The sequence below is a fragment of the Gilliamella sp. X-60 genome (assembly GCF_057063585.1).
Genome location: NZ_JBXSQJ010000018.1, coordinates 1 through 57,671, shown reverse-complemented (window position 1 = coordinate 57,671; position 57,671 = coordinate 1). Strand labels below are relative to the sequence as shown.

Genomic DNA, 57,671 nt, shown 5'->3' with positions numbered 1-57,671 from the left:
TCAGTAGCGCATTGGATTTATTAGATGAAAATCCACTACCAGCAGTAGCCATTGTTATACCTAAAGAAGAAGCAAAAAAAACAGTTGTATTGCATCGATTACAAGTTGAATTACTTAATATTGATGGCATAGATGATATAAAGTTAGATGATAGCTGGTTTACTCGATTAACTGCACTAACTAATATGGTTAGATCTGTTTTTTGGATTATTTCAATCTTTATGATTATTGCTGTGTCACTTGTAATCGGTAATAGTATTCGCTTAAATATTTTTGCTAGAAAACAAACAATAATTGTTATGCAATTAATTGGTGCAACAGAAGGTTTTATTTTACGTCCTTTTTTATATAGTGGAATTTTTATTGGCTTTGTTAGTTCTGTTGTTTCGTTGGTGTTATCGGAAATATTTATCTTTCAAATAGAATCAATTATATTGAATGTTTCTGATGCTTTTGGGACAATTATTCATATTGAAGGCTTATTGTGGGATGAAAGCTTATTAATTATATTTATTAATATCATTATTGGATGGCTTTCATCGCTTGTTGCGACTAAAAAATATTTAAAAATGACACAAATAACCTAGCTATTTCGACATAACTAATTAGAATGTGTATTAGTTTTAGTAAATGTAGATCCTCGCAACATGTTTTATTAATTTTAAATAAAAAATATGAACTAATTTATAGCTTGAAGGTCTAACTGATAAGTGAACATCAGTTTAATGTTTTTAATTGTTACATCTTATTTATGTGACAAAAACTAGTTAATTTAAGAGGGGGAGTTAAATGGGTACTGATATAAAAATGCAAGTAAGTGCTTTAATTCCACAAGGTAATATTGAATCATATATTCGTATGATTAATACCTATCCAATGCTAACAGCAGAAGAAGAAAAATCATTAGGTGAAAAACTTTATTATCATGACGATGTTGATGCTGCAAGACAATTGATATTATCTCATTTGCGTTTTGTTGCGCATATTGCTCGTGGGTATTCTGGTTATGGTTTACCGCAAGCTGATTTAATTCAAGAAGGTAATATTGGTTTAATGAAAGCTGTGCGCCGTTTTAATCCAGAAATGGGGGTGCGTTTGGTCTCATTTGCTGTGCATTGGATAAAAGCCGAAATTCATGAATACGTATTAAAAAATTGGCGTATTGTTAAAGTGGCCACGACTAAGGCACAAAGAAAGTTATTTTTTAATCTAAGAAAAACCAAACAACGTTTAGGTTGGTTTAATAATACTGAAGTTGATATGGTGGCTAATGAGTTAGGTGTAAGCCGTAAAGATGTACTTGAAATGGAATCACGCATGTCAGCACAAGATATGTCATTTGATATAGATAGTGATGACGATGATAATTCAATTGTTGCACCAGCACTTTACCTAGAAGACAGTAATTCTGATTTTTCAAAATCAATAGAAAATGATAATTGGGAAAATGATGCGACAGATAAGTTACACGATGCATTATTAAAATTGGATGAACGTAGCCAAGATATTATCAAAGCTCGTTGGTTAGACTCAGATGATAGCAAATCTACATTACAAGTTTTAGCTGATAAATATAGTGTTTCAGCTGAACGAATTCGCCAACTCGAAAAAAATGCAATGAAAAAATTACGAGTTGCTATTGAAGCCTAATTTTTTCGTTAATGTTAACTTCCTAAGCCTTACCGATAAAAAAGTAAGGTTTTTTTTGTACTTAAATCTAATAAAACAATAAAAAATTATCGCTTCATTTTAATATTTTATTGTTTTAAATTTTGCTTATGTTATATTGTGTACAGTTTTATAAAAGAAAGGATATAAAGATGAACACAGATATGACTAAAACACATTCTCGATTGAATCAATATTGTCGCTTTATGGCATTATTAACATTAATTCCTATTCTAATTATGTTAATTAGCTCAATATTCCCATTCTTGTATTATTTTTTTGATATGCAAAATATTGGGCTTGAATTTGGAGGGTTTTCTTTTATCCAAAGTGGGATTGATAATGTTGATCCTAAATCGTTATCTGGATGGCAAGCGACTATCGCAACCTTAATCGATACTTCATTAATACTTATTTTAGCTTATGCGTTTTATCAACTTAGATTATTGTTTATTAATTACAGTAAATCAGAGTATTTTTCGGTAAAATCAGCTAACCATTGTTACGTATTTGGCAAATTGCTTGTTTTATGGGGGATTATAAATTTTTTATCTGAACCTTTATTGACAATGCTCTTAACTTATAATCAAGACGCATCAGCACGATACTTTTCTATTTCTTTTTCTAGTGATGATATTATAACGCTATTTTCTGCCATGAGTATTATGCTTATAGGTCAAATATTGAAAAAAGCTTGCCAACTAGCTGAAGAAAATAAACAATTTATTTAAAAGGAGCCATATGTGCCAATTATAATAAATTTAGACGTAATGCTAGCAAAACGTAAAATCAAATCCAAAGACTTAGCGGCGGCGATAGGTATTACAGAACAAAATTTATCATTACTTAAGCAAGGTAAAGTAAAAGGATTTAGACTTGCAACACTCGAGGCAATCTGCAAACATCTAGATTGCCAACCAGGTGATATATTAGAATATACAGATAAAGAGTAGATTAATGAAGGCAATAAAATCACAGTTATGGCTTGCAACTACTATTTATTTTATACTCTCCCTTCCCTGCTTTGCTTATCCAAAAGTGATTCATGTTTTGGTGGCACTTTGTGATAACAAATATCAAAAGATTGCACCTGTTCCTAAAGCTATAGGTAATGGTCAAGATCCAAAAAATAATCTTTATTGGGGCGCAGCCTACGGTTTTAAGACCTATTTTGCAAAGCAAAAAGAATGGCAGGTTATTCAAATTAATAAACCAAGCAAAGGTAAAATATTAGAAGAAATAATTTATAAACATCAACATCAAGATGTCTATATCGTAGCGCAAGCATATGATGGCAAATATATAGATGATACTGTTGATGATTTTCTAACCTATTCGGCAGGTAAAAAAAATCAATTGTATTTGCTTGGTGATAAAAAGATTATTGCTGGAGGAAAGGCTGACTTAGTTATTTATATTGGTCATGATTCATTAATGGAGTGGTCATGGCGTAAATATTTACCCGATAGCTGGCGCTGGGATACATTATCAAAAGAACAACAAGAAAAACAAAAATCACGTTATGCGGCGGTATTTGCTTGCAAAAGCCAACAATATTTTACACCACCACTATCTCGTTTAGGCATCACGCCTTTGATTTTGACTATGCATCGAATGGCACCAGAAGCGTATAGTGTTTATGCGATGATTGATAGTTGGTTGAAAGGTGAATCTAAAGAAGCTATCCGACTGAAAGTGGCAACTGCTTACAGCCAATATCAAAGACTAAATAAACCAGCATTACAGATGTTTACTACTGAATACAAGTAATAATTTTATTCACTTTTTTTAAAAAAAGTAATTACTATGGTTGATGTTTAACTTATAACAAAATAATTTAATAGCAAAGGAAAAGGTGTATATATCCATTATGAAAATACCTAAAATTGTCATTTTAACAGGTGCTGGTATTTCAGCAGAGTCGGGGCTATCAACATTCCGTGCGCAAGATGGGTTGTGGGAAGGCTATAATGTTGATGATGTTGCCACTTATGAAGGGTATATTCGAGATCCTATAGCGGTTCATCAATTTTATAATATGTTGCGCCATAAATTACAAGATGCCAATGTTAAACCAAATGCAGCACATCTTGCTTTAGCTGAGTTAGAAAGAAAGTTAGGCTCAGAAAATGTATTAATTGTGACACAAAATGTGGATAATTTACATGAACAAGCTGGATCTAAAAATATTATTCACATGCATGGGGAATTATTAAAAGTCCGTCATGAAAAAACAGGGCAAATTATTGAGTGCGATAAAGATGTGGATTATAAACAAAATCCATTCATTCGCCCGCATATTGTTTGGTTTGGAGAGATCCCACTACAGATGGATGAAATCTATGATGCACTTTCGCAAGCTGATTATTTTATTGCAATTGGTACATCAGGTAATGTTTATCCTGCTGCCGGTTTTGTGCAAGAGGCCAATTTATCTGGTGCTGAAACGATTGAACTTAATCTAGAACCTAGTCTTAAGCAAAGTTTATTCCAAACAAAAATTTATGGTCCAGCAAGTAAAATTGTGCCTGAATTTATCCAAAAATTTATTTAGGAATAGGTGGCTACTTTAGTTTTTTGAGATAATTATTCATGCCTAAATTGCGCATTTGGGCATGAATCCATTTTGCTCTTTTTTGGACTCTCTCGCTTGGTGTTATTGGGCTCCAACGTCTTGGATTAGGTAATACTGCTGCAAGTAAGCTTGCTTGTTGTGATGTTAACTGGCTAGCACTGACATTAAAATAGTGCTGAGATGCGGCTTCAATGCCAAAAATACCTTCTCCCCATTCTGCACAATTTAAATAGAGTTCCAGTATACGTTCTTTTGACCAAAATAACTCTATCCATAATGTAAACCAAGACTCAATTCCTTTACGAATCCAACTGCGAGATGGCCATAAAAAGATATTTTTAGCCACTTGCTGAGTGATTGTGCTAGCGCCTTTAATCTTTTTGCTATTTTGATTATGGTCTAGCGCTAGGCGAATGGCTTTAAAATCAAATCCCCAATGGGCAGGAAAATTCTGATCTTCTGACGCTATTACTGCAATTTTTATATTATCTGAAATTTTATCTAGATCTTTCCAGATTCGTTGTTGTGGTGTGTTCCAATGCATTATCTTGCGCTCTATCATTAACATAGAACCGAATGGAGGATTTACCCAGCGCATAACTAAGGTGGAAAAGATAGATAGCAACATGAGTCCAATTATTCCTTTTTTGGTAATGATTAAAATGCGTTTTAATTTTTTTAATACAGGAATCATGTAAATTTTATAGGCTATAAAGTAAAAAATTGGTAAATAAGATACGCTATATTATTGTTTAAATAAATAACTTTTTATAAACTCAACAAGTTGAAGTGGTTGATTGATATCAAATACTAGTAAAGAAGTAGTTAACGGTTCATCACTCGCAACCGCTATTGTAAACTCGTCAATATAGAGTGCTTTTTTATCTGCTTTACGGTGGCAAATAATTTTAGGGATTTTTTCGTGTTTAAATCCTTCTACCAGTATTATATCAATATCATTAAATTGATTAATGAGTGTGATTAAATCGGTTGGCTTATCTGGTGTTTCATGAAAAACTGCATATCGCTTATCACAAGCAACAATTGTTTGTAACGATCCAGCCTTACGTAATTCATAACTATCTTTACCTGAAATATCGACTTCAATATCGTGATGAGCGTGTTTTATTGAGCCGACTTTAAAATTTTGTTCAACAAGTAATGGAATAATCTTTTTCAGCAATGTTGTTTTACCGCTGCCACTATAGCCACTAATGCCGATAATTTTTTGTTTGTTCATAGAACCCATCTTTTAAAAGTGTTATATTCATGTGTAATTAATATTACATCATTTTATACAAAGCTAAACGATAAAGGTAATCATATGTATGATTTTTTGAATGATTATAATCAGACTATTCATCCTACATTGCTCAAAAGTGTTATTGATATTACTGATAAGAAGTTCAGTGGGTATGGTTTAGATCAATATTGTAACCAGGCAAGAGAAAACATAAAAATACAGTTACAGTCGCCTAATGCTGATATTCATTTTATGCCGGGGGGGACGATTACCAATTTAGTGGTCATTTCACATATCTTAAGACCTTATCAGGCGGTGATTGCGGCTGATACTGGACACGTCAATGTGCATGAAACTGGGGCTATCGAGGCAACTGGGCATAAAGTGTTAACAGTACGAACAGAAGATGGAAAGCTAACGCCAGAACTGATTAAGCCCGTTTTAGCTGATCATTGTGATGAACATATGGTGCAACCAAAGCTTGTATATATCTCAAACACCACAGAACTTGGCACTATATATACCAAGCAGGAGATCAAAAAATTATATCAATTTTGTCAAAAAAATGACCTTTATCTTTATTTAGATGGAGCGCGTTTAGCTATGGCTTTAGCGGCGAAGGATAATGATATATCTTTTCCTGACTTAGCAAAATACACAGATGTATTTTATATCGGTGGTACTAAAGTTGGTGCTTTGGCTGGTGAAGCGGTGGTATTTAATAACCTTTCTATTAATCAAGATTTTCGTTTCAGTATGAAGCAAAAAGGTGCAATATTCGCGAAAAGTTGGATTGTGGCAGCACAAATGAATGCGCTAATGCAAAATAACCTTTATTTTGAGTTAGGCAAGCATAGTAATCAGATGGCTGATAAATTAAAAACGATATTTGAGAAAGCAGGATTAACCTTTGTAGCCAAACCTCAGAGCAATCAATTATTTGTTAATTTTCCTAATCTATTGGCTGAAAAAATTCTCGCTCATTACGCTGTTGATAACCTAGGCCAAACTGACTCTCACTATATTGGCTTGCGTTTTTGTACTTCATGGTCTACTCAAAATGATGAGATAGAATCGTTTGCTGAGCAATTTAAAACATGGTTAGCTTAACATGTTGATAAGTATTAAACGTTGACAGGAATGAGTGATCGTTGATCACTGTTCCAGTGAAATTATCTATTGATAAGTTATTTTTATATCGGTTATACATTTATCTTATTTATATTTTGGGCTATTTTGTCAGCTGGTTTGCTTGTTTTAGTTCTTCAGGCGTATTGATATTAATAAAACAAGACGCCTGATCATTAAAGTCGACCGATTTTGTAGCGATTTGTTCTAAAAATAACATTAACTTACGATTACCCTGTTCTAAATAACTTCTAAGTTGTTGAATAACGCTCTTGTGAATAAGTAGAATGGTTGGGTGATGATATTTACCATCAATAGGATAAATTGCTTTATGGGTTAAGGTATGCACAGCTAAACGTGCGATTAAATCATTCGGTAAAAAGGGAGTATCACAACTAACAAATAAATTCCAATCAGTTGTACTATATAATAACCCACTGTAAATACCTGATAATGGACCAAAGTACCCCGTTAAAACATCGCTAAACACTGGATATCCAGCTGATTGATATTGGTTAACATTATTATTACAATTAATCATGATTGAATCAGTTTGATGTTTTATGCGGTCAATGACATGCTGATACAGCGGTTTTTGATTTAATAACAATAAACCTTTATCATCACCATTCATGCGAGTGCTTTTTCCCCCTGCTAAAATGATTGCAGTAATAGACAGTTTTTCCATAAATTATTTCTCTTTTACATTGCGAAAAAACAAAATAACATTACTATATAGCAAAGTTATTTTAAATTGCAGCATACACATTTTAAACAGATTGACTCAACTATTATTGAAACTGAGTATATACCAGTCTCTTTTTAAGGTGTAGTTTAATCAATTAAATATTATTATGGTGTCGATTTTTAGGTTGGCAATAATGGGTATGCGAGTTATTGCCTTATGTTTTGGAATAATTTATTTAGATATATGTAAATAAGATTTTATATCATCTTCAATTAATTTGAGGATTAAAAAAGGTATTAATTATGAAATGTCACCGTATTGATGAGGTAATGGAATTATTACAGCCCGCATGGGAAAGTGATTCTGATCTTAACTTATTACAATTTTTGGCTAAATTAGGTCAAGAGGCTGGTTTTGAAGGTGAATTAAAAGACTTAAGTGACGAAGTTTTAATTTATCATTTAAAAATGCGAGGTTCAGATAAAAATGAGGCTATTCCTGGCCTAAAAAAAGATTATGAAGAAGATTTTAAATCCGCATTGTTAAAAGCTCGTGGGATTATAAAAGAATAAGGAGAATCATTAAAATGAAAAAAACACTTATTGCAATTAGTATTTTGCTTTCTTCTGTAAACTGTTTTGCAAATGAAAGTCCAACTATTACTAAAACTAACACACCACAAACAGCGGCTGCGAATGTACTTGATCCGATTGAATTAGGCAAACAATATGCTGCACTGCCAACTAATCCATCACCCGATAAAGAAGTTATTGAGTTCTTTTCGTTTAATTGCCCAAGCTGTTTTAGATTTGAAATTCAAAATAATGGATCACAAACTATTGGTAAAGCTTTACCAGAAGGATTTAAGTTTAAACGCTACCATTTAGAGGATTTTGGACCATTAGCTAAAGAGCTTGCGCAAGCATGGGCTGTGGCTAATGTACTTGGTATTCAAGATAAAGCATCAGATGCACTTTATAATGCAGTGCAAAAAGATAAAACAATAAAAACTGCTGATGATATTAAAATGGTTTTTGAAAAATTAGGTATCAGTGGCGAAGTATATGATAAAACGAAAGACGGTTTTTTAGTTAAAGCGTTTATGGCACAACAAACTGATGCGATTAAAGAGATGAAACCAGAGTCTATTCCTACTGTTATTGTCAATCGTAAGTTTTATATCATATCAAATCAGCTTAATATCACCAGTGATGAGGATTATATTAATGATTATGCTAGAGTCACTGCATTTGTTGCTGGGTTAGATCCTAATGCAAAAATAAAAGAAAAATCTCATTCTGATAAAAAATAAATGATTATCAAGTTTAAAGAAGCAACTTGCATAAATTAACTTTTAAATCCCTTTGCAGCATTATTTTGTGCAAAGGGATTTTTTATTATAGTAAGATGATTATTCTCGCTCTAAAGCATAAATAGGATCGAGTTTTGCTGCACGTTTTGCTGGAAAGTAACCAAAGATAATGCCAATTATGCTTGAGCAGCTGAATGCCGCAACAATGGCGATAATGGAAAAACTCATAGCAAATGATGTAACAAAAGCGTTAAAGATAAATCCAATAGCAAACGAAAGTAAAATACCTATTGTGCCACCCGTTAAACAAACTAATACGGCTTCAATTAAAAATTGTTGTAATATGTCGCTTGAACGCGCACCAACGGCCATACGTACGCCAATTTCTCGCGTTCTTTCTGTGACCGATACTAGCATAATATTCATCACGCCAATGCCACCAACAATAAGTGAAATGAGTGCAATAGCCGAAACCAAGAGTGTCATTACCCAAGCTGATGAGTTAATGGTTTCTCGTATATTATCTGAGTTAAAGATAAAAAAATCTTTTGTGCCATGTCGTTTTAACATAATTTGATTGATCGCTTGTTCTGCAATTGATAAATCGACATTATCTTTAACGCGTACCGTGATGCTTTTTAACGAAGTTTGACCCATCATACGATTAATCACAGTGGTATAAGGTAACCAAATATTCAAGCTTTCATTACTACCAAATCCTTGTTGTTGTTTAGTTGCAACGCCAATGATTCTTACGGGTAGCTGGCCGGCTATTAAAATTTTTCCAATAGGGTTTTGATCTGCAAATAGTCGCTTAACGGTATTTTCATCAATTACCGCATCTTGTGCTGAAGTAATAATACTTGTTTCATCAAACGATTTTCCTTGAGAAATAGTATAACCGCGAACTGCAAAGAATTGCTCTCCAACACCATTTACGGTTCCTGTTACAGCTAAGTTGTTAATTCGAAAATAAACACCCGTTGATAGGTTTGGCGTGGTGCTGTGAACAAAACTTTGTTGAGCTAAAAAATCGGCATCAGATGAGCGTAGTGTCGTGATTTTATCTGCATTGCGATCACCAAAGCCTGAACCTGCATAGATTTCAAGTGTGCTTGTTCCCAACGAATTAATATTAGATAAAATTTTCTGTTTTGTGCCTTGTCCTAATGCAACGACTGATACTACAGAAGCAATACCAATAATGATACCTAACATTGTTAAGACAGTACGTAATCGCTGTGAAAGCATCGACAACATAGCCATCTTAAAAGCATCACGAAAACGATAATATTTTGCCAAGAAGTTATCTTGGGTTTTAGTCGCTTCGATTTGCTTAATTTCACGATTATCACCTTGTTCAGATTGGTATTTGGGATTAATTGAATCAGAAATAATATTACCGTCACTAATTTCAATTATTCGCTGGGCATTTTGGGCAATATTTGCATCGTGTGTGACAATAATAACTGTGTGGCCTTGTTGGTGTAACTCTTGCAATATTGCCATCACTTCTAAGCCACTTTTGCGATCGAGGGCTCCGGTTGGTTCATCAGCTAAAATGATTTGTCCACCATTAATTAAAGCTCGGCCAATACTGACACGTTGTTGTTGTCCTCCTGATAACTGACTAGGTTTATTATGTATTTTATCGGCAAGTCCTAAACGTGTTAAAATTTCGTCCGCTCTTTTTTGCCGTTGTTCACTGGTCACGCCAGCATAAATGGCTGGAATTTCAACATTTCCTTGTGCTGTTAGTGCATTTAACAAATGATAACGTTGAAAAATAAAACCAAAATGCTCACGACGTAATTGGGCGAGCTCATCAAGTGACAATTTACTTGTTGCCCGTCCGCCAATGGAGTAAGTGCCAGTGGTTGGTTTATCTAGGCAGCCTAATATATTCATCAAAGTGGATTTACCAGACCCAGATGCTCCAATAATCGCCACCATTTCACCAGCATTAATTGTCAGATTTATGCCTTTAAGAACTTGTATGGTTGAATCACCTGCTGGAAATTCACGAACAATATTTTCAAGCTTGATAAGAGATATATTATTTGCCATATTAGAATCGAATCCTTGGGGATCTTGTATTATTACCTATTGACGCTCCATTAGTACTACTTACTACAACAATATCACCCTCTTTAATACCCGATTTTATTTCAACATTGACATTATTATCGATACCTAAAATAACTTCGTGTTCTTCAATTTCTTTACTTTTATTTAATAGATAAACAATGGCTTTATTATTGCCTAATTTTTTTTGGATTGCTTGAGAAGGAATGGTTAATACATCTTTTGCTTCAGACAAGACAATATAAACTTGTGCTGTCATTGAAATTCTTAAAATATGATCAGGATTATCCACATCAAATAATCCATTGTAATAAATCGCGCTTTTTGTTGATGAGGATGAGCCTGACAAGGTTGTCTCGGTATTAATTGAATCTGGTGCCGGCTCTATCGCACGTAGTGTTAAACCCTCAAAACGTCTATTCGGTTGTCCTAAAATGGTAAAATAAACTGGCATTCCTTTTTTAACATTGACCACATCGGCTTCAGAAATTTGCGCTTCAATAGTCATTTTATCCAGCTGAGCTACTTTAACAATGGTTGGTGCACTTTGGACGGAATTAACGGTTTGTCCTTCATCGACAGGAATGGCGACAATCACACCATCAATTGGCGAGCGAATTTTAGTATATCCTAAGTTAACTTTCGCTGTATCAACTGCAACTTGCGCCTTAACAATATCGGCATTAAGCGCAGCAATATCGGCTTTGATAGCATCAAGTTCGGCTTTTGCTGCATCCAAATCTGATTGAACACCCACCCCTTTACTGACCAGTTTGTGCTGACGATTATAAGTTAACTGATAGTTAATTAGTCTTGCTTGTTTGGCTTCTCGTTGTGCTTCTAAACTATTAAGTGAAGCTTCTGATTGTTTTAAATCATTGCTTTGTTTAAGATCGTCAATTTCGGCGATCATATCGCCTTGTTTAACTTCATCACCCAACTCAACGTAGAGTTTTTTAATTTGACCAGAAACTTGCGCGCCAACACTAACCTGCTTAAAAGCACTAATTGTACCATCAGCAAGAACCGTTTTTTCAATCTGACCTTTGGTCACAGGCGAGGTAATATAATTAACGGTAGGTTGTGAATGAGATGTGATTAAATATGCAATATAAATAATTGCTAAGAAGATAATAGCTATAACTATATATTTAATTTTAATAAACTTTAACAATCCTTTTCATCCTTTAATTTAGTTATTATTTTATTTACATTTTATCGTAATAAACAAAAATGAAATTGATAACTATTCTTAATAAATTGTAATAATTATGAAAATTATCTTATACAAATTTTCCATTTTATATTAAAACGCATAGTTTTCTGAAAGTTTTTTACAGTAATTGCACATCTCAATAAGTGATAATATGATCTTTATTCGGATTTATTGGCAATTGCGCTATAATGGCGCAAATTTTTGGCAGTATCTAAAGATAGAAGAGTAATGGCGTTAAAAATAACCAATAAATGTATTAATTGTGACATGTGTGAGCCTGAGTGCCCAAACGAGGCTATCTCTATGGGCTTTGATACTTATGAAATCGATCCTAATAAATGTACCGAATGTGTGGGTTATTACGATCACTCAACTTGCCAGCGGGTTTGTCCTATTCAAAATGCAATTATTGCCGACCCTGAACATGTTGAAACTCAAGAAGCGTTATTAGCAAAATTTCAGGGACTGAAAGCTTCTTCTTAAATTAGATTGGCTTATTATCAATCCGAAGCTCTTTGGGAATTTCAAAGGTGATATTTTCTAAAATGCCATCTGTTTCAATGAGTGATGTACAACCGAGGCTTTTTAAATGATCAATCACTTGCTGTACTAAAATATCAGGAGCAGAAGCGCCGGCTGTCACGCCGATTGTCTGTGCATTTATCAACCATTCTTTGCGGATGTCAGAAGCAAAATCAATTAAATAAGCCTGTTTACTGTTTCGTCTTGCCAGTTCGGCTAGGCGATTGGAATTAGACGAATTTTTAGAACCAACGACAAAGACGATATCGGCACGTGATGATAGCTGTTTAACGGCTTGCTGGCGATTGGTTGTCGCATAGCAAATATCATTTTTGCGAGGGCTGCGAATATTAGGGAAACGTTTTTTTAAAGCAGTAATGATTTCGGCTGTATCATCAACCGATAACGTTGTTTGAGTGGTAAAGCAAAGGTTATTTTCGTTTTTTACCTGTAGCTTTTGTACATCATCAATCGATTCGATTAAATAGATGCCACCTTCGGGATTGCTATATTGTCCCATTGTACCATCTACTTCGATGTGACCTGCATGACCAATTAAAATGACTTCTTCGCCACGATAGCTTGATCGAGCAACTTCCATATGTACTTTGGTTACAAGTGGACAAGTCGCATCAAAAACGCGGAGTTTACGTTGTTTGGCTTCCTCGCGGATCGCTTTAGACACACCATGTGCCGAAAATATAAGAATGGTGTTGTCGGGTACTTCGCTAATATCTTCAATAAAAATCGCCCCTAACTCTTTTAGACGATTAACAACATAGCGATTATGTACAACCTCGTGGCGCACATAAACTGGTGCGCCAAATAATTCAAGTGCACGTTCAACGATGGTGATAGCACGATCAACACCAGCACAAAAACCGCGAGGATTAGCTAAAATAATTTGCATACTATACAGTTTTCTTCGGTTTTTTATAATTACAGATGATAAATAATCCAATACCTATGCAGATTGCACAGTCTGCGATATTAAAGGTTGGATAGTGCCAATCACCAAAATTGACATCAAGAAAGTCGACAACAAAACCATGATAAAGGCGATCAAATAAATTACCTAATGCACCACCTAAAATTAGTGATAATGAAAAATTTTCTAATTTTTGCTGACGAGTATTGCGGTATAACATATGCAAAATCACGGCACTGATAATCAAGGCGATAGCGGCAAGCATCGTACGTTGACCTTCAAGAATGCTAAAGGCAGCGCCAATATTGCGTACATAAGTAATTGAGAAGAAGGGTAATAGGTTCACTGATTCAAATAGCGAGAAGTTATTTAAAATCCAAAATTTACTTGCGATATCAATGATAAAAACAATGATTGCAAATAATAACCAGTAAAGTCCGTTATCTTTTTTCATATAAGTCTGTGCTCATTATTATGTTTCCGCCGACAATTGTCGGCGGAAAGGGTACTAGATAGCTATAAAGAGATGCTATAGCTTATTTTAATGTGCTAAATGGCTTATCGCTATGCAAAATGTCGCACTTCGCCTTGCCCGTGAATGTTTTCTGCACAACGTTTACATAAGTGTGTTGTTGGCTCATTATCGACGGTATAGTGCCAACAACGAGGGCATTTATCACCTTGCGCCTTAGCGAGTTCAATTTTCAGTCCTTGAATATCGCTTTGCACAGCATTGGCTGGCGCTGCTTGTAATGGTTTTACGCTCGCTTGTGATGTAAGTAAGACAAAGCGTAATTCATTCTCTAATTTAGCTAATGTTGCGACAATATCTTCATCAGCATAAAGCGTAACAGCAGCTTCAAGAGCGCCACCAATCACTTTATCATTACGACCTTGTTCAAGCACTTTATTCACTTCACTACGAATCGCTAAAATCTGCGCCCAATATTCGCTATTTAATGCTTCGTTATCTGACAAAGTAAATAGTGAGCTATACCACTCATCTTCAAAAACAAATTCTTGTTTGTTTGTCATTGGTAGATATTGCCAAATTTCGTCTGCGGTAAAGGATAAAATTGGCGCGATCCAACGAACCATCGCTTGTGCAATATGATATAAAGCCGTTTGGCAACTGTGGCGAGCAATACTATCGCTTTTAGCTGTGTACTGGCGATCTTTGATGATATCTAAATAGAATGATCCCATTTCGATTGAGCAAAATTGCATAATACGTTGCACCACTTTGTGGAAATCATAATTTTCATAAGCCTGAATGATCTGCTCTTGTGCTTCTTTTGCCATACTCACTGCCCAGCGATCAAGTACAACCATATCTTCTGGTTTAACCATATCTTTCACTGGATCGAAACCATTCAAGTTAGCGAGCAAAAAGCGAGCGGTATTACGGATTCGGCGATAACTGTCAGCAGCGCGTTTAATAATTTCATCTGAATAACTCATTTCGCCTGAATAATCGGTCGATGCAATCCATAAACGTAAAATATCGGCCCCAAGTTTGTTCATAACTTCTTGTGGTGTGACAATATTACCAAGCGATTTAGACATCTTGCGGCCTTGCCCATCAACCACAAAACCGTGAGTTAATACTTGCTTATAAGGTGCTTGGTTATTGATAGCCGTTGATAACATTAATGAAGACATAAACCAACCACGATGCTGATCAGAACCTTCTAGATAAAGATCGGCTTCATGCCCTTCAAACTCAGGGCGTGAGGCTACGACCGAATAGAATGTCGATCCTGAATCAAACCAAACATCTAATGTATCGGGCACTTTTCGATAATCTTCTGCATCAGGACCAAGCAGGTCTTTAATATCGGCATCCCACCAAGCTTGAATACCATTTTGTTCAACTAACTTAGCGACTTTTTCAACTAATGCCAACGTATCAGGATGAAGTTCTTCAGTCTCTTTGTGAACAAATAATGTCATTGGCACGCCCCACGTGCGTTGACGAGAAATGCACCAGTCTGGTCGATTGGCAACCATGGTTTCAATACGTGCTTGTCCCCAATCTGGGATCCAGCGAACTTGCTTGATCTCTTTTAATGAATTTACTCGTAAACCTTGTTTATCCATGCTGATAAACCATTGCGGTGTTGCGCGATAAATGACAGGAGTTTTATGACGCCAACAACATGGATAGCTATGTTCGATGTTTTCAAAGTGTAGTAACGCGTTATGCTCTTTTAATATTTCAACGACAACTTTATTGGCTTTGAATACAAATAAACCATCTAATCCGGCACCTGTACCCGGTAGGTAACAACCATTCCCTCCAACAGGATTTGCTACTTCAAGACCATATTTTTGACCCACCATAAAGTCTTCTGTACCATGACCAGGTGCGGTATGTACTGCACCTGTACCTGCATCAATAGTAACATGCTCGCCAAGTACCACAGGTTCATCAAAATCAAGGAATGGGTGTTTAAAACGTAATAATTCAAGTGCCTTACCTTGACAGCTACCTAACACTTTCCATTCACTGATATTGGCTCGTTTCATCACAGTTTCAACTAAATCAGTGGCTAAGATTAGGCACTCTTTATCATTGATTTGAACAAGTTGATATTCAAAATCTGCATTTAAAGCAATCCCTCGGCTAGCTGGTAATGTCCAAGGTGTGGTTGTCCAGATAACAGCATAAATGGTTAAATCGGTATTGATACCAAATTTATTCGCGACGGCTTGATTATCAACCGCTTTAAATTTTACATCGATTGCTGGTGATGATTTATCATAATATTCAACCTCGGCTTCCGCTAAAGAAGACATACAATCAGTACACCAATAAACCGGTTTTGCGCCTTTAACTAAATGACCATTTTCAATCACTTTACCTAAAGCACGAATGATGTTGGCTTCTGTATCATAATTCATGGTGCGATAAGGGTTTTGCCAATCACCAAGTACGCCCATACGAATAAAATCGGCTTTTTGTAGTTCAACTTGTGAGGCCGCATAATCACGGCAAATTTGGCGAAATTCAGCCGGAGATACTTTAACCCCTGGTTTACCAACTTGCTCTTCGACCTTTTGTTCAATTGGTAAGCCATGACAATCCCATCCTGGAATATACGGGGAATCATAACCGCTTAAGCCTTTTGATTTGATAATGATATCTTTGATAATTTTATTAACTGCATGACCAATATGAAGTTTACCATTTGCATAAGGAGGACCATCATGCAAAATAAAGGTTTTTTTTCCTTTTTTTTCTTGGCGGATTTTGCGATAAAGTTCCTTATCGTACCAATTTTGTAACATTGCAGGTTCGCGTTTAGCAAGATCTCCTCGCATTGGGAATCCTGTTTCAGGTAAATTCAATGTGTTTTTATAGTCTGTCATGCTGATTTATTCCAGTTAAATTTGTTGATACTACTTTTAATTGGTTAATTGTGCACTGATCTTTTTCGCAGTGCAAATATCTTGTATAATTTGTTGTTTTAAATCTGTTAATGAATCAAATTTTTTCTCATCACGTAATTTTTGGACAAAAGTTATGTCTAAATATTGTCCATAAATATCCTCTGAAAAGTCAAATATATTCACTTCTAAAATAGCCTTTTTTCCATTAATGGTTGGTCTTAAACCAATATTGGCGATACCATGGTAATGCTGGTTGTTACAGATATTTTTGACTTTAACAAAATAGACACCTTGTAGCGCAGGCTTTTTTCGGTGTAAGTGGATATTGGCTGTTGGGGATCCTAATTGTCTAGCCAAAGCATTGCCATGGACTACGCGACCTTGTATTGTATAATCACGCCCTAGCAGACAATGAGCCAATTCAAAATCACTATTTAAAAGTGCTTGGCGAACAGCAGTACTACTAATACGAAAATTATTCCAAACCAATGTTGGCATGCTTTCTACTATAAAATCGTTGTTGTGGGCATATTGTTGTAGAAGATTGATATCCCCTTTACGGTCAAATCCAAATCGAAAATCATCACCGATGGTAATATATTTAGCTTGTAGCTTATTAATCAACCAATCTTGAATAAAATGATTTGCTGACATATGGGCAAATTTTTTTGTAAATGGAATAACAACAGTATAGTCAACACCTAACTTTTCAATAAAAATGATTTTTTCTTGGAATGAAGTTAACCGTGACGGTGCCTTATCTTGTGCAAAAAACTCTAGTGGTTGAGGCTCAAATAACATCACAACCGTAGGCAGTTTTCTTTTTTTTCCTTGTTTAATAATATGGTTAATTAATTGCTGGTGCCCTAAATGAACGCCATCAAAATTTCCCAAGGTTAAAACACATTGAGAGAATTGATTTTTTAAATTAGTTATACCACGGATAATCTTCATGAAAACAATGCTATTTATATTAAGTAACTAAGAATTATACCAATCTTTCTTGAAGATGCACGCAATATAAAGCTAGGTTTTACTGTTTTGCATCAAGCCTTTTACTCTATTTTACACAAAAGGCTTGCTGCTAAGTTATGCCTTAAACCGTTACTCGTCAAAAATAACGATTTATAAGATATAGCAAAAATACCGAGTTGTTGACACTTCATGATTAAAATAATCCGCTAAAAATGTATAAAGTGTTTTCTCCGAGATCACTTAAGCTTTTATTTTCTATCTTTTGTATATTTGTTGATTATGTTATATCTCTATTAAAATGCGTATCACAATTTCTGCTTTCCCATTCGTTTTTGGGGTAGCAGATTTCGTGAATTTTTCATTTATATGATGGGTATCTTTTTAATAATAAATGTTCGCCTGTTCTTTGATATTCACATCCGTTATCCAAATAAATAACCGTATCAAGATCTCGCAAAAAATCATTAACTCTAATAAATAAGTTGTTTTTGGTTTACTGTTTAATTTTGTTTTTAATTAATGGCACACGCTTGGTATCAACATATTGCATTTCGGCAAGATAGATTTTGTTATAGCGATTAGCCAAATCGGTGATGGCTATTTTTCATTTATGATGCCATCACCATATCTCTTGTCTGTGATAAGGCGTTAGTTTTGTTGTTTAGAACATGAGCATGTTATTTGCTAACTTTGTCAGCTCAGTTGTTCCCCCCCTTAAGTAGGGGCAATTTTTCTTTATCAGCTTGACCTTAATTTGCTCATAATTCCGTTCTCAGTTCAAAAATTAGAAACTCAGTACTAAAATCTAAGGATAGGTGCACAACCCATACTGAAGGTAAGTAGACGGATTGCTGTAAACAGAACCGAAGAGCGAGGAGACATAGAACTGCCTTAACCCTATTACATCACTTGTCCAGTAATTACTTTTCGATTTGGAAACAAAGCCCGAATTGGTATAGCTTGTCATTTTTCCCCATTCGCTGAACAGGCCCGCACCAATTTGGCGCTGGTAAACGTTGTTACTTGATGACGGCTTGGCACCAATGGCTCCTTGACAAGTGTCGCCTGAGCCTTTATTTGTACAAATTGCGTTGGTAACATCGTTTACTTTTATAAGCCGATAACCTATGCTAGTACACCAATTTGTCTGGTTGGAAATAGTTCTATTTTTATTTCCACGGCTAATAAACCACTTGCTCAAGACAAACCCATATCTTAGTGCTTCTCTACCAGAGATATCGTAACCGACTAACTCGAATGTCTGTGGTAAGGTTGGTTTTGTTATTTGACTTGGATTGTCGGCTTGCTGCTCGGCCTCGGTTGCCGTTGGTCCTGTTAGTACAACCCGAATAGTGTTACTATTTGCTTTGGGCGTCATGGTAGCGGTGATACCTCCATGTGTCACTGTTGGCCAAGCTAGTTGGTCAAATGCTCCTCCTATAACTAAATCAAAGAATAAACCATCAGCACCAGTGGTTGGGAAGTTACGATCATAAGATGTGGGTAAGGTAGATTGAACAAGAAACCCTTTACTTGGATTCCATATGTTTTCGGGACCGGCGTGACTCCCTGTTCCCAAATTATTCTGCCCATACTTCAATTCTGGCTTGGCATAGCAGATTTTGGGCGGTATGTTTGGGGAGATATAGTAAGTTGTCGTCTTGGTACTAAAAGTGTTGGTGTTAGGTACGCCGTACTTTGAACTGAACATGCCATCGGTGTTACTTAACACCACTTTATAAGGAGCTCTACAAATATCTAAGGTATCGTTGCGATCCACTATTTGGTTATCTCTATCCATAAAGCTAACACTTATACTGCCTGTTGCAGTCACGCCATTTTCTTCTTGTCCATCGCCATCATCATCACCCCAGTAGTTATAAGGGGCATCAATGAGTCTTTCTAATCCTATTGAGTTGATTGATGTTGGCACAAACATGCCTATATTTGCTAAGGTATCAGTTGCATTAGGTAATACTATTGGTTTTTTTGTATTTGAAATGTTGGTTGATGGCGTAAAAGTTCTACCGTCCGGTAAAGTAATACTTAACAAACCTTCTGTCGTGCGAGCTTTGGTTCTACCTCCATCAAACGTTAAATATGGTGCTGAGCCTTGAATAATATTTGTAGTAGTAGCTGATAACGCCTGAGTATTTAATGAATATGACAATAGCAATACTAATGTTAAAGGAAATTTTGATGATACTAATGAAGTTAAAGAGAAAACTTGGTTAAAGTAATATTTAGAACTATTTAAGACATCAAACTGCCAGCGCCGGTGCCTACAATGATAATGCATATCTCCTCCGTCAATTAATTCCTTATTTTATCTTTTTCTATAATTATCAGCTCGCAAAATAAGCTAATTTTATTTTTAATCACCAAAATTATAACGCCTTAAAAAAATTGTTCACCTTTTAAATAGAAAAATTTGTAAAGAAATATAAATACTACAATCAGTCTCACGTTTTGTATAAAAAAACAATTTTTTGGTTCTTTTTTGTGGATATTTATACTGGCGTTATTTTTATCGTTAACTGTTTGAAAGCCCCAAAACCTATCTGACAAAAAAAATGAAATGCTCCATGCTAGTTACTTTACTAAGTAAAACGAAGATGAATTAAAGCGACAAATAGGTAATTGCTAAGATAATATTGCTAGAGTATAGGAATTACTCGCGTTATTTACAGTAATTTGAGAAACTAAAATAATCAATATACATAAAAAACAAAATTAACGTCTTATCGCCAGCAAGAGATATGGCAAGTATCATAAAGAAAAAATAACTGTCACCGATTTGGTTAAACGCTTTGTGAGCAATCTTCCAACCATGTATAACGAGTCAAAAAAGCCCGATTGAAGATAAATCTAATCTGGCAAATAAAACACGATAACAAAACTTATCTGGACGAAATATTCACAAAATCTACCCACCCAAAAGCGAATAAGAAAGCAGAAAGCGTGATACGCACTTTAATGGAGAGATGGCATAATCAGGAAATATTTCAAAATAAAAAATATATAAAACAAAACATTAAGAAATTTTTAGGAAAACGCCTTATGTGTTTTTAGCCGATTATTTTAATCATGAAATATAAACACTCCAGCGTTTTCTTACATATAATATCAATAATGGTTTAGTGCTCGTAAAAACTCTTGTCTTGTACTTGGATTTGTTTTAAAACCACCTCCAAGCGCTGTGGTGGTTGTCGTGCTGCTCGAATCTTTAATGCCTCTGGCTTTTACGCAATAATGGGTCGCATCAATTGAAACTGCAACATTGACTGTACCAAGTAACGTTTGCAGAGCAACTAAAATTTGCTGAGTTAATCTTTCTTGTACTTGGGGGCGTTGTGAAAAAAACTCAACGATACGATTGATTTTCGATAAACCAATCACTTTATCTTTCGGAATATAAGAAACGGTAGCTTTGCCGTCGATGGTAACAAAATGGTGTTCACAAACACTGGTCAGTGTAATATCGCGAACAGTTATCATCTCGTCAACTTGCATTTTATTTTCGATTAGCGTGATTTTCGGAAAATTTTCATAATAAAGACCTGAAAAAATCTCATCAACATACATTTTTGATACACGATGAGGCGTCTCGGCAAGACTATCATCAGTCAAATCCAGCTCCATTAATTTCATAATTTCACGGAAGTGAGCCTCGATTTTTGCTTTACGCTCACTATTATCCATAGCTAGACGGCATGATGGTGTTTCAAGGTTTTTAGCGGCTAGTGCTTCTTTGACTTTTTGCGCAGCAAGAGTTAATTCTGTCATTTATCAAATACTCAGGCGAAATTAGAGGCAATATTATATAACACTCGTGATGTAATATACAGTTCTTACAGATTTTTATACTAAAACGCATAGTTTCCTGAAACTTTTTTACATTATATTATTGTCTTCCTAAGAATATTCTAGCTAATTAGGTTATACTATCAGTCATTGAATTGACTAACGTTTTAGGTAACCATAATGCCAAATAATACACCGATTATTTTAATTGATGGATCATCTTATCTTTACCGTGCTTTTTTTGCATGTCCTCCATTAACCAATGCCAAAGGTGAGCCAACAGGCGCTATTTTTGGTGTGATTAATATGGTTCGTAGTTTAATTAATCAATACAACTCTTCCCATATTGCTGTGGTATTTGATGCCAAAGGTGGATCATTTCGTAACGAGATCTATAGCGAATATAAAGCTACCCGAGAGGCAATGCCCGAAAATCTTCGTCCCCAAATTGAACCTATTCACACTATTTTGAAAGCCATGGGTTTACCACTACTTTGCATTGATGGTGTCGAAGCAGATGATGTCATTGGTACACTAGCTAGACAAGCAGAAAAGGAAAATCTTGAAGTGTTGATTAGTACTGGCGATAAAGACATGGCTCAGTTGGTGAGTGATAAAATCACGCTTATTAATACCATGAATAATACGATTCTTGATCCAAAAGGCGTTATGGAAAAATTTGGTGTTCCACCCGAAAAGATGATTGATTATTTAGCATTAAGAGGGGATTCTTCCGATAATATCCCTGGTGTACCGGGCATAGGGGAAAAAACGGCACAAAGTTTATTATCTGAATTTGATGGCATAAAAGATATTTATAATCGATTGGATGATATTGAAAAATTATCGATCCGGGGCGCTAAATCTTTAAAGAAAAAATTGATTGATAATCAAAATGATGCAGATCTTTCTTATTTACTCGCAACAATCAAAACCGATGTGAAGTTAGATTTTACCAATGAGCAATTATTGGTAGGGGATATTGACGTTAAGGCTCTAATTGAGTTGTTTAATTACTATGGTTTTCATCGTTGGCAAAAAGAATTAATTGGTGGTACCTTTTTAAAACAGCAAAAAAATACTGCGGTAGAAGCCGATGATAATTTCTTCTTATCTACTCAAGAAGAACAACTTACACCAACTTCACAAAACACAGAAACTGATTACCAATGCATATTAACCAATGAACAACTAGATGAATGGCTTGTAAAATTAACAAATAGCAAGCAATTCGCGTTTGATACTGAAACCGATAATGTAGATCATGTGCATGCTAAATTAGTAGGCATATCACTCAGTGTTGAACCTTATCAAGCGGCTTATATTCCACTTGCTCACCAATATTTAGGTGTTCCGAAGCAATTGCCGCTCAATGATGTTTTAGCTAAATTAAAACCGATATTTGAAAATCCAAAAATCCAAAAAATTGCCCAAAATGCGAAATTTGATTACAGCGTGCTGGCAAACTATGGCATAACAGTGCAAGGGATTGCGTTTGATACCATGATTGAATCTTATGTATTAAACAGTAATGACCGTCATGATATGGATAGTTTGGCAAATCGCTATTTGAATCACAAAACCATTACTTATGATGAATTAACTAAATTTGATAAAATTCGAGTGACTATTGATAATATTGATGTAATAAAAACGACGCAATATGCTGCTGAAGATGCCGATATCACGTTACAATTGCATAATAAGTTATGGCCTGATCTTGAACGAGACCAAAAATTAAAAAATCTATTCACTAATATTGAAATGCCACTCACCATTATAATAGCCGAAATGGAAAGAACCGGTGTTTTGATTGATGCCAAGTTATTAAATAAGCATTCTACTGAATTGAACAACAAATTGAACGAAATTCAAGAAAGATTACAATTGTTGGCAGGTGAAAATTTTAATCCGGCATCACCTAAACAAATTCAAGCTCTTTTATTTGATAAGCATCAATTACCGGTACTCAAAAAGACGCCAAAAGGCGAACCGTCAACTAGTGAAGATGTTTTGAGTGAGCTAGCTAATCAATACGAGTTGCCGCGCATGATTTTGCTTTATCGTAGTTTAGCTAAGTTAAAAAATACTTATACCGATAAATTACCATTGATGGTTAGCCCTATCGATCATCGGATCCACACTAATTATAATCAAATCGGTACGATAACGGGTCGATTGTCGTCAAATGAGCCAAATTTACAACATATTCCAGTGAGAACCGAAGAAGGGCGTCGAATTCGACAGGCATTTGTTGCGCCAAAAGGTTATAAGATTATTTCTGCTGATTATTCGCAAATTGAATTACGTATCATGGCGCATCTATCACAAGATAAAAGCTTACTTAACGCTTTTGCTAACGATAAAGATATCCACCGAGTGACAGCGAGCGAAATTTTAGATAAATCTGAATCTGAAGTCACTTTTGAAGAGCGAAGACGGGCAAAAGCAGTTAATTTTGGATTAATTTACGGTATGAGTGCTTTTGGCTTATCTAAACAAATTAATATTACTCGTAAAGAAGCCAGCTTTTATATCGATCGCTATTTTGAACGTTACCCAGGCGTTCAAACTTATATGGACGAAATCCGCCTGCAAGCAGCAGAACAAGGTTATATTGAAACTTTATCTGGTCGACGTTTGTATCTTCCTAAAATTAAATCAGGAAGTGGTATTGAACGTCGCGGTGCTGAGCGTGCCGCTATTAATGCGCCAATGCAAGGCACGGCGGCCGATATTATCAAAACAGCGATGATTAAGGTGAGTGAATGGATTAAAAGCCTACCTGTAGGTAATATTAGGATGGTGATGCAAGTCCACGATGAACTCGTATTTGAAGTAAAAGAGGAATTGGTCGAACAGTATCGAACTCAAATAAAATCGATTATGGAAAATTGTTATCAGCTATCTATACCATTAAAAGTGGATGTCGGCGTGGGTGATAACTGGGATGAAGCACACTAATGAGGCTAGATCAGTACTAAATAAATCAACCTTAACTTAAATAAAATGGCTAAATGTTAATTTTATACTGAAACACATGCTTTTCTGAAACTTTTTTACACAGCATGGCTTAACTTTCTAACATTAATGGCACTATTGCCGAAACCTTTCGGCGTGTTAGAATAGGTAACTAAATCAAATTTATATCAAAATGTTATTCTGTCAGAGCAACAGGCAGAATAAGAAAAGGGAGCGCAAGCCATAGTCTGGTTAATTAGGCGCTCGTTTTTGTTATTTTTAGGATTATTTCATGAAAATCAAAACCCGTTTCGCACCCAGCCCAACAGGCTATTTACACGTAGGTGGTGCTCGTACTGCACTTTATTCTTGGCTTTATACTCGCCATGCAAAAGGTACATTTGTATTACGTATTGAAGATACCGATCTTGAACGCTCAACACCAGAAGCGATTGAAGCGATTATGGAGGGTATGAATTGGTTAAAATTATCATGGGATGAAGGTCCTTATTATCAAACTAAACGTTTTGATCGTTACCATCAGGTCATTGATGAAATGTTAGCCAAAGGTACCGCTTATCGTTGTTACTGTTCTAAAGAACGTCTTGAAAAATTGCGTGAAGAACAAATGGCAAAAGGTGAAAAGGCGCGTTACGATGGCCATTGCCGTTGTGATTCGGTACAAAAAGAACATTCTCATGATGAACCTCATGTTGTTCGTTTTGCTAATCCTATTGATGGTACCGTTATCTTTAATGATTTAATTCGTGGGCCAATTGAGATTGCCAATAAAGAGCTTGATGATCTTATTATTCGTCGCACTGACGGTTCACCAACTTATAATTTCTGTGTGGTTGTTGATGATTGGGATATGGAAATTACCCATGTTATTCGTGGTGAAGATCATATCAACAACACGCCTCGCCAGATCAACATTCTCAAAGCGTTAGGTGCGCCATTGCCTGAATATGGGCATGTTTCGATGATTTTAGGGGATGATGGACAAAAATTATCTAAGCGTCATGGTGCGGTCAGTGTAATGCAATATCGTGATGACGGTTATTTACCCGAAGCGCTACTGAACTATTTAGTACGCCTTGGCTGGTCACATGGCGATCAAGAGATATTCTCTGTGCCCGAAATGATTAGTTATTTTTCATTAGATGCGGTGAGTAAATCAGCCAGTGCATTTAATACTGAAAAACTACTTTGGTTAAATCACCATTATATTAATCAGTTAGATGCAGATTATGTTGCTCAGCATTTAGTTTGGCATATGAATCAACAAGGCTATGATTTAGCTAATGGTCCCGATCTCATTACAATTATTAAGCTATTTGGCGAACGTTGTAAAACACTAAAAGAAATGGCTGAATCTTGTTCTTATTGTTATCAAGACTTTGCTGAGTTTGATGCTGATGCGGCTAAAAAACATTTACGTCCAGTCGCCAAAGAGCCATTAGAAACAATTAAAGCAAAAATTGAAGCGATTGCTGATTTTGATTGGCAAATTGATAAAATTCACCATGCCATTGAAGCAACGGCAACTGAGCTTGATGTTGGCATGGGAAAAGTTGGCATGCCACTACGCGTTGCCGTAACAGGCATCGGACAATCACCATCGGTTGATGCGACTGTTTTTGCAGTTGGTAAAAAGCGCACGCTTACTAGAATTGAGAAGGCGCTGGCATATATTACACAGCGAGAACAATCTCAAAATTAATAGACATTTATTGCAGGGGATACCCTGCAATTATTTTTGCCAAATCGAGAACTACTATGGTTCGCTTAAAAAAACGCTATTGGATCTCACTGAGTATCTTATTTTTTATCGTACTATTTTGCTTGTATGGATGGCGTTATTGGCAGTCATTCAAGCAGAAACATGGGATTATGGTCGATTGGCATAGTGCTAGCATTGGTTTTAAAGGCCTTACTTTTGATGAGCTTACTGTAAGTAAGCAATCTCAAATCTCTATAACGGCTAGAAATGTGTTAATTTCGTGGTCACATTTATCAGCAAACAATTTGGATGTTCACTGGCAAATAAATCAATCTGAAACGGTTTTAGATTCTGTCGGCAACGTAGTTGATACTGCTACTGAAAATCTTAATCAATCCGATCTTGATCTCTCTTTGATTCCAACGATTATTTATTGGTCACCTAAGAAAATTCATATAGATACATTGCGATTTTATGAACAAGATAAAGAACAATTAGATTTAAAAGTCGATATCAGTAAACAGCAGCAAGCTATACAACTTAATCTATCAACCAATACTCAAGATATCGCACAATTATCAGCAACTTTATCCTTTGATCAAACTGCCTCACAGTTTAATGTACAAAACGGTCTTTTTAAGACATCTTTAAAGCAATTTGGTCTAAAAAATAGTCATGTAACATTGCCATTTACTGGCTGGGTATCTGGTAATCAATTGGCGTTAATGACTTCAGATAAAGCTTCAATTAACATAGAAAAGACGAATCTTTCTAACGATTTAATCCTTGACTCTGCCGCAGGGAATTTGAACATTCAACTTGAATCAAAAATTCCATTTGATCGTAATCAACTCTTTGTTACAGCAATGCTAACGATTAATAAACTCAATGGTATTTATAAAAGTAGTGAAATCAAATCGGTGACAGGTGATGTCAATATGATTGTTAAAGATAACCGATTTACGATTTCGACGCCGGCGTTAAATGTCCAAGAAGTAAATATGGGTATCGCCTTTAAAAAGGTAAAATTAGTGGGTAGTTATTCCGCTTCATTTAAAGCGCCTAGCAAAGGCATAGTGACTTGGAAAAAGCTTCAAGCTGATATTTTTTCTGGTTTAGTTTTTATTGAACCGAGTAAATTGAATTTAGCTAAATTACCCCAACAATTAAATTTAAAGATAAAACAGATACAATTAAAAGATATTCTTGCTAAATATCCAACCGAAGGGCTTGCTGGCGACGGTACGATTGATGGTTTTTTACCAATTACATTATTAAAAGCGAAAACTAAGAGTGAAGCAGCATTTGAAGTGGCAATTAAAAATGGGCAGCTAACTACAATTAATCAAGGTTATTTACAGTTTGAAAATTCAGCCTTAAAAAATTATGCGCAAAGTAACCCAAATATGAAAATACTCACTGATATTATTAAAAACTTTCATTATACTAAATTACAAGGTACAGTTGATTACGCTAACGACATTGCGAAATTGAAATTGAATATTCAAGGAAGTAATTTAGATGTTGAAAATGGCAAAGCAGTGAATTTAAATATCAATCTTGAAGAAAATATGGCTAAATTGCTGATGAGCTTACAGTTATCTGATCAAATTAGTGAGCCAGTTCGTAAACGAATTCAAGCCCGTTTAAAAAAGGAAGCTTCAAAATAAGAGGTCATTTTATGATACGAAATGTTATTGCAATAATGATGCTAAGTAGTGCGTTAATCGGATGTTCGCCAACAGTAAAAGTGCAAGCGCCGAGCGAACCCATTAATATCAATTTGAATGTTAAGATAGACCACGAAATTAATATTAAGGTTGATAAGGCGTTAGATAATATCATCAATAAATCTGGATTATATTAAATTAATCGGTTTTATTTTCATCTATCGATTTGAATGTAACTAATAGAAAAATCTGGATCCGCATTTAAATTAATAAAATATGATGTATTTATTAAGGAGTTTGTTATGACTATTTGTAAAAAAGCAACTGTAGCATTATTGTCTGTCGTTTTATCTTTTTCTGCGTTTGCATTAAATTTAGAGCAAGCTATGGATTCATTGAGTCAAGCCAAAGCACAAGGGGTTGTTGGTGAACAGGCTGATGGTTATTTAGGTGTTGTGAAAAATGAAGGTAATGCCACTGAAATTGCGCAACTGATTAATCAAGCTCGTAAAGCACAGTATCAAAAAGTATCCGCTGAAAGCAATGTTCCTTTAAGTGAAGTAGAAAAAAAAGCGGGTAGTAAAGCGCAAGAAAAGACCCCAGCAGGTCAATATATAAAGCAACAAGGTCAATGGCTAAAAAAATAATGATTACTTTTTGCAATGATAGAAAAAGTATAATGACATTGCGCTTTAATTGTGTATTATTAGTGTGTATGCTGTTTATTTAAATATTTATTCATCCTCTTTCTTTTATTTAATAAAAATAAAAAATAGTGTGAAATTTTTATATAGTTAGTTTTTTACTTGTAATAGTATCGCTTATGCGATTTGAAATGGAGAAAATCAATGTGTTCGATTTTAGGTATTCTTGATATTAAATCAGATCCAGAACAACTACGAACAAAAGCATTAGAGCTATCATGTCTACAGCGTCATCGTGGTCCTGATTGGTCTGGTATTTTTGCGTCTGATAAAGCTATCCTTGCTCATGAACGTTTATCAATTGTGGATGTTAATACCGGATCTCAGCCTCTTTATAATAAAGATAAAACCCTAGTTTTAGCGGTGAATGGCGAAATTTATAATCATCAAGAACTCCGAAATCAGTACAAAGATCGTTATGAGTTTCAAACTGGTTCAGACTGTGAAGTGATTCTTGCTTTATATCAAGAAAAGGGTATTGACTGCCTTGATGAATTACAAGGCATGTTTGCTTTTATCCTTTATGATATTAATAAAGGTAGCTATTTTATTGGTCGTGACCATATTGGTATTATTCCAATGTATACTGGTCATGACGAAAATGGTACATTTTATGTTGCCTCTGAAATGAAAGCCTTAGTACCTGTTTGCAAAACAATTGAGGCTTTCCCTCCAGGATGTTACCTATCTAGTACCGAAGGTGAAATCAAAACCTATTACAAACGTGACTGGATGGATTATGACAACGTTAAAGATAATAAAGCAGATATCAATGAACTTCGTGTTGCATTAGAAGAGTCAGTAAAAAGTCATTTAATGTCTGATGTTCCTTATGGGGTATTATTATCAGGTGGACTTGATTCTTCAGTCATTTCAGCAATCACTAAAAAATTCTCTGCTCGTCGTGTTGAAGATCACGAAAAATCGGAAGCATGGTGGCCGCAGTTACACTCATTTGCTGTTGGTCTAAAAGGCGCACCCGATCTTAAAGCTGCACAAGCGGTTGCGGATCATTTAGGTACAGTCCATCACGAAATTAACTTTACCATTCAAGAAGGTATTGATGCGATTCGTGATGTGATTTATTTTATCGAAACCTATGATGTAACAACCATTCGCGCGTCCACTCCAATGTATTTAATGGCGCGTAAAATCAAAGCCATGGGCATTAAAATGGTACTTTCTGGTGAGGGTGCTGATGAAGTGTTTGGTGGTTACCTTTATTTCCACAAAGCACCAAATGCCAAAGAGTTCCATGAAGAAACCGTACGCAAATTAGCTGCGTTACATATGTATGATTGTGCTCGTGCTAATAAGGCGATGGCGGCATGGGGCGTTGAAGCTCGAGTTCCATTCCTTGATAAGAAATTCTTAGATGTTGCTATGCGCATTAATCCAAAAGATAAAATGTGTGGCAGTAATGGCAAAATGGAAAAACACATTGTTCGCGAAGCATTTGAGTCTTATTTACCAGCATCGGTTGTTTGGCGTCAAAAAGAACAATTCTCTGACGGTGTGGGTTATAGCTGGATTGATACATTAAAAGAGATTGCCGAAAGTAAAATTACTGATCAGCAATTAGAAAATGCAAAATTCCGTTTCCCATACAATACGCCGACTTCAAAAGAAGCCTATATGTATCGTGAGATTTTTAATGAACTATTCCCACTGGAAAGTGCAGCACATTGCGTGCCGGGTGGTCCAACAGTTGCTTGCTCAACTGCGAAAGCAATTGAATGGGATGAATCATTTAAAAACCTAAATGATCCATCTGGACGTGCAGCGGTTGGTGTTCATAATGATGCATATAAAAAATAATTAATAATAAAACCTAATAAAAAACGGGGATAATTCCCCGTTTTTTAATTATTGAAATTAAGTAAAATTTATTAATGTGCAGCGCCTTTTGGTGCACCAATCGGTAAAATGGTACGACCATATTGTTCGTTAATTACTTCTGCCATTGCTAAATAAACAGCACTTGCTCCACAAATAATGCCTTCAAAACCGGCAATATGGATAATGTCATGATTACCTGAAATATTACCAATAGCTAATAAAGTAAATAAAACCGTTAAACTGGCAAAAACAAATTGTAATGCGCGGTTACCTTTTAATGTACCAATAAACATAAAGCCAGTAAAAACTCCCCATAAAGCAAGGAAAATACCAACAAAGGTAGCATCAGATGGTGCTGTCGCTGGTGAAGTTGGTAAATACCAAATACCCACTAACACAATCCAAAAGAAACCATAAGAAGTAAATGCTGTTGTACCAAACGTATTGCCTTTTCGAAATTCTAAAATGCCAGCAATGACTTGTGCAAGACCACCATAAAAAATACCCATTGAGACAATAACTGTCATAGCTGGGAAAAATCCAGCATTATGAATATTTAATAAAATTGTTGTCATACCAAATCCCATTAAACCAAGTGGGCCAGGATTTGCAAGTTTTGTTTGTTCCATAAGGATCCTATAAGTTAAGTTTGATGATTAAAAAAGAGCGGCAATGATAAGTGCAGAAAACGCGATAATCAAGATTTCAGGGAAAATTATTTTTTTGCGCCCCTTGATATTAATAATAATGTTCCCATTTATGTGAAAACAAAAACATTTCTTTGTGAAATAAGGGCTTGAAAATTAATATTTAAGACCTATATACAAGAAATAAAATACAGATTTTGAGGAGAAAAGATTATGGGTAAAATTATTGGTATTGATTTAGGTACAACAAATTCATGTGTTGCTGTAATGGACAATGGCCAAGCAAAAGTATTAGAAAATGCAGAAGGCGATCGCACAACCCCTTCCATTATTGCTTATACTCAAGATGGTGAAATCTTAGTTGGTCAACCAGCAAAACGTCAAGCAGTAACCAATCCACAAAATACATTATTTGCAATTAAACGTTTAATTGGTCGTCGTTTTGAAGATGCCGAAGTACAACGTGACGTTAGTATCATGCCATATAAAATTGTAAAAGCCGATAATGGTGATGCATGGGTTGATGTTAAAGGTCAAAAAATTGCGCCACCACAAATTTCTGCTGAAGTGTTAAAGAAAATGAAAAAAACAGCAGAAGATTATCTTGGCGAAGCAGTGACAGAAGCGGTAATTACTGTTCCAGCTTACTTTAACGATGCACAACGTCAAGCAACCAAAGATGCTGGTCGTATTGCAGGACTTGATGTAAAACGTATCATCAACGAACCAACAGCTGCAGCGCTTGCTTATGGTTTAGATAAAGATGTAGGTAACCGTACTATTGCTGTTTACGACCTTGGTGGTGGTACATTTGATATTTCTATTATCGAAATCGACGATGTTGATGGCGAAAAAACCTTTGAAGTATTAGCAACAAATGGTGATACTCACTTAGGTGGTGAAGATTTTGACTCACGCTTAATCAACTATTTAGTTGACGAATTTAAACGTGAACAAAACTTCGATTTAAAAAATGATCCGCTTGCAATGCAACGTTTAAAAGAAGCAGCAGAAAAAGCAAAAATTGAATTATCATCAGCACAACAAACTGATATTAATTTACCGTATATTACTGCTGATGCAAGTGGTCCAAAACATTTAAATATCAAAGTAACACGCGCTAAACTTGAGTCTTTAGTTGAAGATTTAGTTAAACGTTCAATGGATCCTGTAAAAACAGCATTACAAGATGCAGGTCTTTCTGTTTCGGACATTAAAGATGTTATTCTTGTTGGTGGTCAAACACGTATGCCAATGGTTCAAAAAGCGGTTGCTGACTTCTTTGGTAAAGAACCACGTAAAGATGTAAACCCTGACGAAGCGGTTGCAGTTGGTGCAGCTGTTCAAGGTGGTGTACTTGGTGGTGATGTTAAAGATGTGTTATTACTTGATGTTACCCCATTGTCTTTAGGTATTGAGACTATGGGTGGCGTTATGACAACTTTAATTGAAAAGAACACAACTATTCCAACTAAACATAGTCAAGTGTTCTCAACTGCTGAAGATAATCAATCAGCTGTAACCATTCATGTGTTACAAGGTGAACGTAAACGTGCGGGTGATAACAAATCATTAGGTCAATTCAATCTAGATGGTATTCAAGCTGCACCTCGCGGTATGCCACAAATTGAAGTTACTTTTGATATTGATGCTGACGGTATTTTACATGTATCTGCGAAAGACAAAAATACTGGACGTGAACAAAAAATTACGATTAAAGCCTCTTCAGGATTAAGTGAAGAAGAGATTCAAAAAATGGTAAACGACGCAGAAGCTAATGCTGATGCAGACCGTAAATTTGAAGAGCTAGCTCAAACTCGTAACCAAGCCGATCATCTTGTTCACTCAACACGTAAACAAGTGACTGAAGCCGGTGATCAGTTATCAGCTGATGATAAAAAAGCAATTGAAGATGCAGTAAATGCTTTAGAAGTTGCCGCTCGTGGCGAAGATAAAGCAGAAATTGAAGCTAAAATTAATGCATTAATGGAAGCATCTAAAAAATTGCTTGAATTAGCACAACAACAAGCCCAAGCAGCTCAAGGTGCGGGTCAAGCAAATAGTGGAAACACTAATGCGCAAGATGATGTTGTTGATGCAGACTTCAAAGAAGTTGATGATGATAAAAAATAAACATTAACTACAATGTTTTTTAATGAGTTATTTCAACAAGTTTTAAACATATAACAAGTTAAACGGGCGCGAGGTAACTCAAGCCCGTTTAGTTGTTTATACAATCATAAAAAATAAAGGTCAATTATGGCGAAGAAAGATTATTATGAAACATTGGGCGTCAGTAAAAGTGCCAGTGAAAGTGAGATAAAAAAAGCCTATAAACGCCTAGCGATGAAATATCATCCTGATAAAAATCAAGATAACAAAACCGAAGCTGAAGCAAAGTTTAAAGAGGTGAAAGAAGCTTACGAAATCCTAACTGATCCGCAAAAAAAAGCGGCTTATGATCAATATGGTCATGCTGCTTTTGAACAAGGACAGGGTGGATCGGGTGGATTCGGCGGATTTGGTGGCTTTGGCGGTGGTGCGTTCGACGATATATTCAGTGATTTTTTTGGTGGCGGTCGTGGGCGCAGTCAAACCGCATCTCGTGGCAATGACTTACAATACAATATCACCCTAACATTAGAAGAAGCCGCGGCAGGTGTTAGTAAAGAAATTAAAGTACTAACTTGGGTAAGTTGTGATACTTGCCATGGGCAAGGCGCTGAAAAATCTTCTGATGTGGTCACGTGTAATACCTGTCATGGTGCAGGTGTTGTACAAATGCGACAAGGTTTTTTTGCCGTGCAACAAGAGTGCCCAACTTGTCATGGACGGGGTAAAGTGGTTAAAAATCCATGTAAAAAATGTCATGGTGAAGGTCGCGTTGAAAAAACGAAAACATTGTCTGTTACTATTCCAGCGGGAGTTGATACTGGCAACCGTATCCGATTATCTGGTGAGGGCGAAGCCGGTTTAAATGGTGCACCATCAGGTGATTTATATGTTCAAATGCAAATTAAACCGCATGCTATTTTTGAACGAGACGGCACCAATCTGCATTGCGAAATTCCAATTAATATTGCATTGGCATCACTCGGTGGCGAAGTTGAAGTACCAACCCTTAATGGCAAGGTCAGCTTAACGATTCCTGCTGAAACACAGACTGGTAAAATGTTCCGACTACGAGGTAAAGGCGTCAAATCATTACGCGGTAGTGCGGTAGGTGATCTTTACTGTCATGTTGTGGTTGAAACGCCAGTTAACCTAACGAGCAAACAAAAAGAGCTGCTTAAAGAATTAGGTGAAAGCTTTAAAGCCGATAAAAACTCTAAACATAGCCCCAAAGAAAAAAGCTTCTTTGACAAAGTGAAAAAGTTTTTTGAATAAAGCTAATCATAGTTGAAATAATAGCGAGATTAGGTTACTAATCTCGTATTTTATTTTTATATTATTGTTTAATTTTAATATTTTTTACTTTCCTATTTCCATAAAATAAAATTTCCTTACAGCAATATTTAAATTAATAACCTTATTAGATAATCGATAGTTATTAACTTTAAATGAATATAGTATACATTAGTTAAATTATTAATATTAGTTTTGTATGATTTTAATGACATGAAAGGAATAATATATATGTTTTTTAAAAAGTTTTGGAAAAAATTACCGCCTGATATTAAAGACACACCAAAAGAGAAACAAAGCTCACAAGATCATTTAAGTGTGATAATTCACGATTTTTGGCAACAGGTAAAGAAATCTGAACAATCTCTTAATGAACTTGAACTTATCGATATAATGGAAAATATCAATAAGCTATTAGATGAAAATCAGTTAGATGTCATTGCTGAAATTACTGTAGGGGATACTAAGAAGCATAAAATTATTTTTACCGCGGATGGAAAAATTGATCGATTCGAGTATGTAATGGAAATTTCCCGACAAGCACCTGATCTTCAGTTTTTCGAAGTAGAAGCATTTCGTCAGCGCATTAATAATGTAGATACCTTTGTTATAAAATCTAAAGAGAGTTCTTTCTCATTAGGTGCAACTGATTTATTAATTCAATATAAAGAAAGTTATCGTAAAATATCTATTGGCATTATGTTCGCTAAGACTGTTCCCGAAGATATGATAAAACAAGCAGAAACGATGGCATTGATTTATCTCGATCATCTATTGGGTGAATATGATTTTGCTATTAGAGTAGAATCTATTGAGTTTTTAAAGACAGATCAGAATGTTGCGACAGTTCCTGCTAACCAATTTGTAACTATTTTTGATCGGTTATGGAAAGAAGATTTAAAACACACAGGTGTACTTAATGCTCAAGAGGATCAATGGATTGTATTTGAATTAACGGATCTTAAAATGTTAGTGCATCGTAATGAAGCGGCTAATTCTTTGGTTGGGCATGAAAATTATTGTTATGCACTTAATGTTATCGTTGATATTGATAGTAAAGAGACTCTTTCAGCTGTTTATGAATTAGAAGATGCTATTAATCTTGCTTTACGTGCTGATGAGCGAGGTATTCATTGTCAAAATAGTTTTAGTCAAGGTGTAAGAAATATGTTATGGCATGTAGGAAATAAACACTCAGCACTTCAATTAGTACAACAGATAACAAACCGATATAATACGTTATCAGTTAAAATTGAATGTGAGTTCGATCCTTTCTGGCGACAGTACTTACGTTGGGTTGAATGTCATCAAGCATAAAAAGTATCTACGATCAATAGATGCTTTTTCGCATAATAACTACTGTGTTAGCATATTGTGATATTTAAGTTATAAAAAAGGATAACCTAATTACTTAGATTATCCTTTATAAAACTTAAACCCGATTTAATTAGATTTTAGTCGTAAATGTACGAGCAATAACGTCGCGTTGTTGTTCTGCTGTTAGTGAGTTAAAACGCACTGCATAACCAGAAACACGAATGGTTAATTGTGGGTATTTTTCTGGATGTTGTACGGCATCTTCCAAAGTTTCACGACGAAGAACGTTCACATTTAAGTGTTGACCGCCTTCAACTTTAATAGTTGGTGCAACATCTAATGGAACTTCACGATATTCGAATTGACCTAGTTCTGCAGTCGGGATCACTTGATCTTCTTTATAAACTGATTTAGCAGCTACACAGCGCGCTTCTTTTGTCGCGTCGTCTAATAACCAGAAAGAGTTAAGAAGTGCTGCATTGTCTGCTTTAGTAATTTGGATACCTGTAATCATTTTAAATCCTCCTAACGGGGCCTTATTGCCCTAAAATAATTAGGGTTAATATAGCACTTTGAATATTTGATTAAAGTCAAAAAAAGCTATCGATTCAATAAGTAATACCTTTGTTTAGTATTTTAGTTATGATTGTATAAACACACTTTATTATATTAATTGTTTCTTGATTTATTAACCATGTCTATTGCCTTTTAAAAAATAAAGGAACGCCACTGGATATTTATTTAGTCAAACTTGTTGTGATTTAAAATATTGTCAAAATATGCCATTAGTATTGAGGCATTAAATAATGGGTTGTTATTGTATGCTTAACTGAATATTTAACAATTTTGATTTAGCGCGCTTTAAGCTGATTAGCATTAGGTTTATTATGATTTTTAGGTATAATTATTGCAATCAGCAAATAGTGTTGTTGAGTCATATAAAATTATAGTATAGGTATTGTATGAATAATCAATTAACATGGCATGACGTTATCGGCGGTGAAAAACAGAAGCCCTATTTTCAACATATAATGCAATTTGTGGCATCTGAGCGCGCTAATGGTAAGATTGTGTATCCACCACAGCATGATGTGTTTAATGCATTTCGTTTCACGCCATTTGATCAAATCAAAGTCGTGATTTTAGGGCAAGATCCTTATCATGGTCCTAATCAAGCCCACGGACTTTCATTTTCTGTTTTACCGGGAATTAAGCCACCGCCATCGTTAATGAATATCTATAAAGAGCTATCAACGGATATTGATGGATTTACAATTCCTTCTCATGGCTATTTAGCTTCTTGGGCGACCCAAGGCGTATTATTATTAAATAATGTGCTGACGGTTGAAGCAGGGCAGGCGCATTCTCATGCAAAAATAGGTTGGGAAACCTTTACTGACCATGTGATAGCCGCAATTGATAAGCATCTTGAGGGTGTGGTTTTTTTATTGTGGGGATCTCCTGCACAAAAAAAAGGTCAGTTTATTAATCGTCAAAAGCATCATGTATTAACATCAGTGCACCCATCGCCGTTATCTGCCCATCGCGGCTTTTTGGGTTGTAGGCATTTTTCAAAAGCGAATGATCTTATTATACAACAAGGCAAAGCAGCCATAGATTGGCAGCCAAGACTACCGGAAAAAGCGAATGAATAGCCATAAAAAACGTCGAACGGGTTTGCAAGAAATCGCCAATTTAATTGGGATTAGTAAAATGACAGTCAGTCGTTTTTTACGTGATCCTAATCTGGTGTCTAAACCTCTTCAATTGCAAATTTCAGCCGCGATAGATGAGCTTGGCTACATTCCTAATAAAGCTCCCGATATGCTGTCTAATGCCAAAAGTAATGCGATTGGTATTGTGTTTCCTTCTTTTACCAATCAAGTTTTTGCTGATATTTTAAAAGGTATTGAAATGGTGACTGATGCTAGGGGATATCAAACTATGATTACCCATACTGGCTATAGTGCAGAAAAAGAAGAATCACGTTTGCGTTCACTACTTTCTTATAATATTGATGGATTAATTTTAACCGAAAGAACACATACTCCAGCAACATTAAAAATGATCGAAATTTCGGGTATACCTGTTGTTGAAATTATGGATAGCGTTTCACCTTGCATTGATATGGCGGTTGGATTTGATAATTTTACGGCGACTAAAAAGATGATTCAGCGAATGATAAATAAAGGGCGTCAAAATATTGTCTATTTTAGCGCAAGGCAAGACCAACGAAGTATTATTCGTCAACAAGGTTATGAAAAGGCAATGGAAGAAGCAGGATTAACCCCACGAACGCTAGCAACTAAAGAAGCGTCGTCTTATGAATTAGGGGCGAGATTTTTACATCAAATTTTAGCGGAGTTTCCTCGTGTTGACGGTATTTTTAGTACTAATGATGACTTAGCTTTGGGGGTATTATTTGAATGCCAGCGGATGGGAATTGAAGTGCCAAAACAGATAGCGATTGTTGGATTTCATGGACATCAAATTGGTCAATTTATGAATCCTAAATTAGCGTCTATACAGACCCCCAGAATTGAAATGGGAAAAATTGCCGCAGAACTATTATTAAAACGCATTAATGGCGAGCAGGTCGATCAAAAAGTTATTGATATGCCAGTTGAGTATTTAGACGGCGAAAGTATTTGATAAAACAGAAAGTCGGATTGAGAATCATCTAACCTTACCACATTTAGTGATAAGGTTATGAGTAAATTATAAACCTTTAGGGTTCTCGCCATATTGGTTAGGACCAGGAGTTGAATCGGTACACATAAGCTTTAATAGCGTATAAGGTGTTGCAGTCCAAAAGTACCAACCCGGTTTATCAACATCATGCAAACGGCGTACTGTAACTGCGAAATTAGGAACAAATAAAGCCAACATCAAGCTCAAAGTTAAAACGAGGTTATTTTTAATCATATTATCAATAATTATCATCAAAATAATTAGAACAATATAGATCGAAGAGAACATCCAATATTCTTCACGGCAAGCTCGCCCATCAAAATTTCCATAATTTATTGTAATACAATCAATAAACCAATTCATCCGTTATTTTCCTTTTTCATTAATTAAATTATTGAAAAGATCATATAAGCAACTTTATTTTAATGAAAAAAATTGAAAATGAAACTGATTTTTATCATTAAATTTTTTATTTTTTATTTTGTTATCCATATTTATATTGTCGATGGGCTTGTTGATTTCAGGTTTTCATAAAGTGAGATCTATGTTAGAATCGCCCCTCAGTGGTTATTTATACCGACTAACAGATTATAGAAAATAACACTGAGGCCCTCCATGAAAATAGTTGAAGTAAAACACCCTCTTGTACGCCATAAGATTGGTTTAATGCGTGAACACGATATTAGCACCAAAGACTTTCGCGATCTTGCCAGCGAAGTTGGCAGTTTATTAACTTACGAAGCCACTGCGGATCTACCTACCGAAAAAGTAACGATCAATGGTTGGTGTGGGCCTGTTGAAGTTGAGCAAATTAAAGGTAAAAAAATTACTGTCGTGCCTATTTTGCGTGCGGGCTTAGGTATGATGGATGGTGTGCTTGAGCATATTCCAAGTGCCCGTATTAGCGTTGTCGGTTTTTACCGTAACGAAGAAACGCTCGAACCTGTTCCTTATTTCCAGAAGCTAACCTCAGATATTGAAGAGCGAATAGCTTTAGTTGTGGATCCAATGCTTGCAACAGGCGGTTCAATGGTCGCGACAATCGATTTGCTTAAAAAAGCAGGTTGTAAAAATATTAAAGTATTAGTTTTGGTTGCTGCACCAGAAGGTATTAAAGTACTTGAACAAGCTCACCCTGACGTTGAACTTTATACCGCATCAATTGATGAGAGGTTGAACGAAAAAGGTTACATATTACCAGGACTTGGGGATGCTGGAGACAAAATCTTCGGCACAAAATAAAATCTCAAATTTTAGACCGGTTAAACCGGTTTTTTTATGCCTGTCAAACAGGCAAGTTATACAACAAATTTAGTTAAGTAAGAGAGGCGCGATGTGAGCAATATCACAACAGACAAAACAGAAAATATAACATCACAGCATAAGCATTCTTGGCAGGATATTTTTACTGGCGCACAAATGTTATTTGTCGCATTTGGAGCATTGGTATTAGTACCGTTGTTAACGGGGTTAAATCCCAATGTAGCGCTTTTTACTGCTGGAGTAGGTACTTTATTATTTCAATTAACCACGAAAGGTAAGGTACCAGTATTTTTAGCTTCATCATTTGCGTTTATTGCCCCTATCTCATTTGGTGTTGCGCAGTGGGGGATCCCCGCTACTTTAGGCGGTTTAGTTGCCGCCGGGTTAGTTTTTATGTTTTTTGCTTTTTTAGTCAAAATGAATGGTAGCCATGTTATTGACCGCATCTTACCGCCGGTTGTGACAGGTCCAATTATTATGGTTATTGGCTTATCGCTTGCGCCGGTTACCGTTGGGATGGCAATGGGTAAAAATAGTGGACTACAAGCTGAAAATTATCAATTGATTCTTATTTCAATGGCTTCACTATTAACAACGTTAGTGTTGGCTATTTGGGCAAAAGGTTTTTTAAAATTATTACCTATTATTTCCGGTATTGTGGTTGGTTATACGCTTTCTTGTATGTTCGGTATTGTCAATTTTCAACCGGTGATTGATGCCCCGTGGTTTAAAATACCTGATTTCACGTTTCCTGAATTTCACTGGCAAGCAATTTTGTATATGCTGCCAATTGTGATTGCACCAACCATTGAACATGTTGGTGATATTATGGCAATTAGTACTGTCACAGGTAAAGATTATACGCGTGATCCTGGTTTACAGCGCACATTACTCGGTGATGGATTGGCAACTTCGACAGCGGGATTTTTTGGTGGACCACCCTGTATTACTTATGCGGAAGTAATTGGTGCGGTAACGTTAACGCGTAATTTTAAAACTCGCGTCATGACATGGGCGGCAATTTGGGCCATTTTAATGTCTTTTATTGGCAAAATTGGTGCATTTTTAGGCTCAATTCCAACTGTAGTCATGGGGGGAATTATGGTGCTATTGTTTGGTTCCATTGCATCAGTGGGCATAAATATTTTAGTTAAACACAAAGTGGATCTTTCTGTGCCTCGAAATATGTGTATTGTCTCATTAGTCTTAGTTTTTGGGATTGGTGGGATGATCTTTGATTTTGGATCGTATGCCCTACAAGGCATCAGTTTGTGCGGAATTTTAGCCATTGTGTTAAATCTGATCTTGCCACATCAAGCCAAACCGACTGATAGCCACTAAATTAATTCAACTATCGTTGACTATATTTATAGTCAACGATAGCCATAATATGGCTATGTTAACCTATTACTATAAATTCTCAATTAATCACGAAACAGTATAGAATCCTGAATATTTTTTACAAAAATATAACCTAAAAAGTGAATAGATGGGTAAATACCTCATAGTTAGCAAATAACTTGCGTATAAAATTATATTGCCTGTTTTATATTCAATGCATTTTACAAATTTATTTATGATATAAGCTGCTTATCTGTGATAAAGTGAAGTTTTTTATATGGTTATTACAGTTGTTTGTCAAAAAGTTTCAGGAAACTATGTGTTTTAGTATAAAAGCACACTTACCAAAAAATAAGTGTGCTTTTAGTAATAAATTATTTTATTTGATTGGACGCATGGTTGGGAACAAAATAACATCACGAATAGTATGGCTATTGGTAAATAGCATCACTGTGCGGTCAATCCCAATGCCCAATCCTGCTGTAGGCGGTAAGCCGTGTTCAAGTGCGGTGATATAATCTTCATCATAGAACATAGCTTCATCATCACCTGCATCTTTTTGTGTGACTTGATCGGCAAAGCGTTGAGCTTGATCTTCCGCATCATTAAGTTCTGAGAATCCATTGCCAATTTCACGACCACCAATAAAGAATTCGAATCGGTCAGTAACAAATGGGTTTTCATCGTTACGGCGAGCAAGCGGTGAAACTTCTGCTGGATATTCAGTAATAAACGTTGGTTGAATTAAATTTGCTTCAGCCACTTCTTCAAAGATTTCAGTCACAACACGACCAAGTCCCCAGCCTTTTTCGATTTTGATGCCAACAGATTGAGCAATGGCACATGCTTTATCAAAATCATCTAAATCGGCATTATTGGTTTCAGGGCGATAATGGCAAATTGCTTCACGCATGGTCATTTTAATAAATGGTTTACCAAAATCGAAAGTATGCTCGCCATATTGCACAACAGCATCACCTGTTACCGCAATTGCTAAACGGCGGAATAAGGCTTCGGTTAATATAATTAGATCTTTATAATCGGCATAAGCCATGTACATTTCCATCATGGTGAATTCTGGATTGTGTCTTGGCGATACCCCTTCGTTACGGAAGTTACGGTTAATTTCAAAGACACGTTCAAAGCCACCCACCACTAAACGTTTTAAATAAAGCTCTGGCGCGATTCGTAGATACATATCTAAATCAAGCGCATTGTGATGCGTAATAAATGGTTTCGCTGATGCACCACCTGGAATGACTTGCATCATTGGGGTTTCAACTTCCATAAAGTGATTTTCAAGCATAAAGTTACGGATTTCGCTAACCACTTTTGAACGCGCTTTAAACGTCTCTCTTGATTCTTGATTGGTGATAAGATCCAAGTAACGTTGACGATAGCGCATTTCTTGATCGGCAAGTCCATGAAACTTATCAGGTAATGGACGTAGCGCTTTAGTTAGTAAACGAATTTCTTCACAGTGAATAGAAAGCTCGCCTGTTTTGGTTTTAAATAAGTAACCTTTCGCACCGACAATATCACCTAAATCCCATTTTTTAAATTGCTCGTTATAAAAGCCTTCAGGGAGATCATCACGGGTAACATAAAGTTGGATTTGCCCAGCAACATCTTGCAAAGAAACAAACGACGCTTTCCCCATAATACGGCGCATCATCATACGTCCTGCGACCGTTACGATAATTTTGTTTTCAATGAGCTCTTCGTTAGTTTTATCGCCATATTGTTTGTGGAGATCATTTGAAATCGCATCACGGCGAAAATCATTAGGAAACGCAACACCTTGTTCGCGAAGATGAGCGAGCTTTTCGCGACGTACTTTTAGTTCGTTGTTTAACTCTTCAATTTGGTTTTGTTGATCTTGCTGCTCTGTTGACATAATTTTACCTTTTATTTATAACCAAGCGGTTTATAAGCCTGCTTTTAAGCTTTCTTCAATAAATTGATCTAAATCGCCATCTAATACGGCCTGCGTATTACGCGTTTCAACGCCAGTGCGTAAATCTTTAATACGTGAATCATCAAGCACGTAAGAGCGAATTTGACTGCCCCAGCCGATGTCAGATTTATTTTCTTCCATCTGTTGTTTTTCGGCATTCTTTTTCTGCATCTCAAGCTCATACAGTTTTGCTTTTAACTGCTTCATGGCTTGATCTTTATTGCTATGTTGTGAACGGTTATTTTGACACTGCGTCACAATACCGGTTGGAATATGGGTAATACGTACTGCAGACTCGGTTTTATTCACATGCTGCCCACCGGCACCCGATGCACGGTACACATCAATGCGAAGATCGGCAGGGTTAATGTCGATATCAATATCATCATCAATTTCAGGATAAACAAATACTGAAGAAAATGAGGTGTGGCGTCGATTGCCTGAGTCAAATGGGCTTTTGCGAACTAGGCGGTGTACACCAGTTTCTGTGCGTAACCAACCATAAGCATAATCACCCGATACTTTAATCGTTGCTGATTTAATGCCGGCAACATCGCCATCAGAGACTTCCATCACGTCGGTTGCAAAGCCTTTTGATTCAGCCCAACGCAAATACATTCTCAGTAGCATTTCAGCCCAATCTTGTGCTTCAGTGCCTCCTGATCCAGATTGGATATCCAAATAACAATCTGCGCTATCGTAATTGCCTGAAAACATACGCCGAAATTCAAGGCCGGCCAGTTTTTTTTCTAGTTGATCAAGTTCGCTGTTTGCTTCATCGAAAGTCTCTTGATCTTCCGCTTCAATAGCCAGTTCAAGTAAGCCTTCAACATCGTCAAGACCTTGCATTAAGGAATTGATAGTATTGATAATTTCATCTAGTGCAACGCGCTCTTTACCTAACGCTTGTGCTTTTTCGGGATCGGCCCAAACTTCGGATTGCTCTAATTCAGCATTGACTTCTTCGAGCCGTTCTTTTTTTACATCATAGTCAAAGATACCCCCGAATCACAGCCGTGCGTTCGGTAAGTTCTGCTATCTTTGATTTAACAGGATTAATTTCAAACATGATTTAAATTGGTTTGCTCAGTTTTATAATTTTTTTACAAGCCTTCATTGTAGCGGATTTGGGCATAATTTAGCAATTGCCAATTGCCATTTTGACTTGAACTTGATGAATAAAGTGCTCAGCGAAAAGCAAAGATGGCGCATAAAGCGCCATCTTTTTAGTTGAAGATATTTAGTGCAAGCTGGGTTATTTTTTTGCTTCAGCGTATAGCTCAGCAACTTTATCCCAGTTAACCACATTCCAAAATGCACCGATGTAATCAACACGACGATTTTGGTATTTCAAATAATAAGCATGTTCCCAAACATCAAGCGTTAGGATAGGTGTACCAGAAACACCAGCAAATTTTTCGCCCATCAATGGTGAATCTTGATTAGCTGTTGAAACCACTTCAAGTTTACCATTTTGCAATACTAACCAAGCCCAACCAGATCCAAAGCGAGTGGCTGCCGCTGCTGCAAATTTTTCTTTAAATGCATCAACTGAACCAAAATCTTTTTCGATGGCAGCTTTAAGTTCACCTTTTAGTTCGGTACCAACTTTTAATAATTCCCAGAAAAGCGTGTGATTAACATGACCACCTACATTATTTTTAATGCCGGTAAGTTTATCAGCGGGCACTTTATCTAAATTTTTTAATAAATCGCTTGGGCTAAACTCTTTAATTTCAGCAGATAAAGTTTCAATGATAGCATTGGCATTGTTGACATAGGTTTGATGATGTTTATCGTGATGAAGATGCATTGTTTCAGAATCGATATAAGGTTCTAATGCATCATAAGCATAAGGTAAAGGGGGTAAAGTATAAGCCATGAAATTTGCTCCTTTCATATATTAGGTATTATCAACTACTTTATCTTATGAGTATACGGGCTATTATAGTCGCCCTCAAACTATCACTTAGATAGTTAGTGGCTATCTGTGATTAGGCTGATGATTATTTTTCCAATTAGCTTTCATTACTTGCTATAAATGGGGTATACATCATAACTGCGTGGTTTTCGCTGATTAGCTTTTCTTCGACATGGTTATCAATTAAATGTGTTTTGCGTTGCCATATTTTATTATGTCTGGTATAGCCTCCCCACCACTGTTGTTCAATGCGATGATCGGTTTCTAGGATTTGATAATGATGAGTTAATGGGATATTAGCAAGTAATTCACCATGTAAATACTTATCATCAAGCCAAAGATTAAGCCGGTAGGTGGTATTGGTTTTATTGATTAATTGTAAATCAACATAGTTATAAGACAAGGTTGCGCCACAAGCAAAAGGAATTGTACGATTGATATCAGGGAAAACATCAAAACTATGCCGCCAACGCTCCATAATGGTGAGATCAGAATGTAACACAATCCAATAAATCAAATTACCTAATTGGCATAATCCACCACCAATATCTTTGCCTATCTGTCCATTATGTAATGATAGTCCTTCTAAAAATCCTCGTTTTTTCGATGGGCGTCCTACTTTTTGCCAGATCGAAAAACGTTGATTGGGCTTAATGATTGAACCATTAAGTTTTTCAATGGCTAATCTAAGATTAGTGATCTTATTATATTGTAAATACATATCAACATCTTTTAGTGGTCTTAATAAAACAGACTGATGTTTTTTGTGTGAATAACAACAGGTATTATTATTTATGTCGACAGTACTATAGGCGTGACGATGTCGCCACCAATCAAATTTTCGTTTTAAGATAAAATACTCTTTGCCTAATTTCAGCCTTAATTTGCTGCGTTTTATCGGTTTATCGACAATGATACCCTTCATAATTTTCCATTTCCTTATCTACAATATAATCAATTATTTTTCTAAAGATGATTGATAGTGCTGGCTCAACTTATCGAGAAAAGTAAAAAGTTTTTGATTCATTGCCGTGTAATCATGCGAGCGAAGCGTTTCAGGCGTATCAACAAAGCGGTAATTGGCAGCTTGATTAAGCTCTTTTTGCGAATGGGCAATCAGCAACTCAACAACTTCAGGCGTGAACTCCATATGGCATTGAAACCCATAAACGAATTTATTATAAGCAATGATTTGCCGAGGACACCCTGCACTATAAGCTATAATTTTGGCATCTTTGGTTAAACCAGGCATATCATTGTGCCAATGACCGACTTCTAATGTATTGCCAAAATCAGCAAATAAAGGATTTGTTTTAGCAATTTGCGTTAATGTAATTGGGAATTTTCCAATCTCTTTTTCTGGGCTTTGGGCATGACTTGCGCCTAACGCCTCGCCAATTAATTGTGCGCCTAGACACACGCCAATAACTATTTTACCTGCATTTATCATTGATAAGATCACAGCTTGTTCTGCTATGGAATCAAAATAGGCACACTCTTGTTTGGTTGTTGACGGCGATTGTGGGCCACCCATAACAATAAGAAAGTCGGTATCATCAATGCAATTAGGAAGTGGTTCACCAAGATAAACGCGAGAATAGGTTATGGTGTGATGATGCATCCTAGCCCATTGTTCATAGGCTCCAGGTGCTTCGAAAGCTTCATGAATAATAAAATGTATATGCATTAATAAAGACTCCTTGCCTATAAATATTATCATCAAAAATCATGATTCAATGACATTACATATATCTAAAGATAAATTTATTATTGAATTATTATGAATAAATTTTTCGCAAATACAATATAGACTTTTGATATTAACGGGATAAAAATTTGAAAAAAAGTAAAGAAGCTTGGTAGAGGTAATTTATCTAAGATGGTTTTGGGATTTAGAAGTTGGCTCCTCCAACAGGACTTGAACCTGTGACATACGGATTAACAGTCCGCCGTTCTACCGACTGAACTATGGAGGAACCGAAATGTAGCGCGCATATTATAGATTTTATGGCGCTATGTCAATAGTTAAATACTTTACAATGCTTTTTTGTCTAAAATTGCCTCCTTTATAATCATTCAAGTGTTAGGATTGTCTTGAATAAGTGTTTTTGTCTGAGTAATTGTTGCGGATGCGAACCGAGCTCTTGTTGTGGGATGCTCTGTTTTAGATCACGATAATAATCAATCCAATAAGGCAAAATTTGATTTGTTGTTATATCCTTAAAATTCATTGGATATAATGCGAAATAATCACTACCTTGTTTAGTTTTAAAGGCATAAGTAATCAGTTCGCTGCAATAAAACCCATCCGTATTTTGATGAAAACTATGATTGTAAGGTGAACCTAAGCAATTTTTAGCTCGCTTTAATGCATTTTGAATAACAGCCAAATCATGGATTCTACCAATGATATTACGTCTAGCCGCACCAACAAAATCAGGCAAAGATTGTTCAATTACGCCATATTTTTGTGTCGCTTCAATGACGCTATTATTGCCAATATATAAACCGACATGATTGATATTTTTTGTTATCTCATCCATGTTAGCTACTGCGCCAGAACGGTTTATAGCGTCACTAAAATCATTATCTTCGTTAAGGCTTTGGAAGATGATATCGCCACTTTGAATATTATTGAGTTTTAGCACGATAACGCCATAGCGAAAACATTACACAAGTTGCAATAATAAATTTAAGTGCATCAATGCCAACAAATGGAAAATAACCCACTTTTAACGCATCAATCAGCGTAATATGCAAATAACCCATTAAATAGACAACACCAAATACAAATAACAATTGATGTGCACAGGCAAATGCAATTAAGCCTAAAATAAAGCGGCGATCATACCCCTTTTCTGCAGCAAAACCGGCTAAATAGGCACTAAATACATAGCCGTATAAGTAACCAGAAGAAGGTGATGCTAGCGCCATAATCCCACCACTACCATTAGCAAATAGCGGTAATCCCATCGCGCCTAAAAAAAGGTATTGAATTATTGCTAATGCACCTAATTTACGACCTAAAAAAGCACCAATTAGTAATACTGCCAATGATTGTAATGTAAATGGGACAGGATAAGTCGGAATACTAATATTAGCGGCTAATCCTAAAAGTAATGCTGCGCTGGTGGTGGCCAATAATTTACGTTGCCAAGAAGATAAATTAACCAGTGTCATGATAAATGTTGGATAATACGAAGTGAGTTGTTGTTTCATTATTTTCTACCTTTGATACATAAATAGTAGAACTATAATAGCGCAACGTATTTTATTGTAAACTATTTTTTATATAAAAAGTTTACAATAAGGTTAAATTGTTGCTATCGCACTCTAAGATAAAGAGCGTGATAGCAAAAAACAAGGTTTTGCTTAAACTAAGTAAGGATTGCTGATTCGTTCATGACCAAAACTTGACATTGGGCCGTGTCCTGGCACAAAAATAAAGTCATCACCAAGAGGTAATAATTTGTTAGTGATTGATGAAATTAAATCGGTATGGTTGCCTCGAGGAAAATCAGTTCGTCCTATACTGCCTTTAAATAATACATCGCCGACAAAAGCCAGTTTATCCAAATGATTAATAAAAACAATATGTCCTGGAGTATGACCAGGGCAAAAAAGGACATCAAGGGTGATGTTACCTAGTTGAATCTGGTCGCCTTCTTTTAGCCAACGATCAGGTAAAAAGCTATCCGTATAAGGAAAACCAAATTGTACGCATTGCTGTGGTAAATTTGTTAGCAAAAATTCATCTTCTTGGCTTGGTCCAATAATCTTTACATTATAATGTTGAGCTAATGTGGTTGCCGCACCAACATGATCCAAATGTCCATGGGTTAATAAAATCTGTTTAATATTTACGCCCAGTTTTTCAACGGCTTTTTTCAGTAGTTCTGGTTCACCGCCAGGATCAATCAATGCGCCTTCCATGGTTTGATCACACCAAATAATGCTACAGTTTTCTTGAAAAGCGGTAACGGGGATGATTTGATACTGAAACATATACTTATCTCCTTGTTTCTTGGTGATGGGTGATTAGATTTTGGCCGTCTTCTTTTTTTAGTTGCGCAAAAATAACGCTTGATAGCACTGTAACCACACCGAGTATAACAAATGTTAATTGAAATGCGTGAATAGTACTAGCTGAGTTGCTAATTAATCGCAGTAAAACTGCACCAAATCCTGTACCAAAACTAATAGCAAGTTGTTGATTCACTGCCATTAAACTATTGCCACTACTTGTATTTTCGTTTTCTAAGTTCGCTAAGGTTATGCTATTCATCGCGGTATATTGCATAGAATTGATACCACCGATACAAAATAGCAATAAACTGATTAAGATAAGGGGCGTTGATAAATTTAGTAGAGACATTAAAACAATCATCACGCCCGCTAAAATGGTATTAGCAACGAGCACAAAACGATAGCCTAAACGAGCTAAAATACGTGGAATAACGATTCGAGTACAAATTGAAGCAATAGCCATTGGCATTAGCATCACACCAGCAAAAATAGCCGAGTAGCCAAAACCGACCTGTAACAACAAGGGAATTAGAAAAGGTACGCCAGATATACCTAATCGGCAAATTAAATTGCCAATAATGCCTATTTTGAACGTGTGGATCTTAAAAAGTGATAGGGGAAATAATGGTGTTGTTTTCTTTTTGGCATACCCATAATAGATAAGTAAAAAAACGAAGCTGATTGCGGCAAGTAGCAATGAAAAATAATATGTCTGATTTTGGTTTAAAACTTCTACACTTAAAGTGGCACTAATAAAGGCAATCACAATAAATATAAAGCCAAACAGATCAAAAGGCATGCGTTCACCTTTTAGATTCGGCATATATTTCCAACTAATTATCACACCTAAAATACCAATGGGTAAATTAATAAAAAACACCCAATGCCAACTCACCATATCAACTAAATATCCCCCTAATACCGGTCCCAAAACAGGTCCAATTAAACCGGGAATGGTGGCTGTATTTAAGGCGGCTAAAAAATCACTACGCTTAAAAGATTTAATTAATACTAAACGTGATATCGGTACCATCATTGAGCCACCAATACCTTGAATAACACGAGAGATATCTAAAAAAATTAATGAATTGGATAAAGCGCAAAGCAATGAGCCAAGTGTGAACAGTGAAACAGCCATCACAAAAATATTTCTAGTACCAAATTTATCCGATAAAAAACCACTGACTGGAATAAATAATGCTAGGGTTAAAGCATAACTTATCACTGCCGATTGCATATTTAAGGGTGATTCATTAAGATCTTTTGCCATCGTGGGAAGTGCAGTGTTTAATATCGAGGTATCAAGCGATTGCATAAAAAATGCAAATGCTGCAATCCATGGTAATATTCGATAAACAAAGGGCGGTAACTGTAATTCGCTATTCATTTTAATTTAGCCTGAAATTAATTTAAATGCTGGATGAGCGGTTGAATATAAGCTCGGAAAATTAAGCTCTCTTACTGCCTATTTTATTAAGAAAGAGAGCAGATGAATGCCATTTTACAATATTATTTATTAATTATTGGCTTTTTTCTTATTTTTAACAGGTCTATCTTGCCAATAGCCAGCTAGTAATCAACCTAAAATATTGTGTCAAACCGAAAATACTATAGCGGATAGCATTGATAAAAGAGAGGTAATCGATCGAACAAACAGTTGATGAAATTGTTTTGTCATATAAACCTGCTATGAGTCTAATAAAATAATTCTATAATAATGATAAAGTTATTTTAGTTTCTTTGTGTGATTTTTACTCTATTGATGCTACTAAATAGCGTCAAGGTATTTGCTAAAATCGTGTGCATTATGTGCTCTGCTGATTCATTGCGTAATTGGGTCAAGATGTTAAATACTTCAGCGATATATTCAGGGCGATTTATTTGACCTTGACGGCCACTTAATGGCATATCAGGAGCATCCGTTTCAAGCACAAGGCTCTCTAACGGTAATTGAGCAATCGTATTGCGCGTTTTATTCGCTCGTTCATAACTAATGACGCCACCTACACCAATATAATAACCCAGCTTAACAAATTGCATAGCTTGCTGATAGCTACCTGAAAATCCATGAATTACACCACGGCAAGGTAAGTTGGCACGGTGTAATTCATGGTACATAATATCGTGTGCTTTGCGTGAATGAATCAAAACGGGTAAATCAAATTGTTTAGCAAGCGTTAATTGTGATCTAAAAAATGATAGCTGCTGTTGCCAATCAATGTTTAAATCATAGCGATCGAGTCCGATCTCACCAATGGCAATTAATTTTTTAGGTTTCGTTTTAACGATATCGGTTAACAGCTCTAAATCCGCCATGGTATGTTGATAAATAGGATGCAGACCCAAAGCAGCATAGATCTCATAATAATTATCAGCAAGTTGCAAAACGGTATCAAAATAGTTAGCACTAACTGCAGGTATGATTAACCCAACAATATCCGCTTGGCGAATCTTCGCTATTGAATCGGCAAGATGATCAGTAAAAGGCGAAAAATCAAAATGACAATGTGTATCAATAAACATAATGCTCCCTTATTTTACCGTTGTTTGATGTAATAAAATAGGCAATAAAAACCGCTGGCAAGCCAATGTAATTTGTTCAATTAATGCGTCTGTTAAGTCAGGGTAAAGGCGAGTATAATAACTGTCGGACTCGGCAGATCGGTTAAAGCCACCTTGCCAAGTATTTAAAAGCTGATTAATAGCTTTATCGCTCGCGACAATCTCGCCCGTTTTTTTATTATAAGCAGCCATTAACCAACTCCATGCGCTTTGCACTGGTAATAATAAAGGCTGATTAATACCGTGCAAATAACCTTCCACTAATGTGGTTAATATCGCAATTGCTTTATCATGGGATAAGTGTAAAAAACGCCACTCAGTATCTTCTCGGCCATAGGCGCGGCTTTGATTTTCAACTTGATCTGGATTTAAGATGCAATAAACTAAATGATCAATCCACAGCGAAATACCATCTCGAATCGACAGTTTTGCAGGACGCCATGCCAATATACCGTCTTCTTGCACATGGGTTAACCAACCTTGTAATTGGGCATGTTGCCCATTGGTCAAAATAGTTAAATTGACCTCTTGTGTTGTCATAACCAATCGTTCTTGATTAATTTTATTCGCTAATGGTTGCAATGATTCGACTTGTTTATCATAAATAATTTCACCAAAGGCACCATCTGGTAATTCACCCGTTAACGCTAGACGTTGATAAAAATTATCGTATTGTTGCGGTTCATTGCTGATCAGCTGATTTAAAATCAGCAAGTTCAATTGATAACGTTTTAAACTATCAAGATTAAAATTTTCGGCATCGGGTAAGGTATCATCCAGATAATTGATATAGAAATTAAACCGTTTTTGTAAAAAAAATCGAATAGAGTGTTGGTAAAATCGTTTTAATTCATCGAGATTGATATTATCGACATCAATAATAGGTATTTCACTAATAAATAATTGGCTTTCACCTTGTTGCAATGCTGCAGGTAACCACTCATCGGCATAGCTTTTTGGTTCTTGTAAAAAATTTTGAGGATTAAACGGTGTGCGTGTATGGTTTACACGTAAAAAATCCAAGCTGTTAGCAGAACTAACCATGTTATTTGCAGGTATATTATAATATTGGGCAATATATTCCCAAAGCTCATCAACTAGTATAGAGGGATAACGTTCACTGTTATCTTTCATCTCACGACCAATATAACTGATATACAGCTGTTTTTGCGCAGATAAAATTGCCTCTAAAAAAAGGTAACGATCATCGGTGCGACGACTGCGATCGCCTCTTCTTGGATGCTGTGCGATTAAATCAAAGTCAAGTGGAAGCGACGTTCTTGGATAATCCCCATCATTCATTCCCAATAAACAAACAACTTTAAAGGGAATGGAGCGCATTGGCATCATGGTACAAAAGTTTATCTTACCGACTAAAAAACGATGTGCTAAATGATTTTGTTCTAAGCGTGATTGTATGGCATCATGCAAAATCGTGATAGAAATATTATCCATATAATTGGCAGACAAACCACTATTAATCAACGCTTGCCACTCTTGTGCTATCATCAATAAAATGGATTCACGTTGTGAATTGCTAACAAAAAAATCATTAATCAATTCAAGACAACAAGGTTGCCAATCAATGAGCGGTTTTTCTTCGTTTAAGATAGCAAACCACTTCTTTACCACTTTAATAAATTCGGCTAATTGACCGATTAATTCGGCATCTAAACCAGTTGCACCATCATAAGGTAATATCTGTTGCCATCCCCCTTGCTCACTATTCATCGTATAGCCAAGTAATAACCGTTCAAGCCCAAATAACCAACTATGTGCACTATCAAGCCCAAAACGAATGCCTGACTCAACAATCCAAGTCCTCAACAAGGTTAGCTGTGATTGATTAATTGCAAATTTTTCAGAAACAGCCGGGATCTCAAGCAAATTAAAGAGTTCTTCTGCTGTAAATCGACTATTTGGAAAATTTAAAATAGCAAAAAAACCTTGAACAATCGGATCGATATTTCGTGCCTTTTGATCTGAAATAGTAAAAGGTAAATAGCGCTTCTCATAAGCATTACCAAAAACAGCTCGAATATAAGGCACATACTTATCAATATCCGAAACCATAACTATGCAATCGCGTAATTCTAGTGTCGGATCTGCGTCAAAAACTGATAGCAGATAATCATACAATACTTCAACTTCACGTTGCTCACTATGGCAAGCATGAAACGAAATTGACTTGTCTGTTGCTGCAATATACTCATTACCAAAATCGTTTTGATACAGATCTAAAATATCTTGCTGAATGGCATTTAATAAACAAGATCGCCCCTGATCGACAAAAGCTTCAATATCTTGTTTATTATTAAATTCCTGTAACAGGAACAGATTATCACGACCTAGTTTTCCCCACGAGGTTAACAGGGGATTGGGTATTTTATCGGGGGTATTGAATATATCTGACAACTGCTTTTCAACAACATCTCCCCAATACCATTTACACGGATTGTTAAACATCAAATGGACATCAATATGTTGCCCAAGTGCTGACAGTAACGAAAGATAAATAGGAGGAAGAGAAGTAATACCAAAAATAAAAATACGATTAGGTAACGAATCTAAACGTGAACGATCAAAGTGATTATCTAACAAAATTTCAAGCATTTGTTGATAAATATTAGCGCGATGATAAGGTTGACTGATGGATATTAGCTTTCGCCACAGCTCTGCTTGCCACCTTTCATCAGAATGATGATTTAATTCGCTAACAGTATGATTGGCTTCCCATTTTGCAAGCCAATCAGGGCGATAAACTAAGTATTGGTCAAATAACCGCGCAATACGCGTTGCAAGCTGATATCGTTTTTTATCTTGTTTATCAATATCCAGATAATGTTTAAGTGCGCTAAACTCAGGTTGTTCAATAACTTGGGGCAACAAATAATACAAACGCCAACTCATTGATTCAATACTATAACTATTTTCAATGGGGGCATCGGGCAATAATTTTTGATAAAGTTGCCAAATAAATTGAGTTGGAAAAAGAAAATCAACATTAGCCACAATACCCAGTTCATCCGCTAACGCAATTTGCAACCATTGTGCCATACCTTGGCTTTGCACCATCACTACATCAGGTGTAAATACATCCTCTAATGGTTGTCTGCGCATCAATTCACTCAATAACGTCTTGAGTAAATCGACCTGATTTGAATGATAAATGGTAAACATAACAACACTAATTATTGATAAGAAAAGATTAAGATTATCGCTGATCGTTACTAATAAATCTAGTTGCTATTCTAGTGTCAACTTTATAGGCAAAAAAACTACAAGTCATGGCATTGCACAACTAGCAGTAGCAAGAATTTTTATGTCTAATTAGTTCGGCCTGCTATTTACAATGTATGATAAGAAGATTCTAATAACAATCTAATTTTTACACATCTAAAAAAATGGTACACTTTGTGGTTAAATCTGCAAGAAATCAATTTAGGTAATAATATGAAAAAACTATCTATACTAATATTATTAATGTTGTGGCCATTAGTATCCTTAGCCAAAGGACCTAATTGTTATACTTGGCCCATGAATATGACCGAGGTTTGGATGAAAAATGAAAAGATAGTGGATATTCAAGACTTGGATGAATCGAAAACCAAAATAACGCAATTGGCTTCAGAGGAAATAAAAAAGGGTTTATATAATCAAATTTATCAATTTGTTTTTTATGATAAAAATGGTAATAGTTACGAAGTTATTACAAAAAGCCAAGCATCATACGAAGAATGTTCAATAAGTGATGTGAATAAATATCTAATATCCAAAAGCCAAGTTCATCAGTAGGTTATCTAATAATAGGTAAGTAACTTCGGTATTTTAGACTGTTTTTAGTCTATGATAAAAGTAATATAAGGTAAAAAAGAATAATTTAAGGTAATTATGTGAAAAAGCTTTCTTTAGTAATATTGTTAATATTATGCCCAATTCTATCCTTTGCTAATGGGCCCGATTGCCATAATCGCGCTTTGAATAAAGCTAAGGAGTGGTTGAAAAGTAGTAATATAGTGGAGATTGAAAAATTGAATCAATCAAAATTGAGAATAACACTTTTAGCATCTGAACAGAAAAGTAAGGATTTATATACACAAATTTATCATTTTGTTTTTTATGATAATCAAAACAAAGCTTATGAAGTTATCACAAAAAGTGAAGCTTGTAATAAAGACTGTTCGATAGGTGAAGTTGATAGTTATTTAGTATCAAAACGCCAGATTGATTATTTTGATTAATGCGTAAAATGGTCAACGGTTTCAGACATGTTTAACCAAATCATATTATTGCTTTATCAATTAGCTAAATGAATACGGCAAGACAAAAATTAAAGGTTGTAAAATGAAAAAGTTTTTTTTAATTATTGGGCTAATAATGTGGCCTATAATCTCGTTTGCTAAAACACCTGATTGTGCAAATGCTTTCATGAATAATGCGGCTCGGTGGATGCAATATGATGGAGGAATCGTTGAGATGGCTGATTTAGATCCATCAAAAACAACAGTAACATTATTGGCATCAGAAAAAAAGAAAAATACAAATAATTGGATAAAGGAAAAATATGTATATACCCAAATTTATCGCTTCGTTTTTTATGATGATAATGGCAATAGCTATCAAGTTATAACAAAAGGTGATGGTGTAGAAGTTAACGATGATGTTACTGAATATTGTTCAATAGGGTTGAGTGACGTTTATTTTGTATCGAAAGATAATTTAAAAGTAGATCGTAAATAGCTGGACTGACACAGGCTATGTTGATAGATGTAATTAAAGAACTCTATTAACTCAACTCCTTGGTCGCGTGGTGTTAACAACATGATAGATAATACAAAATTTTCTAGAGAATGGCTTCATTTAAAAGAATCTGAAACAAATCTATTCTCTTCTAAATATTATTTTAGAAAATCAAAATGTTTTTTTAAGCAATTACTATTAGCACTCAATACATTATCAGAACAAGGAACAGCATTAAGATTTATAAGAGATGATGATTTTAATGACGAAGAATTAGAAATATTAATCCCCATAATTATAGATATATCAATAGATGGCAATATTGATAATATTCCTATAGCTAGAGATATATTGATCAAGCTTAAAGAGAATAAAATCGTAAAAAATAAATTATCTAGTCTGTTAGATAATGACCTTGATTCTTTCGATGACTTTATATTCCGAAGATTAGCTGAATTACTGCAATATTTAAATTTCTCAGACCTAAAAATCAAATTAATGGATAAATGCCAAAAGAGCGAAAATGATAATTTAATTGAAATATATCAAGATTTCATTGAAAAATGATATGTAGCTCCCGAGTTGTTTATACTTCATGATTATAGCATTTCCTTTATTTTTCCAACTTATTTTTAAATTTCTTATATTTGATAACTAGTTATAAATAAAAGAGCTATCTTCTTTATTAAGAATTACTGAATTCCTGTTAAAAATATTCAGGATTCTATACCGTTTCAGCATAAAATCATTTTAAATTTAATGATTTAATAAATTTCATTGATAAAGCCTAACGTTGCTTAAATCCCTTATTTAACAAAGGCGTTAAGCCGCTATCACTTACCGTTTTAACTAACTGAAATTATTCATATTAAACAAAGATATTGATTAAAAAAATTAAACTTTACGTTAAAATCGTTTATACTCTGTTTGCATTATCGCTTATGTTGAAAATAGTCAGCATAAAAACAATGATATCGCGATAAAACAATAGCATAATAAAAATAAACGGTATGAATTTTAGGAATAAAGGGAGGAAAACATGTCAAACGAACTTAATCGTCTTTTGGGTCAGCTCGGTGACGGGTTTAGCGATTTAATGGCGGGGTTGAGTGGGGTTAGCCATAATCGCTATACTTTAACTGTTGACGGGCTGGGCGCGCCGATGTCGGTTTTGCATGTTGAGGGTGATGAGTCGTTAAACCAGCCTTGGCGTTATGTGATTACCTTTACCAGTACTGATAAAACCTTATCGCCTGATGCCTTTCTTAACCAAAAATCGACCTTCTCTTTTAATCCGGTTATCAATAAACCATTAACTTCCGCTATCCGCTCATTAAGTGATTCACCCACGTTGACGAATAAACGCA

At 35.5% G+C, this 57,671-nt stretch carries 52 protein-coding genes, 1 tRNA gene and 1 pseudogene (1 of these 54 running past the window's edge); 28 read left to right on the top strand and 26 right to left on the bottom strand.

Annotated features, from left to right (window positions below; translation table 11 throughout):
- From ftsX to cobB, 6 genes are all read left to right on the top strand, one after another.
- Positions 1 to 587, top strand: partial view of a permease-like cell division protein FtsX gene (gene ftsX / locus ACYIAM_RS09810; RefSeq protein ID WP_483748129.1) — the 3' portion only. 382 nt of this gene lie to the left of the window's left edge; the window shows 587 of its 969 coding nt (coding positions 383-969); its start codon lies beyond the left edge, outside the window; it ends in the stop codon at positions 585 to 587.
- 202 nt (positions 588 to 789) lie between these two features.
- A complete protein-coding gene (gene rpoH / locus ACYIAM_RS09805) occupies positions 790 to 1,650 on the top strand; it encodes an RNA polymerase sigma factor RpoH (RefSeq protein ID WP_483748128.1) in 861 nt (286 codons plus the stop codon).
- A 170-nt stretch (positions 1,651 to 1,820) separates the two neighbouring features.
- Positions 1,821 to 2,399, top strand: a complete 579-nt coding sequence (locus ACYIAM_RS09800) for a DUF2975 domain-containing protein (RefSeq protein WP_483748127.1) — start codon at positions 1,821 to 1,823, stop codon at positions 2,397 to 2,399.
- A gap of 12 nt (positions 2,400 to 2,411) precedes the next feature.
- A complete protein-coding gene (locus ACYIAM_RS09795; protein ID WP_065638399.1) occupies positions 2,412 to 2,621 on the top strand; it encodes a helix-turn-helix domain-containing protein in 210 nt (69 codons plus the stop codon).
- A 4-nt stretch (positions 2,622 to 2,625) separates the two neighbouring features.
- The gene (locus ACYIAM_RS09790; protein WP_483748126.1) at positions 2,626 to 3,438 is read left to right on the top strand and encodes a hypothetical protein; all 813 of its coding nucleotides are present in this window, start codon (positions 2,626 to 2,628) and stop codon (positions 3,436 to 3,438) included.
- Between the two features lie 100 nt (positions 3,439 to 3,538).
- Complete coding sequence (gene cobB / locus ACYIAM_RS09785; RefSeq protein WP_483748125.1) at positions 3,539 to 4,222, top strand: Sir2 family NAD+-dependent deacetylase; 684 nt, start codon at positions 3,539 to 3,541, stop codon at positions 4,220 to 4,222.
- Between the two features lie 10 nt (positions 4,223 to 4,232).
- Here cobB and mtgA read toward each other — a convergent pair whose 3' ends face one another.
- Complete coding sequence (gene mtgA, locus ACYIAM_RS09780; RefSeq protein WP_483748124.1) at positions 4,233 to 4,937, bottom strand: monofunctional biosynthetic peptidoglycan transglycosylase; 705 nt, start codon at positions 4,935 to 4,937, stop codon at positions 4,233 to 4,235.
- A gap of 51 nt (positions 4,938 to 4,988) precedes the next feature.
- The gene (mobB, locus tag ACYIAM_RS09775; RefSeq protein ID WP_483748123.1) at positions 4,989 to 5,483 is read right to left on the bottom strand and encodes a molybdopterin-guanine dinucleotide biosynthesis protein B; all 495 of its coding nucleotides are present in this window, start codon (positions 5,481 to 5,483) and stop codon (positions 4,989 to 4,991) included.
- Positions 5,484 to 5,567: 84 nt separating this feature from the next.
- Here mobB and ACYIAM_RS09770 point away from each other — a divergent pair, with 84 nt between their 5' ends.
- The gene (locus tag ACYIAM_RS09770) at positions 5,568 to 6,596 is read left to right on the top strand and encodes a threonine aldolase family protein (protein ID WP_483748122.1); all 1,029 of its coding nucleotides are present in this window, start codon (positions 5,568 to 5,570) and stop codon (positions 6,594 to 6,596) included.
- A gap of 121 nt (positions 6,597 to 6,717) precedes the next feature.
- Here the strand turns inward: ACYIAM_RS09770 and mobA are convergent, their stop codons facing one another.
- Complete coding sequence (gene mobA / locus ACYIAM_RS09765; RefSeq protein ID WP_483748121.1) at positions 6,718 to 7,302, bottom strand: molybdenum cofactor guanylyltransferase MobA; 585 nt, start codon at positions 7,300 to 7,302, stop codon at positions 6,718 to 6,720.
- Positions 7,303 to 7,604: 302 nt separating this feature from the next.
- Between mobA and ACYIAM_RS09760 the strand changes: the two genes are divergently transcribed.
- A complete protein-coding gene (locus ACYIAM_RS09760) occupies positions 7,605 to 7,874 on the top strand; it encodes a YihD family protein (protein ID WP_065638393.1) in 270 nt (89 codons plus the stop codon).
- A 14-nt stretch (positions 7,875 to 7,888) separates the two neighbouring features.
- Positions 7,889 to 8,614: a DsbA family protein gene (locus ACYIAM_RS09755; protein ID WP_174796843.1), complete on the top strand. Its 726-nt coding sequence runs from the start codon at positions 7,889 to 7,891 to the stop codon at positions 8,612 to 8,614.
- A gap of 99 nt (positions 8,615 to 8,713) precedes the next feature.
- Here ACYIAM_RS09755 and ACYIAM_RS09750 read toward each other — a convergent pair whose 3' ends face one another.
- Together ACYIAM_RS09750 and ACYIAM_RS09745 are read right to left on the bottom strand one after the other, a co-directional pair.
- Positions 8,714 to 10,681, bottom strand: a complete 1,968-nt coding sequence (locus ACYIAM_RS09750) for a MacB family efflux pump subunit (protein WP_483748120.1) — start codon at positions 10,679 to 10,681, stop codon at positions 8,714 to 8,716.
- Position 10,682: 1 nt separating this feature from the next.
- Positions 10,683 to 11,873, bottom strand: coding sequence for an efflux RND transporter periplasmic adaptor subunit (locus ACYIAM_RS09745; RefSeq protein ID WP_483748119.1), 1,191 nt, complete (start codon positions 11,871 to 11,873; stop codon positions 10,683 to 10,685).
- 270 nt (positions 11,874 to 12,143) lie between these two features.
- Between ACYIAM_RS09745 and ACYIAM_RS09740 the strand changes: the two genes are divergently transcribed.
- On the top strand, positions 12,144 to 12,398 hold the full coding sequence (locus ACYIAM_RS09740) for a YfhL family 4Fe-4S dicluster ferredoxin (RefSeq protein WP_174796857.1): 255 nt from the start codon (positions 12,144 to 12,146) through the stop codon (positions 12,396 to 12,398).
- A 1-nt stretch (position 12,399) separates the two neighbouring features.
- Here ACYIAM_RS09740 and ispH read toward each other — a convergent pair whose 3' ends face one another.
- The 6 genes from ispH to folE all read right to left on the bottom strand — a co-directional run bounded on the left by ispH (position 12,400) and on the right by folE (position 21,519).
- Complete coding sequence (gene ispH / locus ACYIAM_RS09735; protein WP_174796840.1) at positions 12,400 to 13,347, bottom strand: 4-hydroxy-3-methylbut-2-enyl diphosphate reductase; 948 nt, start codon at positions 13,345 to 13,347, stop codon at positions 12,400 to 12,402.
- A gap of 1 nt (position 13,348) precedes the next feature.
- Positions 13,349 to 13,819, bottom strand: a complete 471-nt coding sequence (gene lspA, locus ACYIAM_RS09730) for a signal peptidase II (protein WP_174796839.1) — start codon at positions 13,817 to 13,819, stop codon at positions 13,349 to 13,351.
- 110 nt (positions 13,820 to 13,929) lie between these two features.
- Positions 13,930 to 16,737, bottom strand: coding sequence for an isoleucine--tRNA ligase (ileS, locus tag ACYIAM_RS09725; protein WP_483748118.1), 2,808 nt, complete (start codon positions 16,735 to 16,737; stop codon positions 13,930 to 13,932).
- A 36-nt stretch (positions 16,738 to 16,773) separates the two neighbouring features.
- Complete coding sequence (gene ribF, locus ACYIAM_RS09720; protein ID WP_483748117.1) at positions 16,774 to 17,712, bottom strand: bifunctional riboflavin kinase/FAD synthetase; 939 nt, start codon at positions 17,710 to 17,712, stop codon at positions 16,774 to 16,776.
- Positions 17,713 to 18,538: 826 nt separating this feature from the next.
- Complete coding sequence (locus tag ACYIAM_RS09715; protein ID WP_483748116.1) at positions 18,539 to 20,032, bottom strand: hypothetical protein; 1,494 nt, start codon at positions 20,030 to 20,032, stop codon at positions 18,539 to 18,541.
- Positions 20,033 to 20,859: 827 nt separating this feature from the next.
- Positions 20,860 to 21,519 (bottom strand): GTP cyclohydrolase I FolE, encoded by a 660-nt coding sequence (gene folE, locus ACYIAM_RS09710; protein ID WP_174796835.1) that lies wholly within the window; start codon positions 21,517 to 21,519, stop codon positions 20,860 to 20,862.
- 198 nt (positions 21,520 to 21,717) lie between these two features.
- Between folE and polA the strand changes: the two genes are divergently transcribed.
- The 6 genes from polA (at position 21,718) to asnB (ending at position 30,413) form a co-directional block, all read left to right on the top strand.
- Entirely contained in the window at positions 21,718 to 24,501 is a 2,784-nt protein-coding gene (gene polA / locus ACYIAM_RS09705; protein WP_483748115.1) for a DNA polymerase I, read from the top strand.
- Positions 24,502 to 24,790: 289 nt separating this feature from the next.
- Positions 24,791 to 26,221, top strand: coding sequence for a glutamate--tRNA ligase (gene gltX / locus ACYIAM_RS09700; RefSeq protein WP_483748114.1), 1,431 nt, complete (start codon positions 24,791 to 24,793; stop codon positions 26,219 to 26,221).
- Between the two features lie 56 nt (positions 26,222 to 26,277).
- The gene (locus ACYIAM_RS09695; protein ID WP_483748113.1) at positions 26,278 to 27,891 is read left to right on the top strand and encodes an intermembrane phospholipid transport protein YdbH family protein; all 1,614 of its coding nucleotides are present in this window, start codon (positions 26,278 to 26,280) and stop codon (positions 27,889 to 27,891) included.
- 11 nt (positions 27,892 to 27,902) lie between these two features.
- The gene (locus tag ACYIAM_RS09690) at positions 27,903 to 28,088 is read left to right on the top strand and encodes a YnbE family lipoprotein (RefSeq protein WP_174796831.1); all 186 of its coding nucleotides are present in this window, start codon (positions 27,903 to 27,905) and stop codon (positions 28,086 to 28,088) included.
- A 105-nt stretch (positions 28,089 to 28,193) separates the two neighbouring features.
- The gene (locus tag ACYIAM_RS09685; protein WP_174796830.1) at positions 28,194 to 28,538 is read left to right on the top strand and encodes a YdbL family probable chaperone protein; all 345 of its coding nucleotides are present in this window, start codon (positions 28,194 to 28,196) and stop codon (positions 28,536 to 28,538) included.
- A 201-nt stretch (positions 28,539 to 28,739) separates the two neighbouring features.
- On the top strand, positions 28,740 to 30,413 hold the full coding sequence (gene asnB, locus ACYIAM_RS09680; RefSeq protein WP_483748112.1) for an asparagine synthase B: 1,674 nt from the start codon (positions 28,740 to 28,742) through the stop codon (positions 30,411 to 30,413).
- Between the two features lie 71 nt (positions 30,414 to 30,484).
- Here the strand turns inward: asnB and satP are convergent, their stop codons facing one another.
- Complete coding sequence (satP, locus tag ACYIAM_RS09675; RefSeq protein WP_483748111.1) at positions 30,485 to 31,063, bottom strand: acetate uptake transporter; 579 nt, start codon at positions 31,061 to 31,063, stop codon at positions 30,485 to 30,487.
- A 231-nt stretch (positions 31,064 to 31,294) separates the two neighbouring features.
- Here satP and dnaK point away from each other — a divergent pair, with 231 nt between their 5' ends.
- The 3 genes from dnaK to ACYIAM_RS09660 all read left to right on the top strand — a co-directional run bounded on the left by dnaK (position 31,295) and on the right by ACYIAM_RS09660 (position 35,803).
- Positions 31,295 to 33,214 (top strand): molecular chaperone DnaK, encoded by a 1,920-nt coding sequence (gene dnaK / locus ACYIAM_RS09670; protein WP_483748110.1) that lies wholly within the window; start codon positions 31,295 to 31,297, stop codon positions 33,212 to 33,214.
- A gap of 126 nt (positions 33,215 to 33,340) precedes the next feature.
- Entirely contained in the window at positions 33,341 to 34,468 is a 1,128-nt protein-coding gene (gene dnaJ / locus ACYIAM_RS09665; protein ID WP_483748109.1) for a molecular chaperone DnaJ, read from the top strand.
- Positions 34,469 to 34,717: 249 nt separating this feature from the next.
- Entirely contained in the window at positions 34,718 to 35,803 is a 1,086-nt protein-coding gene (locus ACYIAM_RS09660; RefSeq protein ID WP_483748108.1) for a hypothetical protein, read from the top strand.
- 130 nt (positions 35,804 to 35,933) lie between these two features.
- Here ACYIAM_RS09660 and grcA read toward each other — a convergent pair whose 3' ends face one another.
- Positions 35,934 to 36,317 (bottom strand): autonomous glycyl radical cofactor GrcA, encoded by a 384-nt coding sequence (grcA, locus tag ACYIAM_RS09655; RefSeq protein ID WP_174796824.1) that lies wholly within the window; start codon positions 36,315 to 36,317, stop codon positions 35,934 to 35,936.
- Between the two features lie 448 nt (positions 36,318 to 36,765).
- On the opposite strand from grcA, the gene ung reads away from it, so the two are divergent.
- Positions 36,766 to 37,458, top strand: coding sequence for a uracil-DNA glycosylase (gene ung / locus ACYIAM_RS09650; RefSeq protein ID WP_483748107.1), 693 nt, complete (start codon positions 36,766 to 36,768; stop codon positions 37,456 to 37,458).
- Positions 37,451 to 38,455 carry a gluconate operon transcriptional repressor GntR gene (gene gntR, locus ACYIAM_RS09645; protein ID WP_483748106.1) on the top strand — a complete coding sequence of 335 codons (1,005 nt, stop codon included), beginning with the start codon at positions 37,451 to 37,453 and terminating at the stop codon, positions 38,453 to 38,455. Before ung ends, gntR begins: the two co-directional genes overlap by 8 nt.
- A 66-nt stretch (positions 38,456 to 38,521) precedes the next feature.
- On the opposite strand, the gene ACYIAM_RS09640 is transcribed toward gntR, so the two are convergent.
- On the bottom strand, positions 38,522 to 38,857 hold the full coding sequence (locus ACYIAM_RS09640; RefSeq protein ID WP_483748105.1) for a DUF805 domain-containing protein: 336 nt from the start codon (positions 38,855 to 38,857) through the stop codon (positions 38,522 to 38,524).
- 252 nt (positions 38,858 to 39,109) lie between these two features.
- Between ACYIAM_RS09640 and upp the strand changes: the two genes are divergently transcribed.
- Together upp and ACYIAM_RS09630 are read left to right on the top strand one after the other, a co-directional pair.
- Positions 39,110 to 39,736 carry a uracil phosphoribosyltransferase gene (gene upp, locus ACYIAM_RS09635; RefSeq protein ID WP_174796821.1) on the top strand — a complete coding sequence of 209 codons (627 nt, stop codon included), beginning with the start codon at positions 39,110 to 39,112 and terminating at the stop codon, positions 39,734 to 39,736.
- A 126-nt stretch (positions 39,737 to 39,862) separates the two neighbouring features.
- Positions 39,863 to 41,098: a uracil-xanthine permease family protein gene (locus ACYIAM_RS09630; protein ID WP_483748130.1), complete on the top strand. Its 1,236-nt coding sequence runs from the start codon at positions 39,863 to 39,865 to the stop codon at positions 41,096 to 41,098.
- Positions 41,099 to 41,477: 379 nt separating this feature from the next.
- On the opposite strand, the gene lysS is transcribed toward ACYIAM_RS09630, so the two are convergent.
- The 12 genes from lysS to recC all read right to left on the bottom strand — a co-directional run bounded on the left by lysS (position 41,478) and on the right by recC (position 54,744).
- Complete coding sequence (gene lysS, locus ACYIAM_RS09625) at positions 41,478 to 42,995, bottom strand: lysine--tRNA ligase (RefSeq protein WP_483559806.1); 1,518 nt, start codon at positions 42,993 to 42,995, stop codon at positions 41,478 to 41,480.
- A gap of 30 nt (positions 42,996 to 43,025) precedes the next feature.
- Positions 43,026 to 44,124 (bottom strand): peptide chain release factor 2 gene (prfB, locus tag ACYIAM_RS09620; protein ID WP_483748104.1). Its coding sequence is split into 2 segments (ribosomal slippage): positions 43,026 to 44,048 and positions 44,050 to 44,124, totalling 1,098 coding nucleotides; the frame shifts between segments, so codons are not numbered across the junction.
- Positions 44,125 to 44,310: 186 nt separating this feature from the next.
- Positions 44,311 to 44,937, bottom strand: coding sequence for a Fe-Mn family superoxide dismutase (locus ACYIAM_RS09615; RefSeq protein ID WP_091350432.1), 627 nt, complete (start codon positions 44,935 to 44,937; stop codon positions 44,311 to 44,313).
- A 136-nt stretch (positions 44,938 to 45,073) separates the two neighbouring features.
- Positions 45,074 to 45,901 carry a VanW family protein gene (locus ACYIAM_RS09610; RefSeq protein ID WP_483748103.1) on the bottom strand — a complete coding sequence of 276 codons (828 nt, stop codon included), beginning with the start codon at positions 45,899 to 45,901 and terminating at the stop codon, positions 45,074 to 45,076.
- Positions 45,902 to 45,934: 33 nt separating this feature from the next.
- Entirely contained in the window at positions 45,935 to 46,663 is a 729-nt protein-coding gene (locus ACYIAM_RS09605; protein ID WP_483748102.1) for a type 1 glutamine amidotransferase, read from the bottom strand.
- Between the two features lie 213 nt (positions 46,664 to 46,876).
- A tRNA-Asn gene (locus ACYIAM_RS09600) sits at positions 46,877 to 46,952 on the bottom strand.
- Positions 46,953 to 47,048: 96 nt separating this feature from the next.
- Positions 47,049 to 47,624 carry a YiiX/YebB-like N1pC/P60 family cysteine hydrolase gene (locus ACYIAM_RS09595; RefSeq protein WP_174796817.1) on the bottom strand — a complete coding sequence of 192 codons (576 nt, stop codon included), beginning with the start codon at positions 47,622 to 47,624 and terminating at the stop codon, positions 47,049 to 47,051.
- Positions 47,608 to 48,195 carry a biotin transporter BioY gene (locus ACYIAM_RS09590; protein ID WP_483748101.1) on the bottom strand — a complete coding sequence of 196 codons (588 nt, stop codon included), beginning with the start codon at positions 48,193 to 48,195 and terminating at the stop codon, positions 47,608 to 47,610. The genes ACYIAM_RS09595 and ACYIAM_RS09590 overlap by 17 nt, the downstream gene beginning before the upstream one ends.
- 153 nt (positions 48,196 to 48,348) lie before the next feature.
- A complete protein-coding gene (locus tag ACYIAM_RS09585) occupies positions 48,349 to 48,981 on the bottom strand; it encodes an MBL fold metallo-hydrolase (protein ID WP_483748100.1) in 633 nt (210 codons plus the stop codon).
- 4 nt (positions 48,982 to 48,985) lie between these two features.
- Positions 48,986 to 50,389 (bottom strand): DHA2 family efflux MFS transporter permease subunit, encoded by a 1,404-nt coding sequence (locus ACYIAM_RS09580; protein WP_483748099.1) that lies wholly within the window; start codon positions 50,387 to 50,389, stop codon positions 48,986 to 48,988.
- Between the two features lie 344 nt (positions 50,390 to 50,733).
- Positions 50,734 to 51,525, bottom strand: coding sequence for a TatD family hydrolase (locus ACYIAM_RS09575; protein ID WP_483748098.1), 792 nt, complete (start codon positions 51,523 to 51,525; stop codon positions 50,734 to 50,736).
- A gap of 9 nt (positions 51,526 to 51,534) precedes the next feature.
- Complete coding sequence (gene recC / locus ACYIAM_RS09570; RefSeq protein WP_483748097.1) at positions 51,535 to 54,744, bottom strand: exodeoxyribonuclease V subunit gamma; 3,210 nt, start codon at positions 54,742 to 54,744, stop codon at positions 51,535 to 51,537.
- Positions 54,745 to 55,017: 273 nt separating this feature from the next.
- Here recC and ACYIAM_RS09565 point away from each other — a divergent pair, with 273 nt between their 5' ends.
- The 5 genes and pseudogenes from ACYIAM_RS09565 to ACYIAM_RS09545 form a co-directional block, all read left to right on the top strand.
- Positions 55,018 to 55,359 carry a hypothetical protein gene (locus tag ACYIAM_RS09565; RefSeq protein ID WP_483748096.1) on the top strand — a complete coding sequence of 114 codons (342 nt, stop codon included), beginning with the start codon at positions 55,018 to 55,020 and terminating at the stop codon, positions 55,357 to 55,359.
- 98 nt (positions 55,360 to 55,457) lie between these two features.
- The gene (locus ACYIAM_RS09560; protein WP_483748095.1) at positions 55,458 to 55,805 is read left to right on the top strand and encodes a hypothetical protein; all 348 of its coding nucleotides are present in this window, start codon (positions 55,458 to 55,460) and stop codon (positions 55,803 to 55,805) included.
- Positions 55,806 to 55,908: 103 nt separating this feature from the next.
- The gene (locus ACYIAM_RS09555) at positions 55,909 to 56,304 is read left to right on the top strand and encodes a hypothetical protein (RefSeq protein WP_483748094.1); all 396 of its coding nucleotides are present in this window, start codon (positions 55,909 to 55,911) and stop codon (positions 56,302 to 56,304) included.
- A gap of 81 nt (positions 56,305 to 56,385) precedes the next feature.
- The gene (locus tag ACYIAM_RS09550; protein WP_483748093.1) at positions 56,386 to 56,871 is read left to right on the top strand and encodes a hypothetical protein; all 486 of its coding nucleotides are present in this window, start codon (positions 56,386 to 56,388) and stop codon (positions 56,869 to 56,871) included.
- A 472-nt stretch (positions 56,872 to 57,343) separates the two neighbouring features.
- Positions 57,344 to 57,671, top strand: a pseudogene (locus tag ACYIAM_RS09545) (hypothetical protein); the annotation flags it as partial.

Coding starts and splice junctions, on each gene's coding strand:
- dnaK (WP_483748110.1), top strand. CDS start 31,295: ATGGGTAAAATTATTGGTATTGATTTAGGTACAACAAATTCATGTGTT.
- ACYIAM_RS09690 (WP_174796831.1), top strand. CDS start 27,903: ATGATACGAAATGTTATTGCAATAATGATGCTAAGTAGTGCGTTAATC.
- recC (WP_483748097.1), bottom strand. CDS start 54,744: ATGTTTACCATTTATCATTCAAATCAGGTCGATTTACTCAAGACGTTA.
- mtgA (WP_483748124.1), bottom strand. CDS start 4,937: ATGATTCCTGTATTAAAAAAATTAAAACGCATTTTAATCATTACCAAA.
- ACYIAM_RS09685 (WP_174796830.1), top strand. CDS start 28,194: ATGACTATTTGTAAAAAAGCAACTGTAGCATTATTGTCTGTCGTTTTA.
- ACYIAM_RS09585 (WP_483748100.1), bottom strand. CDS start 48,981: ATGTTTCAGTATCAAATCATCCCCGTTACCGCTTTTCAAGAAAACTGT.
- ung (WP_483748107.1), top strand. CDS start 36,766: ATGAATAATCAATTAACATGGCATGACGTTATCGGCGGTGAAAAACAG.
- ribF (WP_483748117.1), bottom strand. CDS start 17,712: ATGAAGATTATCCGTGGTATAACTAATTTAAAAAATCAATTCTCTCAA.
- ACYIAM_RS09770 (WP_483748122.1), top strand. CDS start 5,568: ATGTATGATTTTTTGAATGATTATAATCAGACTATTCATCCTACATTG.
- ACYIAM_RS09555 (WP_483748094.1), top strand. CDS start 55,909: ATGAAAAAGTTTTTTTTAATTATTGGGCTAATAATGTGGCCTATAATC.
- ACYIAM_RS09550 (WP_483748093.1), top strand. CDS start 56,386: ATGATAGATAATACAAAATTTTCTAGAGAATGGCTTCATTTAAAAGAA.
- ACYIAM_RS09640 (WP_483748105.1), bottom strand. CDS start 38,857: ATGAATTGGTTTATTGATTGTATTACAATAAATTATGGAAATTTTGAT.
- ACYIAM_RS09605 (WP_483748102.1), bottom strand. CDS start 46,663: ATGCATATACATTTTATTATTCATGAAGCTTTCGAAGCACCTGGAGCC.
- ACYIAM_RS09615 (WP_091350432.1), bottom strand. CDS start 44,937: ATGGCTTATACTTTACCCCCTTTACCTTATGCTTATGATGCATTAGAA.
- ispH (WP_174796840.1), bottom strand. CDS start 13,347: ATGCAAATTATTTTAGCTAATCCTCGCGGTTTTTGTGCTGGTGTTGAT.
- mobB (WP_483748123.1), bottom strand. CDS start 5,483: ATGAACAAACAAAAAATTATCGGCATTAGTGGCTATAGTGGCAGCGGT.
- rpoH (WP_483748128.1), top strand. CDS start 790: ATGGGTACTGATATAAAAATGCAAGTAAGTGCTTTAATTCCACAAGGT.
- polA (WP_483748115.1), top strand. CDS start 21,718: ATGCCAAATAATACACCGATTATTTTAATTGATGGATCATCTTATCTT.
- ACYIAM_RS09715 (WP_483748116.1), bottom strand. CDS start 20,032: ATGCATTATCATTGTAGGCACCGGCGCTGGCAGTTTGATGTCTTAAAT.
- folE (WP_174796835.1), bottom strand. CDS start 21,519: ATGACAGAATTAACTCTTGCTGCGCAAAAAGTCAAAGAAGCACTAGCC.
- ileS (WP_483748118.1), bottom strand. CDS start 16,737: ATGACAGACTATAAAAACACATTGAATTTACCTGAAACAGGATTCCCA.
- lysS (WP_483559806.1), bottom strand. CDS start 42,995: ATGTCAACAGAGCAGCAAGATCAACAAAACCAAATTGAAGAGTTAAAC.
- ACYIAM_RS09590 (WP_483748101.1), bottom strand. CDS start 48,195: ATGAAACAACAACTCACTTCGTATTATCCAACATTTATCATGACACTG.
- gntR (WP_483748106.1), top strand. CDS start 37,451: ATGAATAGCCATAAAAAACGTCGAACGGGTTTGCAAGAAATCGCCAAT.
- asnB (WP_483748112.1), top strand. CDS start 28,740: ATGTGTTCGATTTTAGGTATTCTTGATATTAAATCAGATCCAGAACAA.
- ACYIAM_RS09565 (WP_483748096.1), top strand. CDS start 55,018: ATGAAAAAACTATCTATACTAATATTATTAATGTTGTGGCCATTAGTA.
- ACYIAM_RS09660 (WP_483748108.1), top strand. CDS start 34,718: ATGTTTTTTAAAAAGTTTTGGAAAAAATTACCGCCTGATATTAAAGAC.
- ACYIAM_RS09610 (WP_483748103.1), bottom strand. CDS start 45,901: ATGAAGGGTATCATTGTCGATAAACCGATAAAACGCAGCAAATTAAGG.
- lspA (WP_174796839.1), bottom strand. CDS start 13,819: ATGAAAAAAGATAACGGACTTTACTGGTTATTATTTGCAATCATTGTT.
- ACYIAM_RS09580 (WP_483748099.1), bottom strand. CDS start 50,389: ATGAATAGCGAATTACAGTTACCGCCCTTTGTTTATCGAATATTACCA.
- gltX (WP_483748114.1), top strand. CDS start 24,791: ATGAAAATCAAAACCCGTTTCGCACCCAGCCCAACAGGCTATTTACAC.
- ACYIAM_RS09800 (WP_483748127.1), top strand. CDS start 1,821: ATGAACACAGATATGACTAAAACACATTCTCGATTGAATCAATATTGT.
- satP (WP_483748111.1), bottom strand. CDS start 31,063: ATGGAACAAACAAAACTTGCAAATCCTGGCCCACTTGGTTTAATGGGA.
- ACYIAM_RS09695 (WP_483748113.1), top strand. CDS start 26,278: ATGGTTCGCTTAAAAAAACGCTATTGGATCTCACTGAGTATCTTATTT.
- ACYIAM_RS09750 (WP_483748120.1), bottom strand. CDS start 10,681: ATGGCAAATAATATATCTCTTATCAAGCTTGAAAATATTGTTCGTGAA.
- ACYIAM_RS09790 (WP_483748126.1), top strand. CDS start 2,626: ATGAAGGCAATAAAATCACAGTTATGGCTTGCAACTACTATTTATTTT.
- mobA (WP_483748121.1), bottom strand. CDS start 7,302: ATGGAAAAACTGTCTATTACTGCAATCATTTTAGCAGGGGGAAAAAGC.
- ACYIAM_RS09575 (WP_483748098.1), bottom strand. CDS start 51,525: ATGTTTATTGATACACATTGTCATTTTGATTTTTCGCCTTTTACTGAT.
- ACYIAM_RS09740 (WP_174796857.1), top strand. CDS start 12,144: ATGGCGTTAAAAATAACCAATAAATGTATTAATTGTGACATGTGTGAG.
- dnaJ (WP_483748109.1), top strand. CDS start 33,341: ATGGCGAAGAAAGATTATTATGAAACATTGGGCGTCAGTAAAAGTGCC.
- ACYIAM_RS09760 (WP_065638393.1), top strand. CDS start 7,605: ATGAAATGTCACCGTATTGATGAGGTAATGGAATTATTACAGCCCGCA.
- ACYIAM_RS09755 (WP_174796843.1), top strand. CDS start 7,889: ATGAAAAAAACACTTATTGCAATTAGTATTTTGCTTTCTTCTGTAAAC.
- upp (WP_174796821.1), top strand. CDS start 39,110: ATGAAAATAGTTGAAGTAAAACACCCTCTTGTACGCCATAAGATTGGT.
- grcA (WP_174796824.1), bottom strand. CDS start 36,317: ATGATTACAGGTATCCAAATTACTAAAGCAGACAATGCAGCACTTCTT.
- cobB (WP_483748125.1), top strand. CDS start 3,539: ATGAAAATACCTAAAATTGTCATTTTAACAGGTGCTGGTATTTCAGCA.